Source organism: Rubidibacter lacunae KORDI 51-2, assembly GCF_000473895.1.
GTDB classification, from domain to species: Bacteria; Cyanobacteriota; Cyanobacteriia; order Cyanobacteriales; family Rubidibacteraceae; genus Rubidibacter; species Rubidibacter lacunae.
On sequence record NZ_ASSJ01000008.1, the window covers coordinates 1 to 56,871 of the forward strand.

The 56,871-nt window shown below is 56.7% G+C and carries 56 protein-coding genes and 1 pseudogene (1 of these 57 only partly in view); 26 read left to right on the top strand and 31 right to left on the bottom strand.

Annotated features, from left to right (window positions below):
* The 4 genes from KR51_RS02265 to KR51_RS02280 all read right to left on the bottom strand — a co-directional run.
* Positions 1-348: rhomboid family intramembrane serine protease (locus KR51_RS02265; protein WP_022604414.1), on the bottom strand; the 348-nt coding region annotated here is incomplete at its 3' end.
* Positions 349-584: 236 nt separating this feature from the next.
* Entirely contained in the window at positions 585-995 is a 411-nt protein-coding gene (petE, locus tag KR51_RS02270) for a plastocyanin (RefSeq protein WP_022604415.1), read from the bottom strand.
* Between the two features lie 330 nt (positions 996-1,325).
* Positions 1,326-3,092, bottom strand: a complete 1,767-nt coding sequence (locus tag KR51_RS02275; protein WP_040654851.1) for a TolC family protein — start codon at positions 3,090-3,092, stop codon at positions 1,326-1,328.
* A gap of 232 nt (positions 3,093-3,324) precedes the next feature.
* Positions 3,325-4,698 carry a TIGR03279 family radical SAM protein gene (locus KR51_RS02280; protein ID WP_022604417.1) on the bottom strand — a complete coding sequence of 458 codons (1,374 nt, stop codon included), beginning with the start codon at positions 4,696-4,698 and terminating at the stop codon, positions 3,325-3,327.
* A 610-nt stretch (positions 4,699-5,308) separates the two neighbouring features.
* On the opposite strand from KR51_RS02280, the gene KR51_RS02285 reads away from it, so the two are divergent.
* The 3 genes from KR51_RS02285 (at position 5,309) to KR51_RS02295 (ending at position 9,385) form a co-directional block, all read left to right on the top strand.
* The gene (locus KR51_RS02285) at positions 5,309-6,151 is read left to right on the top strand and encodes a WecB/TagA/CpsF family glycosyltransferase (RefSeq protein ID WP_022604418.1); all 843 of its coding nucleotides are present in this window, start codon (positions 5,309-5,311) and stop codon (positions 6,149-6,151) included.
* A gap of 686 nt (positions 6,152-6,837) precedes the next feature.
* Positions 6,838-8,118 carry a glycosyltransferase family 2 protein gene (locus KR51_RS02290; RefSeq protein ID WP_022604419.1) on the top strand — a complete coding sequence of 427 codons (1,281 nt, stop codon included), beginning with the start codon at positions 6,838-6,840 and terminating at the stop codon, positions 8,116-8,118.
* 43 nt (positions 8,119-8,161) lie between these two features.
* A complete protein-coding gene (locus KR51_RS02295) occupies positions 8,162-9,385 on the top strand; it encodes a glycosyltransferase (RefSeq protein WP_022604420.1) in 1,224 nt (407 codons plus the stop codon).
* A gap of 61 nt (positions 9,386-9,446) precedes the next feature.
* On the opposite strand, the gene sufR is transcribed toward KR51_RS02295, so the two are convergent.
* Positions 9,447-10,151 (bottom strand): iron-sulfur cluster biosynthesis transcriptional regulator SufR, encoded by a 705-nt coding sequence (gene sufR, locus KR51_RS02300; protein WP_022604421.1) that lies wholly within the window; start codon positions 10,149-10,151, stop codon positions 9,447-9,449.
* Between the two features lie 276 nt (positions 10,152-10,427).
* Between sufR and sufB the strand changes: the two genes are divergently transcribed.
* The 5 genes from sufB to msrP all read left to right on the top strand — a co-directional run bounded on the left by sufB (position 10,428) and on the right by msrP (position 17,140).
* Positions 10,428-11,870, top strand: coding sequence for a Fe-S cluster assembly protein SufB (gene sufB / locus KR51_RS02305; protein WP_022604423.1), 1,443 nt, complete (start codon positions 10,428-10,430; stop codon positions 11,868-11,870).
* Between the two features lie 95 nt (positions 11,871-11,965).
* Positions 11,966-12,754, top strand: a complete 789-nt coding sequence (sufC, locus tag KR51_RS02310) for a Fe-S cluster assembly ATPase SufC (RefSeq protein ID WP_022604425.1) — start codon at positions 11,966-11,968, stop codon at positions 12,752-12,754.
* A complete protein-coding gene (gene sufD, locus KR51_RS02315) occupies positions 12,751-14,133 on the top strand; it encodes a Fe-S cluster assembly protein SufD (RefSeq protein WP_022604427.1) in 1,383 nt (460 codons plus the stop codon). Before sufC ends, sufD begins: the two co-directional genes overlap by 4 nt.
* A gap of 97 nt (positions 14,134-14,230) precedes the next feature.
* The gene (locus KR51_RS02320; RefSeq protein WP_022604430.1) at positions 14,231-15,496 is read left to right on the top strand and encodes a SufS family cysteine desulfurase; all 1,266 of its coding nucleotides are present in this window, start codon (positions 14,231-14,233) and stop codon (positions 15,494-15,496) included.
* Positions 15,497-16,153: 657 nt separating this feature from the next.
* Entirely contained in the window at positions 16,154-17,140 is a 987-nt protein-coding gene (gene msrP / locus KR51_RS02325; RefSeq protein ID WP_022604431.1) for a protein-methionine-sulfoxide reductase catalytic subunit MsrP, read from the top strand.
* 189 nt (positions 17,141-17,329) lie between these two features.
* On the opposite strand, the gene KR51_RS02330 is transcribed toward msrP, so the two are convergent.
* The 3 genes from KR51_RS02330 to ruvB all read right to left on the bottom strand — a co-directional run bounded on the left by KR51_RS02330 (position 17,330) and on the right by ruvB (position 19,400).
* Entirely contained in the window at positions 17,330-17,692 is a 363-nt protein-coding gene (locus KR51_RS02330) for a tetratricopeptide repeat protein (RefSeq protein ID WP_232214506.1), read from the bottom strand.
* 211 nt (positions 17,693-17,903) lie between these two features.
* Positions 17,904-18,131, bottom strand: coding sequence for a photosystem II assembly protein Psb35 (psb35, locus tag KR51_RS02335; RefSeq protein ID WP_022604433.1), 228 nt, complete (start codon positions 18,129-18,131; stop codon positions 17,904-17,906).
* 177 nt (positions 18,132-18,308) lie between these two features.
* Positions 18,309-19,400: a Holliday junction branch migration DNA helicase RuvB gene (gene ruvB / locus KR51_RS02340; RefSeq protein ID WP_022604437.1), complete on the bottom strand. Its 1,092-nt coding sequence runs from the start codon at positions 19,398-19,400 to the stop codon at positions 18,309-18,311.
* A 58-nt stretch (positions 19,401-19,458) separates the two neighbouring features.
* Here ruvB and hisF point away from each other — a divergent pair, with 58 nt between their 5' ends.
* Positions 19,459-20,229 (top strand): imidazole glycerol phosphate synthase subunit HisF, encoded by a 771-nt coding sequence (gene hisF, locus KR51_RS02345; protein WP_022604438.1) that lies wholly within the window; start codon positions 19,459-19,461, stop codon positions 20,227-20,229.
* Between the two features lie 156 nt (positions 20,230-20,385).
* Positions 20,386-20,568 carry a hypothetical protein gene (locus tag KR51_RS02350; protein ID WP_022604440.1) on the top strand — a complete coding sequence of 61 codons (183 nt, stop codon included), beginning with the start codon at positions 20,386-20,388 and terminating at the stop codon, positions 20,566-20,568.
* Between the two features lie 79 nt (positions 20,569-20,647).
* Here KR51_RS02350 and KR51_RS02355 read toward each other — a convergent pair whose 3' ends face one another.
* Both KR51_RS02355 and KR51_RS02360 read right to left on the bottom strand, forming a co-directional pair.
* Positions 20,648-21,859: a DHH family phosphoesterase gene (locus KR51_RS02355; protein ID WP_084202375.1), complete on the bottom strand. Its 1,212-nt coding sequence runs from the start codon at positions 21,857-21,859 to the stop codon at positions 20,648-20,650.
* Positions 21,860-22,234: 375 nt separating this feature from the next.
* On the bottom strand, positions 22,235-22,507 hold the full coding sequence (locus KR51_RS02360) for a transposase (protein ID WP_084202373.1): 273 nt from the start codon (positions 22,505-22,507) through the stop codon (positions 22,235-22,237).
* A 57-nt stretch (positions 22,508-22,564) separates the two neighbouring features.
* On the opposite strand from KR51_RS02360, the gene KR51_RS21160 reads away from it, so the two are divergent.
* The 3 genes from KR51_RS21160 (at position 22,565) to KR51_RS21165 (ending at position 23,300) form a co-directional block, all read left to right on the top strand.
* On the top strand, positions 22,565-22,849 hold the full coding sequence (locus tag KR51_RS21160; protein WP_408638080.1) for a hypothetical protein: 285 nt from the start codon (positions 22,565-22,567) through the stop codon (positions 22,847-22,849).
* A gap of 119 nt (positions 22,850-22,968) precedes the next feature.
* Entirely contained in the window at positions 22,969-23,169 is a 201-nt protein-coding gene (locus tag KR51_RS19095; RefSeq protein WP_332254464.1) for a hypothetical protein, read from the top strand.
* A complete protein-coding gene (locus KR51_RS21165) occupies positions 23,145-23,300 on the top strand; it encodes a hypothetical protein (RefSeq protein ID WP_408638079.1) in 156 nt (51 codons plus the stop codon). Before KR51_RS19095 ends, KR51_RS21165 begins: the two co-directional genes overlap by 25 nt.
* A 199-nt stretch (positions 23,301-23,499) precedes the next feature.
* Here KR51_RS21165 and KR51_RS17940 read toward each other — a convergent pair whose 3' ends face one another.
* The gene (locus KR51_RS17940) at positions 23,500-23,847 is read right to left on the bottom strand and encodes a DUF6444 domain-containing protein (protein ID WP_022604444.1); all 348 of its coding nucleotides are present in this window, start codon (positions 23,845-23,847) and stop codon (positions 23,500-23,502) included.
* A 204-nt stretch (positions 23,848-24,051) separates the two neighbouring features.
* On the opposite strand from KR51_RS17940, the gene dtd reads away from it, so the two are divergent.
* Complete coding sequence (dtd, locus tag KR51_RS02375; RefSeq protein ID WP_022604446.1) at positions 24,052-24,504, top strand: D-aminoacyl-tRNA deacylase; 453 nt, start codon at positions 24,052-24,054, stop codon at positions 24,502-24,504.
* The gene (locus KR51_RS02380) at positions 24,501-24,779 is read left to right on the top strand and encodes a DUF3288 family protein (protein WP_022604447.1); all 279 of its coding nucleotides are present in this window, start codon (positions 24,501-24,503) and stop codon (positions 24,777-24,779) included. The genes dtd and KR51_RS02380 overlap by 4 nt, the downstream gene beginning before the upstream one ends.
* Before the next feature lie 374 nt (positions 24,780-25,153).
* On the opposite strand, the gene KR51_RS17190 is transcribed toward KR51_RS02380, so the two are convergent.
* Together KR51_RS17190 and KR51_RS02390 are read right to left on the bottom strand one after the other, a co-directional pair.
* Positions 25,154-25,825 (bottom strand): tetratricopeptide repeat protein, encoded by a 672-nt coding sequence (locus tag KR51_RS17190; RefSeq protein WP_051358033.1) that lies wholly within the window; start codon positions 25,823-25,825, stop codon positions 25,154-25,156.
* Positions 25,826-26,021: 196 nt separating this feature from the next.
* Positions 26,022-27,119, bottom strand: coding sequence for a calcium/sodium antiporter (locus KR51_RS02390; protein ID WP_040654902.1), 1,098 nt, complete (start codon positions 27,117-27,119; stop codon positions 26,022-26,024).
* 468 nt (positions 27,120-27,587) lie between these two features.
* Here KR51_RS02390 and KR51_RS02395 point away from each other — a divergent pair, with 468 nt between their 5' ends.
* Both KR51_RS02395 and KR51_RS02400 read left to right on the top strand, forming a co-directional pair.
* Positions 27,588-28,661 carry a glucose-1-phosphate thymidylyltransferase gene (locus KR51_RS02395; protein WP_022604453.1) on the top strand — a complete coding sequence of 358 codons (1,074 nt, stop codon included), beginning with the start codon at positions 27,588-27,590 and terminating at the stop codon, positions 28,659-28,661.
* Between the two features lie 156 nt (positions 28,662-28,817).
* Positions 28,818-30,005 carry a glycosyltransferase gene (locus KR51_RS02400; RefSeq protein WP_022604455.1) on the top strand — a complete coding sequence of 396 codons (1,188 nt, stop codon included), beginning with the start codon at positions 28,818-28,820 and terminating at the stop codon, positions 30,003-30,005.
* A gap of 227 nt (positions 30,006-30,232) precedes the next feature.
* Here the strand turns inward: KR51_RS02400 and KR51_RS02405 are convergent, their stop codons facing one another.
* The gene (locus tag KR51_RS02405; RefSeq protein ID WP_022604457.1) at positions 30,233-31,120 is read right to left on the bottom strand and encodes a phosphatidate cytidylyltransferase; all 888 of its coding nucleotides are present in this window, start codon (positions 31,118-31,120) and stop codon (positions 30,233-30,235) included.
* A 388-nt stretch (positions 31,121-31,508) separates the two neighbouring features.
* On the bottom strand, positions 31,509-32,099 hold the full coding sequence (gene cbiT, locus KR51_RS02410) for a precorrin-6Y C5,15-methyltransferase subunit CbiT (protein WP_198016667.1): 591 nt from the start codon (positions 32,097-32,099) through the stop codon (positions 31,509-31,511).
* A gap of 248 nt (positions 32,100-32,347) precedes the next feature.
* On the opposite strand from cbiT, the gene KR51_RS02415 reads away from it, so the two are divergent.
* A complete protein-coding gene (locus KR51_RS02415; protein ID WP_022604460.1) occupies positions 32,348-32,950 on the top strand; it encodes a GerMN domain-containing protein in 603 nt (200 codons plus the stop codon).
* A gap of 160 nt (positions 32,951-33,110) precedes the next feature.
* Here the strand turns inward: KR51_RS02415 and KR51_RS02420 are convergent, their stop codons facing one another.
* Entirely contained in the window at positions 33,111-33,335 is a 225-nt protein-coding gene (locus KR51_RS02420) for a hypothetical protein (RefSeq protein WP_156914926.1), read from the bottom strand.
* Between the two features lie 427 nt (positions 33,336-33,762).
* The gene (locus tag KR51_RS02425) at positions 33,763-34,215 is read right to left on the bottom strand and encodes a helix-turn-helix domain-containing protein (protein WP_040654859.1); all 453 of its coding nucleotides are present in this window, start codon (positions 34,213-34,215) and stop codon (positions 33,763-33,765) included.
* Positions 34,216-34,346: 131 nt separating this feature from the next.
* On the opposite strand from KR51_RS02425, the gene KR51_RS02430 reads away from it, so the two are divergent.
* The 3 genes from KR51_RS02430 to KR51_RS17195 all read left to right on the top strand — a co-directional run bounded on the left by KR51_RS02430 (position 34,347) and on the right by KR51_RS17195 (position 36,448).
* Positions 34,347-34,694: a hypothetical protein gene (locus KR51_RS02430; RefSeq protein ID WP_156914927.1), complete on the top strand. Its 348-nt coding sequence runs from the start codon at positions 34,347-34,349 to the stop codon at positions 34,692-34,694.
* A 752-nt stretch (positions 34,695-35,446) separates the two neighbouring features.
* Positions 35,447-35,584: a hypothetical protein gene (locus KR51_RS02440; RefSeq protein ID WP_156914928.1), complete on the top strand. Its 138-nt coding sequence runs from the start codon at positions 35,447-35,449 to the stop codon at positions 35,582-35,584.
* A gap of 303 nt (positions 35,585-35,887) precedes the next feature.
* A complete protein-coding gene (locus tag KR51_RS17195) occupies positions 35,888-36,448 on the top strand; it encodes a hypothetical protein (protein ID WP_156914929.1) in 561 nt (186 codons plus the stop codon).
* A gap of 212 nt (positions 36,449-36,660) precedes the next feature.
* On the opposite strand, the gene KR51_RS02455 is transcribed toward KR51_RS17195, so the two are convergent.
* Entirely contained in the window at positions 36,661-38,109 is a 1,449-nt protein-coding gene (locus KR51_RS02455; protein ID WP_022604466.1) for a sensor histidine kinase, read from the bottom strand.
* A gap of 492 nt (positions 38,110-38,601) precedes the next feature.
* On the opposite strand from KR51_RS02455, the gene pyrF reads away from it, so the two are divergent.
* The 3 genes from pyrF to KR51_RS02470 are packed head-to-tail and all read left to right on the top strand — an operon-like array spanning position 38,602 to position 40,597.
* Positions 38,602-39,300 carry an orotidine-5'-phosphate decarboxylase gene (gene pyrF / locus KR51_RS02460; protein WP_156914935.1) on the top strand — a complete coding sequence of 233 codons (699 nt, stop codon included), beginning with the start codon at positions 38,602-38,604 and terminating at the stop codon, positions 39,298-39,300.
* On the top strand, positions 39,297-39,974 hold the full coding sequence (locus KR51_RS02465) for a hypothetical protein (protein ID WP_022604469.1): 678 nt from the start codon (positions 39,297-39,299) through the stop codon (positions 39,972-39,974). The genes pyrF and KR51_RS02465 overlap by 4 nt, the downstream gene beginning before the upstream one ends.
* Positions 39,974-40,597: a class I SAM-dependent methyltransferase gene (locus KR51_RS02470; protein ID WP_022604471.1), complete on the top strand. Its 624-nt coding sequence runs from the start codon at positions 39,974-39,976 to the stop codon at positions 40,595-40,597. The genes KR51_RS02465 and KR51_RS02470 overlap by 1 nt, the downstream gene beginning before the upstream one ends.
* Positions 40,598-41,029: 432 nt before the next feature.
* Here KR51_RS02470 and KR51_RS02475 read toward each other — a convergent pair whose 3' ends face one another.
* The 3 genes from KR51_RS02475 to KR51_RS02490 all read right to left on the bottom strand — a co-directional run bounded on the left by KR51_RS02475 (position 41,030) and on the right by KR51_RS02490 (position 45,303).
* A complete protein-coding gene (locus tag KR51_RS02475) occupies positions 41,030-43,138 on the bottom strand; it encodes a hypothetical protein (protein ID WP_022604475.1) in 2,109 nt (702 codons plus the stop codon).
* A 119-nt stretch (positions 43,139-43,257) separates the two neighbouring features.
* On the bottom strand, positions 43,258-44,538 hold the full coding sequence (gene hisS / locus KR51_RS02485) for a histidine--tRNA ligase (RefSeq protein WP_022604477.1): 1,281 nt from the start codon (positions 44,536-44,538) through the stop codon (positions 43,258-43,260).
* 183 nt (positions 44,539-44,721) lie between these two features.
* Complete coding sequence (locus KR51_RS02490) at positions 44,722-45,303, bottom strand: DUF1997 domain-containing protein (RefSeq protein ID WP_022604479.1); 582 nt, start codon at positions 45,301-45,303, stop codon at positions 44,722-44,724.
* Positions 45,304-45,509: 206 nt separating this feature from the next.
* On the opposite strand from KR51_RS02490, the gene pheA reads away from it, so the two are divergent.
* Entirely contained in the window at positions 45,510-46,382 is an 873-nt protein-coding gene (gene pheA / locus KR51_RS02495) for a prephenate dehydratase (protein WP_040654910.1), read from the top strand.
* A gap of 56 nt (positions 46,383-46,438) precedes the next feature.
* On the opposite strand, the gene KR51_RS02500 is transcribed toward pheA, so the two are convergent.
* The 9 genes from KR51_RS02500 to KR51_RS02540 all read right to left on the bottom strand — a co-directional run bounded on the left by KR51_RS02500 (position 46,439) and on the right by KR51_RS02540 (position 54,324).
* Entirely contained in the window at positions 46,439-47,077 is a 639-nt protein-coding gene (locus KR51_RS02500) for an LON peptidase substrate-binding domain-containing protein (protein ID WP_040654912.1), read from the bottom strand.
* A 91-nt stretch (positions 47,078-47,168) separates the two neighbouring features.
* Positions 47,169-47,486, bottom strand: a complete 318-nt coding sequence (gene rpsJ, locus KR51_RS02505) for a 30S ribosomal protein S10 (protein WP_015193495.1) — start codon at positions 47,484-47,486, stop codon at positions 47,169-47,171.
* 108 nt (positions 47,487-47,594) lie between these two features.
* A complete protein-coding gene (tuf, locus tag KR51_RS02510; RefSeq protein WP_022604486.1) occupies positions 47,595-48,824 on the bottom strand; it encodes an elongation factor Tu in 1,230 nt (409 codons plus the stop codon).
* Between the two features lie 18 nt (positions 48,825-48,842).
* Positions 48,843-50,918 carry an elongation factor G gene (fusA, locus tag KR51_RS02515; RefSeq protein ID WP_022604488.1) on the bottom strand — a complete coding sequence of 692 codons (2,076 nt, stop codon included), beginning with the start codon at positions 50,916-50,918 and terminating at the stop codon, positions 48,843-48,845.
* 155 nt (positions 50,919-51,073) lie between these two features.
* Positions 51,074-51,544 (bottom strand): 30S ribosomal protein S7, encoded by a 471-nt coding sequence (gene rpsG, locus KR51_RS02520; RefSeq protein WP_022604490.1) that lies wholly within the window; start codon positions 51,542-51,544, stop codon positions 51,074-51,076.
* A 106-nt stretch (positions 51,545-51,650) separates the two neighbouring features.
* A complete protein-coding gene (gene rpsL, locus KR51_RS02525; protein ID WP_022604493.1) occupies positions 51,651-52,025 on the bottom strand; it encodes a 30S ribosomal protein S12 in 375 nt (124 codons plus the stop codon).
* A gap of 417 nt (positions 52,026-52,442) precedes the next feature.
* The gene (locus KR51_RS02530) at positions 52,443-52,778 is read right to left on the bottom strand and encodes a HesB/IscA family protein (protein ID WP_022604494.1); all 336 of its coding nucleotides are present in this window, start codon (positions 52,776-52,778) and stop codon (positions 52,443-52,445) included.
* Between the two features lie 82 nt (positions 52,779-52,860).
* Positions 52,861-53,277, bottom strand: coding sequence for a phosphomannose isomerase type II C-terminal cupin domain (locus KR51_RS02535; protein ID WP_022604496.1), 417 nt, complete (start codon positions 53,275-53,277; stop codon positions 52,861-52,863).
* Between the two features lie 279 nt (positions 53,278-53,556).
* Positions 53,557-54,324 (bottom strand): YebC/PmpR family DNA-binding transcriptional regulator, encoded by a 768-nt coding sequence (locus tag KR51_RS02540; protein ID WP_022604498.1) that lies wholly within the window; start codon positions 54,322-54,324, stop codon positions 53,557-53,559.
* Positions 54,325-54,692: 368 nt separating this feature from the next.
* On the opposite strand from KR51_RS02540, the pseudogene purF reads away from it, so the two are divergent.
* Positions 54,693-56,138 (top strand): annotated as a pseudogene (gene purF / locus KR51_RS02545) (amidophosphoribosyltransferase); the annotation flags it as partial.
* Between the two features lie 117 nt (positions 56,139-56,255).
* On the opposite strand, the gene upp reads toward purF, so the two are convergent.
* A protein-coding gene (upp, locus tag KR51_RS02550) for a uracil phosphoribosyltransferase (protein ID WP_022604503.1) crosses the window boundary here: on the bottom strand, positions 56,256-56,871 show its 3' portion. The gene runs 38 nt beyond the window's last position; 616 of the gene's 654 nt are visible here — the last part of the coding sequence; its start codon lies beyond the right edge, outside the window; its stop codon occupies positions 56,256-56,258.

Below are 56,871 nucleotides of genomic sequence, written 5' to 3' on the forward strand. Positions count from 1 at the left end.
CCCTAGATAGAACTCGAGATAGCGCCAGCGGCCTAGTTTCTCCTCGATGTTATTGCCGAAGATCCACAAAAACAGCATGTTGCCGCCAACGTGAGCGAAGCCGCCATGGAGGAACTGGGACGTCACAAGGGTTAGGATTTCCGGGACGGGCTGACCGCTGTCGACCCCCTGCAAACTAGCAGTTAATTCGCGCGGAACGATTGCGTAGAGGTGGAAGAAGTCCACCAGTGCTTGCTGCGTAGGCAAACTAATTTCGTAGATAAAAACACCCAGATTCGCCAGGATCAGCGCGTAGGTGACATACGGAGTGATGCGAACTGGGTTGCGATCGCGGATCGGCAAAAACACGGTTATCGATGTCCTTCGAATGAGTACTCGGCAGGGCGAATCCAGCGGCAATCGCGCTGCGGGTGCGACAGCAGCCCTCCCGTACATTCGCTCGGAGTGAATTAACAACGTATCTGACAAACTGCATTTATAAAGAGAGCGAGGAGCTTCCCGCACTCGACGGAAAAAAGCTCCTCGCTGAACGATGCTGGTTTTTAGCTGCGACGGCATCTTGTCTGCCGCCACCTATAACGAAGTTACTCGATGACCAGCTTGCCGACCATGCCGGCACCGCGGTGCGGTTGGCAGTAGAACTGATAGGTTCCAGCAGTCGCATCGGCAGGGATAGAGATCGTGTGGGAATCGCCAGGTGCGAACAGCAGTTTAGATTGGGACAGCTTGTCAGCCAGGGCTGCGTCTGCCGAGCCGGGGCCGTCGAAGACCACGTTGTGGGGAGCGAGGTTGTTCATCTTGAAGACCACCGTGTCGCCCGGCTTCACCGTAACCGTCTCCGGTTGGTACTTGAGCTGACCGCTGTCCGCTCCCATCTTCACAGTGTAGGTTGCGGCAGAAGCGGGAGCGATCGCAACCGTCCAGCTCAGTGCGACGAGCAGGACGACCGACAGTAATGCGCCCAGGGCGCGTGCAAACTTAGCAGGTACTTGCATGATTCTTTCCTTACAAATCTCCGAATTGATTCAGCAATGCGGGTGAGAATACCGCTGATATTAAGGTTAATTCCCTTAATATTCTAAGGGAAGGGGGACTCAAAGCTAAAACCCTCATTAAATTTAAATTTCGCGTGCCCTCCTGGGTTAACTAACGCGGTCAAGCCGGTGCTTTGCCGTCTACGTTATCTGCGATCGCTATATCCTGACGTGTTTGGGGACCAAGAGCAGACGTGCGGCCTTGGCAAAATTGCTCTGTGGCATAGCACGGTTGCCGAACCAGCTATTACGCTATACGCCAACGCGATTCGTCGGTAGCTGCATCGGCTATTAAGGCAGGTCGAACAAGCGACCGTCTGGCAAATTGCTGACGGCACGTTGCAGGGCAGCCAGCGATCGATTGTAGTTGATGATGGCGTCGAGCAAATTCCCTCGCGCGTCGGTGAGAGCGGTCTGGGAATTGATTACGTCCGTTTGCGTGCCGACGCCGGCTTGGAAGCGCAAGCGTGCCAGTCGCAAGCTTTCCTCTGCTTGCTCGACTCCCAGCCGGGCAGTATCGATGTTTTCTTTATTGGCTTCAAGGTTGAAGTACGCCGTCTCAACCTCAACGCGAATGTCGTTGCGAACATCCTCGAACTGGGTTTGATTCGCCAGGATGCTGACATCCTCTTGACGTGCTTGAGATTGGGCTGCGCCGCCGTCGTAAATTGTCCAGGACATCTGCGCGCCGACCGTGATACCGTCCCCGCCATTCACCCCGTCGCCGAATTCTTCAAGCACATCGCCCCGGGCAAACGCTGCAAATTGAGGGCGAACGGCAGCCAGAGCAATACGACGATCTTGCTCGTCAACATTGATATCCGTAATCTCGCGCTGTAGCTCGGCGCGATTGCGGAAGGCCAGAACGATTGTCTCTTCGAGCGGTAATGTCCACTCGCCTGCCTCCTCGGGCGGCCCTTCAACTGTAGTCACTTCAACTTGTTCGCCGACGTTAAGAACATCGGCGAGCTCTCGGCGAGCCGTTTGTTGTGCTGCGCGAGCGTTGCGCAAATCTTGCTCGGCATTGGAGAGTTCTACCTCTGCTTGTAAGACGCTGAAGCGAGTACCGAGACCAGCTTGTTCGAGCAACTGTGCGTCTCGCAAACTTTGTGTTGCGTCTTCAACCGCTGCGGCTTCGATCAAGACATCCGTATCGGCTTCCTGAACCTCGTAATAGGAGTTAGTTACATCCAGGCGCAACTGCTCGGCGGCGATTTCCACATCGAGCTGGCTTTGCAAGACAAGTTCCTCAGCACGGCGAATGGTCGCCGTCCGCGACCCCGACGTAAAGATGTCGTAATCTACTCTTATGTTGGCATCGAGTGAAGACGTGACCTCATCGCTTTCAGGCAAAAACGGTCCTCGCCGCTGATTGGCTATCTCAGCACCCGCGGAATCAACGCGGCTTATGTTGATTTGAGTCGAAACATCGGGGAACTCGGCTGCCCGAGCCTCCCGCAGAAAAAGCCTAGCAGCTTCTAGATTTTGGCGGGCAACGCGCAGATCGGTATTGTTCTGACGCGCAATCTCGATCGCCTGATCTAGCGTAATCCTTTGATAAGTCTGAATCTCGACTTCTTCAGACTCAGTCGGAAAGAGTAAAGGGTTGCCATTTGGTTGCAGCGATTCAGTCGTAGCCGAAACGGGTGCAAAATCCGGCTGCGGCACGTTGATAACCTGGCCGGGGTCCTCGAAACCGGAATCTTCACCCGATTGCCCTTGCAACTCGGCAGGTAGTTCGGTCTCAATGCCCTCCATCACTTCAACGGGGATTCCATCGGCTGAGTCTATTTCGGGCGAAGGAGGGGCCGGCACTTGGGCGCGATCCCCAAGCTCGTCGATGGTCAAATCAAAAACAGGTGATTCCGTCGGCAGCGATTCGGCTAGCGGCACGTGTTCGCCGTTGGATGCGGCAGGAGCGATGTTTGTTTCCGTACTCGCCACCTCGTCGCGATTGCCGACTGGAACGACCTCCTGTGCATAAACAGGCATGCTGCCGAGGACTGCTGCTACACCAACACCAACACTCACACCAAACCAATTGGGACAAGCAATCATAGACTCTGCTTCCGTCAAGTCTGGGCAGGGAATGTCCGTTATTCTACCCCCGTACATTCGAAACGATTGTGACATCCCGCGCCCGGAAATGCTAGTCCCGATAGCGAGCTCGAGAACATTCGGTACGGTCGCACGGGTAAGGTAACTGATTGGGAGTAGCAAATTGCAGCAAATAAGGGCAGCCGAAGCGTCAGACCGGGCGATCGCGAACCGAAATGCTCCCCACTTGCTGCTAACTCCTTGCTGGCGGCCATTCCAGACACGCATCGATCAGTCCGGTAACGCCCACCACTGGGTGAATGGGGATGCTCAGTTGCTCGCCGAGGTCGTCGACGGTCATATCGTCGAGAAAACGGGGTTCGTCGTACTTGAGCATCAGCGATGGTAGCAGCACGCCGTCACCCAAGTCGCGATCGCCCAGTGCTGCAAGCAGGTCGCTGCCCGTTAGCAAGCCCGTGACGGTAATGTCCTGTCCCCAATAAGCGCTGTGAGTTGCCACCAAGTCTACCGTCAGCCCGTCCACGGCATTGAGCAAGCGTGCTAAGGGTGCGAAGGCAACCTCTACGGCGTTTCCCACAACCCACGTTAGACGGCGCGGCGGAGTCACGCATGCGGGTAAAGTGTCTGCGGCAATCGCGCGAAACTCCTGCAAGAACTGCCGGATCGATCCGACACCGTTGCCGATTTGCGGATAGTCCTCGTAATGTGCTGTCGGTGGCAAGTCTCGTCGTGCGACCGTAAACCATTCGTCCGCCAGCCACGCAAATGTAGACCCGAAACGCGAACGGAACTCGGTTTGTAGCGGCTGGACGAGGTCGATAACATCGGCGGCTACGGACGGCGTCACCGGGACCAATTCGTCTAGGGTGGTGCGGAAGCGCGTCAAGCCCACCGGCACGATCGCAACCGAGGCAACAGCTGGTACTTCACCGCTACCAAACCGTGCTAAATCTCGTAGCGTGCGTTCCAGATGCTGCCCATCATTAAGCCTCGGACAGACCACCACCTGCGCGTGGATCTGCAAGCGGCGTTCCTGGAACCACTCCAATTGCTCCAAAATCCTTGCGGCGCGTGGATTATTCAGCAAGCGCGATCGCAGCTCTGGCTCGGTAGCGTGGACGGAGACATACAGAGGCGACAGGCGCAGCTGCTCGATACGCTGCCACTCGCGCGGCGGCAGGTTGGTTAGCGTCAGGTAGCTCCCGTACAGAAAACTCAAGCGATAGTCGTCGTCCTTAAAGTACAAGCTTTCGCGCTTGCCCGGCGGCTGTTGGTCGATGAAACAGAACGGACAGCGGTTATTGCACTGAATCAACCCGTCGAACAACGCAGTTTCGAACTCTAGACCCAAGTCTTCGTCGTAATCCTTCTCGATCTCGATGCGATGTGCCGTGCCCGCAACGTCGATCGCGTCGATCTCCAACATTTCTCCCGCGCACAGGAACTGGTAGTCGATCAGGTCGCGCGGCTGCCGACCGGCGATCGCAACGATCGCGTCGCCGGGTTCGAATCCGATTTCCGCCGCAATCGAGTTGGGGATGACCCGCGCAATCCGTGCGGGTTGCGATGTTGTCAATTTTGTTGCCGGTTCTGTCGCAGCACTCATGGAAATATTTGCAGCGTGCGAGCGCGTACTAAGTGCGTACTAGAGGAGACTCCCGAACGATATCCCCAGTTGGGTTGGGACGAGCTGCACGCGCTGTAGCACCAGTATTTGAGGACTCTTTCCCAGGCTCAACCTAACACAAGTCAAACGGCATAATGTTTGCCCTGGCGACCGGCACTGCGAGGCAGTGAGCCGGTTTGGTTCTGGGCTTCAAGCCCAGTGTTGCTTACTGACACGTCTGCAATTATTGTCACCGCATCAACAAAAAAATGTTGATTTTCCGCACCTGTTCATGTCATCGCCCAAAAGAGCTTTGAAAATCGTTCAGGTACCGATAGGCTACAGAATTCAATATCAAACAAGCAGTCTTTGTTGTTTCGGACTGTGAGATTGTCTCTAGAAGGTCATAGGCGATCGCGTGACTTCGCACGAGTTGGCGCGAGGTAAACATCTGAGGTTTCAACGGAACCAGAAGGCAAGACCCCTGTCAACGCCGGCCAGCTCTATTTTTAACTCGAGAAAAATTATTTAGTTGGTTCAATTGAGCCCAGTTGACTGGGTACCTTCTTCTATTGGAGGGAGAGTTCGGGGTTGGGCAGACCGAAGATACATGATGAACCAGGTTGATTTGCTAAATGTCCAGGTCGACAATCTTACGCAAACAGAGCTATTGGAGGGGTTACGGGCGGGTGGTTTTGTCGTCACGCCAAATGTCGATCACCTCAGCAAACTACAACGCGACCCCGAGTTTTACCGGATTTATCGCGACGCGACTTATCGCGTCTGTGACAGCCAAATTTTGATGTACGCCTCTCGATGGTTGGGAACGCCGCTGCGAGAGAAAATTTCTGGATCGGATCTGCTTCCAGCATTTTGCCAGCATTACCGCAACGATCCCGGTACACGCGTGTTCCTATTAGGCGGTGCCCCAGGTGTTGCGGAGCAGGCACGGGCGCGTCTGAACACTCTTGCCGGTCGCGAGGTGGTTGTCGGGACGCACGCGCCATCATTCGGCTTCGAGCAAGATGAGTCTGAGTGCCAGAGCGTCCTCAATATCGTGCAGCGCTCCGGAGCGAATGTATTGGTGCTTGCATTGGGAACGCCCAAGCAAGAGCTCTGGTTCGGGCGCTACCAACAGCAGTTGCCGACGATCTCAAGCGTCCTAGCAGTTGGCGCGGCTGTGGACTTTGCCGCCGGGCAATCGATGCGCGCGCCGCGCTGGATGAGTTATACCGGGCTGGAGTGGTTGCATCGCCTATGGCAAGAGCCACGCCGCCTGTGGCGGCGCTACCTCCTCGATGACGTGCCGGTATTGTGGTTGCTGACACTTCAGAGGTTCGGTCGTTACCGCGTGCCGCAATGGATGTTGGCACCAGAGGAAGTTGAACTAGCAATTGCTACTCCTGGTTTAGAAACGCCGCCCCAAGTCAATGCATCCAGCGATCCATCTTGAAGAGCCTGCCTCGGAGTCGGTTCGTGCCGAGCGCGACTCGATATGTCGATCGGTTTCGTCCGCCGACTTTGGAATAGGTGTTGCTTATGCTCCTCACCATGGGAGCGTTTGAGCATGAAGCCGGAATCACGGAGGAGGGGCAGGTAAATGGTTTTGGATGGGTCAAAGACTTCGATTAAGTCGCTCCCATGGTTCTGGATTACAAGACAGATGGTCGTTAGCCTAAGACTTACCGCTGCTGGCTCGGACAGCGTCGCAGTGGTGACTGAGCGTCGGGCTTACTGAAACCAACTCCTGTGCCAGCTACACGAACGGGCTGAGCGCCACCTGAGCCTATGGTGCCTTAGAAAAAACTGTGGAGACTAGTTAAGTGCTAGCCTTCTAGCCTGGATTATTCATGAACTCTTATGCTGAGACCCTAAACCTCTTGCCGTGCATGGCTTGCAGATTTTTCGCTCAATGACAGTGCGTTTCTATACACGTAGATTGGAGCATAGTCAGAGCAAGGGTTTGAGGCTTTGTCAAATTTTCGTGAATAATCAAGGCTAGGCGCGTGTAACTGGACCCGGTCATGCCAATTATTCAGAGCATTAGTATTGCTGAAAGCACCTGCTTGTGTGACATCCGAGATACTGATACGGGTTTCTAGAGTGATTTCGTTCATCGCGGTGTAGAAGCTCGAGTTTATGGTTGGCTTTCTCAAACGCAGACGCTGGTTAGCCACGCTGGCATTGCTCTCGTTGGTCGTTGCCGGTCTTTACGTTATTCCTGAGGGGATGCTGCTTGGCATAGCCCTAGTGCTGGCCGTCCCTTGTACGACCATTGCAGTTGAGTGTTCTGCCGCACTGGCAGCATCCAGAAGCGGTCATCCGCGCGAGGAAAATGCTCCGGACGAAGACGAAGACAAGTCAGACCTACGCTACACCGTCATCGTTCCGGCTCACAATGAAGCAACTATCATTGAGAGGACCTTAGCGGAGCTGCCAGTTGGGGCTACTCTGGTCATTGCCGATAATTGCACGGATAGCACTGCCGAGATTGCTCGCAATGCGGGTTTTCAGGTACTCGAACGACACAGCACCGACACCAGAGGTAAAGGCTTTGCCATTGAATATGGATTGCGTTATCTGGAGTCCGATCCGCCAGAGGCGATCGTTATTATTGATGCAGACTGCCGTGTAGCTCCGGGAGCGATCGCGCAAATTGCCCGCCGTGCTCTTGCAACCAAGCGACCCGTTCAATCTTTGTACTTACTCGACTCCCCAGCTTCCCCGTCTCCAACAGCTGCGGTGTCAGCGTTCGCTTTTCTAGTTAAAAACCGCATACGCCCTATGGGCTTGGCATTCCTGGGACTTCCCTGTTTGCTCCAAGGTTCGGGAATGGCCTTTCCCTGGGAATCGTTTGCTAAAGCGCGGCTTGTTGGCAATTGCATAGTTGAAGATATTCAATTTGGTATCGATCTGGCGATCGCTGGGACCAGTCCGCTATTTTGCTCCCAGGCCCGCGTCACCGGTCTGCTACCGAGCACCGGTGCAGCTGCTCAATCTCAGCGAACGCGTTGGGAGCACGGCCACATGCAGACCATCCTGACCCAGTCCCCGCGCCTGCTTCGGGCTGCCATAACCCAGCGGCGGTTGGATTTGCTCGCTTTAGCCCTGGAAGTCAGCGTGCCGCCGCTGTCGTTGCTGGGGTTGCTGTGGGCAGCAGGCTTAGGATTGGCGATCGCGGGCGGATTTTGGCTGAAATTCTGGCTCCCCGCAGTCCTGTTAGGGGCCCAAGGCGTGCTGATGGGCGTTGCGGTTTTAAGTACTTGGGCTCAGTTCGGTCGCGATCGCCTCCCTCTACGAACTTTATTGAGCCTACCGCTGTATCTGTTCTGGAAGGTGCCTTTGTATCTAAGCTTCGTCTTCACGCCCCAACAGCAATGGATCCGCACCCCGCGCGATCGCGAAGTGGAAAACCGATAAATACTAGTGCAGAAAGGCTCGGAGCGTTCAGGAGGCAGTCTGCGTGGCAATCGTCGGTTATTTGATCAATCAGTACCCCAAAATCAGCCACAGTTTTATTCGGCGCGAGATCCTAGCATTGGAAGCCCAGGGTCTAGTGGTGCTTCGATTTGCGATTCGCGCCTCTGCAGACGCACTCGTCGATCCGGCCGATCTTGATGAAGCTAGCAAAACTCGATACCTGCTTGCAGAGGCAGGTTTACTAGGTTTATTAGCGGCGTCGGTTCGGGAGTTGCTGGTCCGACCGCCACACTGGTTGGCAGCACTATACTTGGCGATCTCGCTCGGCATCAGATCGGAGCGTGGCTTGGTTTACCACCTGGCCTACTTTGCCGAAGCCTGCGTGTTGCGACGCTGGTTTGCGATAGCAGGAGTTGAGTGCGTCCACGCCCATTTCGGGACTAATTCGGCAACAGTGGCAATGCTCTGCCAGAGCCTGGGCGGTCCGACGTTTAGTTTCACCGTCCACGGACCGGAGGAGTTCGACAAGGTCGAGGGTATCGCTCTCCGGGAGAAACTAAAACGAGCAGCCTTTGTCGTGTCAATCAGTCACTTCGGCAAAAGCCAACTGCAGCGTTGGTGCGTGCCCGACTGCTGGTCGCGCATCCACGTCGTGCGCTGCGGCGTCGATCGCGCGTTTTTGGAAGCTCCAGAGCGTCCGATGCCAACAGCGTTCGAACTGGTCTGTGTCGGTCGGCTGAGCGAACAAAAAGGTCATTTCGCTCTCATTGAGGCTGTCGACAAAGTCGTCGCTCGAGGGTGGACGCCCCATATAATACTCGTTGGCGATGGAGAGCTGCGCCCGTCTGTCGAGGCAGAGATCGCGCGGCGGGGCCTGCAAGGTAATTTCGAAATGATTGGCTGGGCTAGCAATGCCGAGGTACGCGATCGGATTCTGGCAGCGCGGGCATTAGTTTTACCTAGCTTCGCTGAAGGGTTGCCGGTAGTGCTGATGGAAGCACTGGCGCTAGGGCGTCCGGCGATCGCAACCTACATTGCAGGCATACCCGAATTGGTGCAACCTAGCATTAACGGTTGGTTAGTTCCGGCCGGCGATACCGAAGCTTTAGCAGCAGCCATAGAAGAAGTGCTGGCAGCGACACCAAAGCACCTCACCACAATGGGACTCAACGGTGTGCAGCGAGTACGCCAGTACCACGATTGCCATTACGAAGCTGTCAAACTCGCCCGCTTATTTGCGACTTGTTGTCCCCAGCGCGAACGCTAGCTGGGCGGCTAACCAAGTCTTATTCGGGTCGTATCTAATCTTCAGAGTCCGAGGGGGCGACCTAATGCACTTGTTGCGGTCGGATGAGGTAACCGCAGCGATGCTCGCCGTTGTTGAGCCACTGGGTGCGCTCTACGGTACAGTCGGGCAAAATTGCCCCGAACATTTTCAGTTCGTGACCGCAGACCGTTGGATATGACTCCGCTACGTTGGCGATCGCGCAGTTGAACTCCACGAGCAAAAAACCTTGGCCGTCTTCAGCCGCATGCCACTCTGCCATGTAGCCTTCTTCTCGGCGCAGGCGCACTAAATGCTCGACGCGATCGCGAACGCTGCCCTCACCGATGCGCTGGCGATAGAGCGCGGCCTTGCGTTCCCACTGCCTCTGAAGCACGGCCCGCACGCTATCCTCGCCAGCGGTTTCGGCCAGCGCGTCCAAGAAATCCACGGCAAACTCCCCGTGACGGTCGGGTAGAAGCGCGCGACCCCGGCGGCCGATCTCATAGACATGCTGGGGCCGGCCGACGCCAGCCTGCTCGGAGCGATACTGGAGCGAGCCGTCAGTCGTCAGTTCTTTCAGATGGCGGCGAATCGCTTGCGGGCTCACGGACAAAGCCGCAGCCAGCTCGGCGGCGGTTGCTTGTCCGTGCTTGAGCACGTATTCCAGGATGCTTTGCTTCGTATTCGATTTCGTCGGGAGCGACGCAGCAGGTTCGGTTGTAGATTCTGCAGCAGTCTGCGCGGAGGTCTGCCCGAGGGTCGTCATGCTGGCTGCTCCAGTGCGCGAGCGCTTCGTTGGGGCCGACCGAGAATCACGGTCTGACCTATGATTGGGGAGGTTTGACAACATCTTTGTTGTTAATGTAGCCTAAAATAGGTTAAACAACAAACAGATTGTTTAACTTGCTACTACCAGATCGTGCGGGCTCCAGTTTCTGCCCCCACGCCGGGACCATTGCGCGCCCGGTTAAACTGCTGCCAATGCATCTGGGTCGCCGACTGCAGAAATATCCCGAGAATCCTAACCGCACGAGCAACGCCGATGACTGCAACTACTGCGAGAACTCTGGTCGATCGCCCCTACAAATACGGCTTCGTGACCGACATTGAATCGGACCGACTCCCTCCGGGTCTTGACGAGGAGGTCGTCCGCGCGATTTCGGCTAAGAAAGAGGAGCCGGACTTTCTACTAGAGTTTCGTCTGAAAGCGTTTCGGAAGTGGCAGAAGATGACGGAGCCCAAGTGGTTCCACGCGACCTACCCGCCCATCGACTACCAAGCAATTAGCTACTACTCCGCACCCAAGACGCAAGGCAAGACGTTAGCAAGCCTGGACGAAGTCGACCCGGCTCTGCTCGAAACCTTTGAAAAGCTCGGGATACCGCTGTCGGAACAGAAGCGGCTGAGTAACGTTGCCGTGGATGCTGTTTTCGACAGCGTTTCAATCGCCACAACGTTCAAGGAGAAGCTTGCGAAGGAAGGGGTCGTTTTTTGCTCGATCGCCGAAGCCGTCCGCGAGCATCCCGAACTCATCGAGCGTTACCTGGGTAGCGTCGTCCCCGCTGGCGACAACTACTTTGCTGCCCTAAATTCCGCCGTATTCAGCGATGGTTCGTTTGTTTACATTCCTAAAGGCGTTACCAGCCCGATGGAACTATCGACGTACTTCCGCATCAACAGCGGCGATACCGGTCAGTTCGAGCGCACGTTGATCGTTGCAGATGACGACAGCTACGTCAGCTACCTCGAAGGCTGTACTGCGCCGATGTACGACACCAATCAGCTTCACGCTGCAGTTGTCGAACTGGTCGCGCTCGATCGTGCTGAAATTAAGTACTCGACCGTTCAGAATTGGTATGCGGGCGATGCCGAGGGCAAAGGCGGGATCTATAACTTCGTGACCAAGCGCGGCAAGTGCCAAGGCGTACGGTCGAAGATTTCTTGGACGCAGGTCGAAACGGGGTCGGCCATTACGCTCAAATACCCGAGCTGCGTCCTCGTTGGCGACGATTCCGCCGGCGAATTTTATTCGATCGCCTTGACAAACAACCTACAGCAAGCCGACACCGGTACGAAGATGGTGCACGTCGGTAAGAACACCAAAAGCACCATCATTTCCAAGGGAATTTCTGCCGGGCACTCGACCAACAGCTATCGCGGCTTGGTGAAGATGGGACCCAAGGCCGTCGGGGCGCGCAACTACTCACAGTGTGATTCGATGCTGATCGGCGATAATGCCGAGGCCAATACGTTCCCTTACATCCAATCCGATACCGATCGCGCCAAAGTAGAGCACGAGGCAACGACGGCGAAAATTGGCGAGGACCAGCTTTTCTACTTCGCCCAGCGCGGCATTTCTGAGGAGGCTGCGGTGTCGATGCTCGTGAGCGGATTTTGTCGAGACGTGTTCAATCAGCTGCCGATGGAATTTGCGGCAGAAGCCGATAAGTTGCTGAGCCTCAAGCTTGAAAATTCGGTCGGCTGAGGAGATTTGCAGTCGCGCGGGGTTCGACTGCCACAGAAGCAGGGTTTGGGATCTGGCGATTGCTGGATCGATGCAGAAAATTAAGGGCGAGAGCGATGATTCGAGACGGAAGTGAGGTCATTCTATCGGTACGCGACCTCAGTGCGAGTATCGACGACAAGCAGATCCTCAAGAAGTTGGATCTAACCGTTAAAGCCGGAGAGATCCACGCCATCATGGGGCGTAACGGTTCGGGTAAGAGCACGTTTTCGAAAGTCCTGGCCGGGCATCCGAGTTACCAGGTAACGGGCGGCGAGATCGAGTTCTGTGGAGCAAGTGCGCTCGATTTAGAGCCAAACGAGCGTGCCCTGGCAGGCATCTTCTTGGCGTTTCAGTATCCAATTGAAGTTCCGGGTGTCAGCAACCTCGACTTTCTGAGAACTGCTTACAATGCCCTGCGCAAGCATCGCGGGCAGGACGAGCTCGATCCGTTTGACTTTGAAGACCTTGTCGAGGAAAAGCTTGAGGTCGTCCGTATGGACCCGAGCTTCCTAGAGCGCAGTCTCAACGAAGGTTTCTCGGGCGGTGAGAAGAAACGCAACGAAATCCTGCAGATGGCGCTGCTCGAACCCAAGCTTGCCATTCTCGACGAAACGGATTCGGGACTGGATATCGATGCATTGAAGATCGTTGCCAGTGGCGTCAACCAACTGGCGACGCCGGACAACGCAACCGTCCTGATCACGCACTATCAACGTTTGTTGAATTACATCGAACCCGACTACGTACACGTAATGTACGAGGGTCGCATCGTCAAGAGTGGTGGCAAAGAGCTGGCATTGGAACTCGAAGAACGCGGCTACGACTGGCTGGACGTTCAAGTCTCGGCGGAGGCGATCGCATGAGCGTGCGAACATCAAACGCGATCGCTTCCGAGAATCGTTCGGTGAGCGGAACCGCAATCGAGACGAGTGGCGACTTGACGCCGTTGCTGCAGCAGTGCCGGAGCGAACTAGTTGCTCCCACCGATGAAGTCGATACGTGGTTGCGTCAGTGGCGCGGCGAAGCCTGCGCACGCTTGACTGCCGCACGGATGCCGACGCGGCAGGACGAAGAGTGGCGGTTCACGGACCTGTCACCGTTGTTCGAGCTTGACGTCCAACAATCTGCAGAATTGGTTGATGTCGTTGCCAAAGATATCGAGGCGATGACTTTACCGGATACAGCCGGCAGCCGCTTGGTCTTTGTGAATGGATTCTTCGCGGCACACCTGTCCGACACGAGTGCGCTGCCGGACGGGGTCTTTGCGGGCAATCTCGCGCAGCTGGGCGCGGAAAAGGCCGCCCGCTTGCCGGACTATCTCGGCCGGCAGGAAGGTCGTCAAGAGGTTTTCACTGCTCTCAATGAAGCCGGGATTGCTGACCTAGCCGTTGTTTGGGTAGAGCCCAACGTCGTTGTCGAGCACCCGATTCAGCTATTGTTCTTGGCAGCTCCAGGCGAGCGATCGCTCTTGATTCAGCCGCGATCGCTTGTCGTTGCCGGTCGCAGTTCGAGCGTGCAGATTGTCGAGCAGTTTGCAACGCTCGCAGACAATGCCAACAGTTCCTATTGGACGAATAGCGTTTCTGAGTTTTGGCTGGACGCCAACGCGCAGATCGCACACACGCGCTGCCAGTTGGAATCTGCCTCGGCGGCAATTCACATCGGTCGCACGGCCGTCGGACAAGCGCGTGACAGTCGCTACACCTGCAACGCGCTCGATGTCGGCGCGCGTCTGTCCCGTCACAATCTCGATGTTTACGTGGAGGGCGAGCAGGCCGACACGCGGCTGAACGGGCTATCTCTGGCGGACGACAACCGCCTGACCGATACTCACAGTGCCATTTACCTGCGCGCGCCACACTGCACGAGCAATCAACTGCACAAATGCATCGCCGGCGATCGCGCCCATGCCGTTTTCAACGGCAAAGTATTCGTGCCGAAGATCGCGCAACTCACCGATGCCGCTCAGCTCAACCGCAATTTGATGCTGTCGCCGAAGGCGCGGATCGATACCAAACCGCAGCTGCAGATCGTGGCGGACAATGTGAAGTGCTCCCATGGCGCGACAGTCGGTCAACTCGAGCCGGACGAAATCTTCTATCTGCGCAGTCGCGGATTGGACGAAGCCGCTGCGCGAAATTTGTTGGTTGCAGCCTTTGCAGCCGAAGTTATCGACCGCATTCCGATCGCCCGACTGCGCGATCGCTTAGCTGCTCATGTTGCCAGCGCGTTCCTGACTTGACAGGCGCATCGCGGCTCCGGGCTGGAGACGCGATCGCCCTAGTCCGTGGGTGTGTGATACGCCAACCGTTCCCGACTGCTAGTGAAGCTTTGTCGCTATGACTCTCACTCAGAACAAGCCTCTTGCTGCTGAAGTCCGCGCCGATTTCCCGATTCTCAACCAGGAGATCCACGGCAACCCGCTGATTTATTTCGACAACGCGGCAACTTCTCAAAAGCCAGTCGCCGTGCTGAATGCTTTACGCGACTATTACGAAAACGACAACGCCAACGTGCATCGCGGCGCGCACGCATTAAGCGCGCGGGCAACTGAGAAGTACGAGGCCGCTCGCGATAAGGTTGCGGCTTTTGTCAATTCAGCATCGCGCAACGAGATTGTCTTCACGCGCAACGCGAGCGAAGCCATCAACCTCGTTGCCCATACCTGGGGGGCGAGCAATCTACAAGCCGGTGACGAGATCGTCCTGTCGGTAATGGAACACCACAGTAACCTCGTGCCCTGGCAGATGCTGGCAAAGCGGACGGGTGCCGTACTCAAGTACGTCGAATTGACGCCTGACGAAACGTTCGATTTCGATGGGTATCGCGCGCTTGTCTCAGATAAAACCAAGCTCGTCGCGATCGTCCACGTGTCAAATACGCTCGGCTGTATCAATCCGGCTGCGGAGATTATCGCGATCGCCCACCGTTATGGCGCGAAGGTTCTGCTCGATGCCTGCCAGAGCGTGCCGCACATGCCCATCGACGTCCGGGCACTCGACTGCGACTGGTTGGTGGCCAGCGGTCACAAAATGTGCGCGTCGACCGGAATCGGCTTCCTCTACGGCAAGCTCGCGTTACTAGAGTCGATGCCGCCGTTCCTCGGCGGGGGCGAAATGATCGGCGAGGTCTTTCTCGATCGCTTCACAACGGCCGAACTCCCCCACAAGTTCGAGGCCGGCACGCCGGCGATCGGTGAGGCGATCGCTTTGGGAGCGGCAGTTGATTATCTGAGCGATCTTGGCATGGATCGCATACATGCTTATGAGGAAGAACTAACCACACATTTGTTCGCCAAGCTGCGGACGCTGCCCGAAGTGCGGATTTACGGTCCCCAACCAGCCGCAAATGGCTGCGATCGCGCTGCCCTGGCTTCATTTAACGTAACCGGAGCGCATGCCAGCGACCTCGCAACGTTGCTCGATCGAGACGGGATCGCAATTCGCTCGGGGCACCACTGCACGCAGCCGCTGCACCGGATTCTGGGTGCGTCGGGCTCGGCCCGCGCGAGCTTGTATTTTTACAACACGCACGCAGAAATCGACACCTTTGCTGCTGCCTTGTGCGAAACGATCGATTTCTTCTCGAGCGCCCTAAATAACTGAGCCAATCGTCATAAATTGGTTTGGCGAGGCGGTTGGAGAAGATGGAACCCGAGGTCGAGGTGCGCTCAGCAGTTTCCAGGCGCTTGCAAACGTTCGCGCAAAGGACGTGGATGCATCAGGTTTGGCGACTGCACTCTGAGCCAACCCTGCCCGAGCGATCGCCATGACGGCTGGAACCCTTGGAAACGCAAAAATTTATTACTTACGAGGTTTTGCACGTCCTGAGACTTGCATGCTGGGTAGAAGGGGCAGACTTGCCCAGGACCCGAGTTAGTGTGAAGTCAAACGCTGAATCAAACACCGGCTCGAAGCTAGGCACACAGCTGCATTGTCATTTTCGGAGTTCGATTACCCTCTCTGCGTAAATTGAGATCGCCTCCAGTTGATGTCCTCACCCCGGATGCTGCATAGCTGCAGGATTCCCCAACAAAACGACGATCGTTAGTGAATTTTTATCAAGGACCATTATTTATAAAGTGAGGTATCGGTCCGGGGATTGTTAACGGCTGTAGAAGTCGGCATCCCCATTGATAGCAGCGAGGATAGATGGACCAGTTATTTTCTATCTGCTCGACTGCTAAGTGCTAAAACGCGATCGCGTAGGATTGGAGTGAGTCAATCTTCTTCTCACTACCACGAAATCTTTTCCAATTCTCCATGGCTTTTCTGCACGTGCCTTCTGGTTGGCAACTCCCCGAGCGAGCCGTAACCTCTGAAACCGTTTACTTCAACCGCCGCCGTTTCCTCAAGGGAGTTGTCGGCGCGAGCATTGGCGCAACCACCGTTTCCCTTGTCGGTTGCCAAAAGAACTCCAAAGCCCAATCGGCACTCCAGATGACCCTGGATTTGCCGGAGATCGAACCCCTAAGCACCAACCCCGCCTTTGCTCAAGTAGATCGCCCCGTAACAGATCGCCTGCTGGCCGGTCAGTATAACAACTTTTATGAATTTGGCGGCAACAAAAGTATTTGGCCCCAGGCACAAAACCTGCCGACCGATCCTTGGGCGGTAGAAGTGACTGGCTTGGTTCGGAAACCGCGCACGTTCGACCTCGACGACCTGAAACGCGAGTTTCCAGTCGAGGAGCGTATTTACCGTTTCCGCTGCGTCGAAGCGTGGTCGATGGTGTTGCCTTGGGTCGGCATCCCAATGCGAGCGCTCGTTGCTGCCGTCGAGCCGACTGCCAACGCAAAATACGTTCGCTTTACATCGTTGTACGACCCTGAAACTATGCCCGGACCGGGATTCCACCTGGGCTCTTTGCCTTGGCCTTACACAGAAGGGCTGACCCTCGACGAGATGAATTCAGAAGTAGCGTTCCTCGCGATCGGTATTTACGGTCGAGAGTTGCCCAAACAGCATGGAGCACCAGTACGCGCAGTGCTGCCCTGGAAGTACGGATTCAAAGGAGGGAAGTCAATCGTCAAGATCGAGTTTCTGGCCGAGCAACCGGCAACCTACTGGAATACGCTCGCTCCCAATGAGTATGGTTTCATCGCCAACGTCAACCCGACGAAGCCCCATCCGCGCTGGTCGCAAGCAACCGAAAAATTCATCAGTACCGGTCCCGACTTGTCCTGGGATATCGTGGAAACGCTGCCATTTAATGGCTACGGCGAATACGTCGCACACCTCTACCCATAACGCGATCGCGATCGACGCCACCAAGAGCCTCCGCTCGGTTTAGCGCTGCTGGGGCTCCCACAGTATGCTCATTTGCATAGGGCATTCGAGACTAGCTTTTGCTCGATCGAAGCGTAAGGTTGAATATCTAATGCCTTGTGGACGCCTGGAAAGCTCCAGGGTAGTTCGCGAGGGCAGTGTGACACAGTCTCATGCCGTGCCACACTCCGAAGTGAAGCGGTGTGAGTTCGACCGCATGCTGGCAGTCTCACGGGATTTGGGATAGTAGCCGCGAGTGAAGTAGAGCACGGCCCGGCGATTCCAAGCTGCAGCAAAGTCTGGGGTTTCGGCCGCGATCTCGCTCAATAGCGCTTCCGCTGCTTCCGGATCGCTCGCGTCGAGCGGAAATTGCGCCCGACGGAGCTGCTCGATGCCCCACACGCCTTTCTGTTGGAACCAAATTCGCCACAACTGAGCTGTGGCGGGCAGGCGGATCGATTCGTCAGAATCTCTGAGGTTTACCATGAGGCGGCCGACCAGACGATCTACTATCTCGGTAGGAGAAGTCTTCACCTTCCTTTGTGAAAGCCTTGCCTTGGTTCTGCCCGTCCTCGGCAACCAACGGTTTGGGAGTTCTTGGCGACGTTCTATGCTGTTAGGCCGTAACTGCCCTCACAACACCTGCCCCCACGACAGATCTTGCCCCCACAACTGATGTGGAGGCGAAGTCGGAGCACCAAAAAAGTTTATTGGGTGCCTTGCTCCGCGACAGCGATGATAGGCGTTATGATTCGCTGGAATCGCGATCTTTTTCGACGTCAGGTAACCAATCTGGGCGTTCTTGACCTTCCCAACCGGGCGGACGCTTCGAGTTGTACCAAGCCAGCGAGCCGATTGTGACAGCGGCAATGAAGCCGACGACATACACGGCTGTAAACCAGACCGGAAAGCTGCCGTCAGCAGCAGCCTCAGCTTGCATGAGATGCATAAATAATTGCGATACTGATGTCATTTTGTTCGTTATCCTCTAAGTGGCGACCGCATAGTACCAAAGCCAAGAGTTTCGAGCTTCCATCAAGGGATTGAGATTGCCGCGCGTAACATCGAACTCTGTCAGTCGATAGCACCGCGCGCACCCGGTCGTTGGTGAGTCCTGCAGTGAAGACGCGCTCCATCGTCAGTTGGGCGCCTAACGATAGCCGAGGTGACGCATGGCTGCCTCAGTCACCACGCGCCCGCGCGGCGTGCGACTGAGAAACCCGATTTGAAGCAGATAGGGTTCGTAAACGTCTTCGATGGTTTGAGCATCCTCGCCCGTGGCCGCAGCAATTGCGTCCAAGCCTACTGGTCCGCCGCCGAATTGCTGGATAGCAGTCTGCAGCACGGCGCGATCCGTCCAGTCCAAGCCCAGGGGATCTATTTCGAAGAGTTCCAGCGCGTCGGCCGCGATCGCGCGATCGACCGTACCCAATTCCTTGACTTGCGTAAAGTCGCGCACGCGCTTGAGCAAGCGATTGGCTACGCGCGGGGTGCCGCGCGCCCGGCGGGCGATTTCTAAAGCACCATCGTCGGTTACGGGCGTTTCGAGCAAGGCAGCCGTACGGTGCACGATCTGGCTCAACTCATCCGTATCGTAGTAACGCAAGCGCTGGATCATCCCAAACCGATCGCGCAGGGGGGAAGTGAGCGCTCCAACGCGAGTTGTTGCCCCAATGAGGGTAAATGGCGCCAGGGGAATGCTGCGCGTTCGGGCGCCTTGACCTTTGCCGATCGTGATGTCAATGCGGCGGTCTTCCATTGCCGGATACAACAACTCCTCGGTCATCCGATTGAGGCGGTGGATCTCGTCAATGAATAGGATGTCTCCGGGGTTGAGACTGACGAGCAAACCGGTAATGTCGCGCGGGCGCTCGAGCGCGGGTGCTGCTGTAATGCGACAGTTGACGCCCATCTCTGCGGCGAGGATCAGTGACATCGTCGTCTTGCCGAGTCCGGGCGGACCATACAGTAACAAGTGATCTAGAGCTTCGCTGCGTCCCTTTGCAGCGCGAATGGCAATATCGAGCACATCTTTGAGGTCTTTTTGACCGATGTAGTCGGACAAGCGGCGCGGACGAATCGATTCCTCCGCACCACTGGTCGTTTCGGCTGGCGTGGCTTCGGGCGCGATCGTCGCATCGCGGGGCACTCGCGATCGCGACGACATCTCGGGCACGGGGGACGCTGCCGGTGCGGCAGAATGAGGAATGCCGGGAAGGTCTGAGGAGCGTTTGATGGCCATCGGAATGCCAAACTCGGCGCGATATGCGTACGTAGGAACTACATTTTAAGGCCGTGACATGTTATCAAAACGAATTGTGCCGTGCTTGGATGTTAAAGCCGGGCGCGTGGTCAAAGGCGTAAATTTTGTTGAGCTGCGCGATGCAGGCGATCCGGTGGAACTGGCGCGCGCCTACGATGCTGCTGGTGCAGACGAACTCGTGTTTCTCGATATCACTGCAACCCATGAGGAGCGCGGCACGATTCTCGACGTCGTTTACCGTACGGCAGAACAGGTGTTTATACCACTCACGGTTGGTGGTGGTGTATCCAGCTTGGACCACATCAAAAACCTCCTGCGCGCCGGTGCCGATAAAGTTAGCATCAACTCCGCTGCCGTCCGCAACCCGGATTTTGTTGGCGCAGCTGCCGATCGCTTCGGCAACCAATGTATCGTCGTGGCGATCGACGCCCGCCGGCGCGAGGATCCCAACCGACCCGGTTGGGACGTCTACGTGCGCGGCGGCCGTGAGAACACGGGCATTGACGCGTTGGAATGGGCGCAAGCGGTCGAAGCTCGCGGTGCGGGCGAGTTGTTGGTCACCAGTATGGATGCCGACGGCACACAGGCCGGGTACGACCTAAAGCTGACGCGCGCGATCGCCGAACGCGTGCAGGTACCGGTCATTGCATCGGGCGGTGCGGGTACGGTCGAGCACATTCGCGCGGCTCTCGTGGAAGGGCAAGCAGAAGCCGCACTGCTGGCTTCGCTGCTCCATTACGGTCAGCTCACCGTGGCAGAAATCAAAACTTACCTGGGCGACCGCTGCGTTCCGATTCGTGCGACCTAGAACCCAGATGCGACAGCCGGCAAGCGCACTTTTAACAAGGCAATTAACCCCACTCAAGGCAGCCTTGTTGAATCTGAAGAAAACCTGCCGTTCTCTTCCAGGCATCAACCTCAGGTGTAATATATTGAAAGAAAGGATGTTATATTTCGTTACAAAATGCTGTCTTTTGTGCTCGTGCTCGATGTGGCGCTGGTTGCCTGGTCGCTCCACTTAATGGAGTCGGCGTTCGCGGAGCAGGAGTTTTCGCTGGTGCTGGCTGGAACCCTCGTGGCCCTGTCGGCTGTTGCGATCTTGGTGTCTTACTTGTTGATGGGACATTGCTTGGGGTATTTAGCTTGAGAAAACACCGCGCCAATATCGCTGGTTAGGGCACGTGCGGAAGGGGCCGGCCCTCTACACAGACATTCAGTACAGACACTCAGTCAGTTTGGATGACGCGATCGTCCGTGCCGATCGCGCGCATGAGCTTCTGCTTGACCTGGGTATCGAACACATCCCACTTGAGCTGGGCGTACTGCGGGCGATCGTTAAAGCCATAGAGAAAGCCGATCTGCACTTCGAAGCCACCGGCCATGTAACGACCGCCCCCGAAATAGCGACCTTGCGTATCTCGTCCTAAGGCTTCCTTGATAAACTCGTCCGGATCGAGCGTCATTTTATTCGTCCGTAAAGAGCCAATCAACACTTCAACTTCGGCATCTTCACTGTGGACGATGCCATACACCACAGCGGTGTGGACGTTTTCCTCAGTAACAAGAAAGTCCGCCACCTGAGGGATGGCGTCGCGGTCGTCGTAACGCAAGTAACCGACCCCAGCAATGCAAAAGCCATTGTGGATGTAGCGGTTGCGCAGCGATCGCTCGATCGCGTCCATAACGCGCTTCGAGCGCGCCGATTTCAGCACCGCGTTCAGTAATTGTGCATCGTAGAACCGGCTGAGATACGCTACTGCCAAGTAATCTTCCTCGCGTGCTTGCAGCAAGGAGTTACTGTCGGAACGGATGCCGTGCATCAATGCGGTTGCACATTTAACGTGTTTGGTATTACCGGTATCGAACTGCAGTAAGCCTGCTTGTAAGTACTGAGTTAACATCGTCGCCGTTGCCCGCGTTTGGGATCTCAGATCTGCGAACTCGGCAGCGAGATCCCCTTGGTGGCTGTGGTGGTCGATGACGGCAACTATCGGTAGGTTTGCTTTCACGACCAGCGGCATGAGCTGACTGGTCGTACCTTGGCTGTCGATCAACACGCAGCCCGCATAGGGGGATAGGTCGCGTTCGCCAAGGGTATTGGCACCCCAACGCTTGGCTGGCAAACCCGTCAGCTTTACGAGCGCAATGTTCTCTTGGTGCGAGAGAGTACCCGCATAAACAATCTCGCACTGAATCTCGTACTGCTGGGCGATGAGCTGAAACGCCCACGCACTTGATAGCGCGTCCGGGTCTGGGAAATCTTGTAGCGGCAGTAACAGGCGCTCGCCTCGATGGCGGCCGAGTAGCTCGTGTAGGTTGTTGACGAGCCGCGTCAGCGCTGCATTTTCCGGAACGACAAAGGTCAATGCTGCTGCGACTGCTGTTTCGGACTCCGGGAAGTTCCATGAGGAGCTAACTTCCGGATGCGCGACAGCCATCCCGTTTGCGCGAACCTTCTGGGTCACCGCTCGGTCTTCAGAATTGACACCGGATTTGTGCGTGTTTGCTGGCATCTTGGCGAGTGCAGATGGCAAAGGCCTCGCAGCAGCTTAAAAGAGTGCGAAGAGCCACCGACATATTACTTTTGTTTAACCAATCTAGCGCCTGGAGCCGGTTGATTTCTAGATCGGGCGGCGATCGACGCCGGTACCGACTATACTTGGGCGACTCAGAAGCGAGTGATGGTCGGTCCAGAACCACGAGTTTTGGGCTGACGAACGCCACCGAGCGCGGTCGAGGAAATTCACTGACGGGGTGAAGACGGTCTCCGCGATCGCCCCAAAATACAGGACACTTGCAGAGTTAATACCAAATCAAAGAATTTTCGCGACAGATAGAGCGTCGAGAATGAAGTCATAGCCCGAGAGCGCAGCCATAACCTCTGGGGTGAGTTCCTCGAGCAGCTGCACGAGCTTGCTCTCCAGCTGCTCCAAGTCCTCAAACACTTCCCAGTGCAAGTCTCGCTTCAGGTGCTGCCACACTCGCTCGGCGGGATTGAGTTCAGGACAGTACAGCGGCTGGAATAGCAGCATCACGTTTTCTGAGAACTCCAGATTCTTGGCAGTATGCAGGCGACCGATATCCACGCGATCTCTTTTGCTCGGTCGGGCCCGATTTCGGGAGGTTAAACGACATTCGAGGCGATTACCCGACAAAATTACGCTGCTCGCGACCGTAAATCTACGGAAATTGCCAACTCATTTCACGACTTGGTTCTTGGTTTTGGCGATGCCTTTGAGGCCGATTTTCTGAGCTGGCAGCCCGACATCAATTCCTTTGACTTCCTATCGTCTGGTAAGCATGCCGAATTCGAAAGTGGGCCGCGAAAAGCGTTCGAACAATACCAGAACGATAAGCATTCAACTGGTCGCTTGGTGCCGAAAAAGAAATGGACGCCCCTTTCGCTCAATAGACCCGGAGGACCATGAGCTACGGGGCGTCCTACACTCGGGTGACAGACAGAATCACTGAAAAACTTACCGGTCAAAAAGTTCCCCCATTGCCCGGTTATTCTCCAGAAGTTGATGCACCTACGTGGGCAAAGTGAGTGGTAGGTATTTTTTTACTTGCGCGCGGAAACAATTCAGGTGTGGCAATAGGAAGTACGGGCTTTGACTGGAAAAACATCATCCTCAACTTTATTTCCGTGCTAGAGATTGCTGGCTTGGTCACCGCGATCGCCGGTTTCGTAATAGGTCCCCGATTGGGCTGGCGCTGTTGGGGATGGGAGGTGGTGGGTTGCAGGTAGACCAAGGGCGTGGAGAACTCTTTAAAGCCGCCAAGAAAAAAGTTTTGAGCTATCTACCGCAGGTGGCGCAGCAGCAGTATGCTGTAGTCCGAATGCCGCCTGTGAGTGTTTCGACACTTACGAGCGAGTAGTGTCGGATCTCATAAAGTTCGAATATCCGCGCTCGTAAAGCGGGACTCGAAAATCTCATCACTCAGATAGAATCGCGCGAACTCGATCGCGTCACAGACATGGATCGCCTACATCAGCTAGAACGCAACGTAGACGAATGTGTCCACGAGAACGAAGCAGCAAACAGAGTTTCCTAGCAGCCGATCGATCGTGCAGATGTCATACGGATGTTGACAGTGGCGCGAGTGGCACGCCACAGCGGTCGAAGTGAACGAACCCCTTGCGAGTTTTGCCAGGATGACCGGGTTGTCCGCCCGGTCGGCGCGGTGGGGGGTCGGAGGTCGGCTTGGGTTTGACCGGGTTCTCTAAGCGCTTGATGAGGTCGCTGGAAGGGAGCTTCGAGGAGGTCTGGGAGTCAGAATCGAGCAGACGTTTGAGGCGTTCGACCGCGGCGACGAGCTGCTCGATAACTTGCTGCTGCTGACGAAGCAAGTCAATCAATGCCGACTTGGGCATCTGCTCGAGAGCATCGCGGTCTTGAGGGAACTCGGGCAATAGCGGTGTCATGTCCTCAAGCTACCTTCACAGGTGCACTTGTCAAGCCCCTCACCTGAATCCTTAACTTTGAAACAAAGGGCGTGGGAGTTTCTCCTGATTTAACCGCTCTAAACTTTCATAACGTCCGACCCCAAGCATGGTGCAGAATGTCACTTAAGTAGCTAGCGACAAACGATAGTTTAGGATCGCTGCCGAAGCGACAGAGTGGTGTTGATGCGGGTTGTAGTGCAGCGGGTAAGGGCGTCGCAGGTAACAATAGCCAAAGAAACGACCGGTGCGATCGCGCGGGGGCTGATGTTATTGGTTGGGATTGCACCAACGGATACGGATGCCGAGCTTGCATGGATGGCGCGTAAATGTTTGTACCTGCGGTTGTTTCCGGGAGAGGATGGCACGGCGTGGGCGCGGTCGGTTGCCGATATCAGCGGTGAGTTGCTGGTGGTCAGCCAGTTCACGCTGTACGGGGACTGCCGCAAGGGACGGCGACCATCGTTTATCGGCGCCTCAACACCAACCGTTGCCGAGGCACTGTACGATCGCTTCGCGGAGTTGTTGCGAGCAAGCGGGCTGCGCGTGGCGACGGGTAAGTTTGGTGCGGACATGCAGGTTCGCATCGACAATGACGGACCCGTAACGCTCTTATTAGAACGCGAGGCCGGCACATGAAAGATCAAGAACATCCGCGATCGCGCCAAGACCGTGATGTCGTCAATCGCTTATTGCGGGACGGTCCGACGGAGGCAAACTTAATCGACCTGGCGCGGTTGCGCATCCGATACAATGGATTTCCTGGCGCACGTGCTATCCAACGCGACCTCGATCTGCTGTTACAGCAGTGGCAACTGGACGAAGACAGTCTGTTTGCCCGCACGCGTGCCCTATACGTCAGCCGCAATCTGCAAGGGCATTCTTCCCTCACCGACGAGCAGGATTGGAGTTGAGAACTGGGGGATGCAGCAGTCATGCTATTCAGATCCCGCAGTTCAGTTTCGCACTCGAACCCGATAGCCCAACTCCAACGGCGCGTTCAACAGTTCCTGTGAATTCAAACTCCCAAGGTCTCGTTACGTATAGTGCGCTGCAAGCTCCAATCCAGAGTCGCGCTCCGGAGCAAAATTTCCCAAAACATGACTATGTGGTGCGTCTAAGCGTGGTGAGTGCAGTTGGGATTCCTACACCAAACACCACCGTAGTGTAATCGCCAGAACAACTGCGAAAACTGCAAGCGCGATTGGTGGGGGGCGAGCGAAAAATCACTCCGTTGCGTCGCCGGTTGGACGCGCGCGACCAGCCAATCTGATGCCCAAGCTACGTTCTAAGGACGCAAGTATTTGATCGCGTGTTGGATGCGATAGTACGCAGCGTCATTGCCCTCGGCGCGAAAGATTTCTCCCGCTTGCTGCAAGTCGTTAACCGCACCCGTGTAATCGTGCAGCTTGGCACGAGCAAAACCGCGATTGCCCAGCGCCTGAGCGAAGTCGGGTTTGCGGTCGATCGCGCGCGTGAAGTCGGCGATCGCGTCTTCGAACTTGCCGAGATTGAGGTACACAAGTCCTCGGTTGTAGTACACGTCCGAGAGGCTGGGGTCGACCGCGATCGCGCGGTCGTAATCGGAAATCGCACCGATGTAATCTTCGAAGCGTGCCCGCGCTAGCCCGCGATTGCCTAGTGCCTTTGCGAAGTTTGGATCGATGGAAATCGCTTCTGTAAACTCGTCAATTGCCTGTTCGTAGTCACCCGCGCGCACGCTATCTTCGCCTGCTTCGAACAGTGCCTCCGCCTTCTCACGTGCAGGCGAGCCTTCGGGAAGCGATTGTGCCAGTTGGGTTTTGATATTCCCTTTAATATTGTCTTTGGTATTGGCTTTGAAATTGTTTTTGCCGATAGATAGCTCCTCAGTAGCCGGATCGAGTGAGGTAGAACTACAGCTTGCGAGCGCAAGCGCGGCAACACCAAGGAACATCACTAAATAATGTCGGGCGAACATAAGCATTACTAACAGCAACAGTATCTCACAAGCTTATCAATACTCTTTTCCTAGGGTTTCCCGCCCAATCACCCCAGGAAATGTCATAAAGTCGCTTTCGCACCGTCAATGAAGTTCAATCCTAACCTTATTACACATTCCACGTCCCATCTCGTATTCGAACGATTGGCTTTCAGAGGATTAGAAGGTCTGAGCGTCAATCCAACTTCGAGCGCTGGCGCTTGCGTCTCAGGGAGGATACGGTCAAAACTCCAAGGGTCACTCCTGTCAGCGGAAGTGCGAACCCTAGCATTGCGGCGCTAAACATGGGCAATTGCTCGTGCTGCGTCGAGTCCAAGATTAAAAATGCTACGTACGCCAAATAGTAGAGGAGGAAGAGGCCGCCTTCCCAACGGCTGATCTGGTTGCCCGTGACGAAGATCGGCAAGCAGGCAACGGCGACGGCAATCATGATCGGAATGTCGAGGTTGAGGGCCGGATCCGATATCGCAACACCGTTCGGCGCAACGACGCTGGCAAGACCCAAGACAGCTAGGATGTTGAAGATATTGCTACCAACTACGTTACCCACAGCAATATCGCGTTCGCCGCGTAAGCTCGCAACCACCGAAGTCGCCCCTTCCGGTAGGGACGTTCCCAACGCCACAACGGTCAAACCAATAACCAATTCGCTGAGCCCGAACGAGCGCGCGATCGCCGTGGCACCGGTCACCAACCAGCGAGAGCCGAACAGCAGCAACGCCGCTCCGCCGAAAATCAAGCCCAGATCCTGGACCCACTCTCCAGTTGAGGCCGACTCTGGCAACGCAACTTCGGCAGAGTCGGGATCGTTAGGGTCGCTCCTACGGCGACTTTGGTGGAGAAGAAACCAGGTGTAAACGATTGCGCCCACGACAAACAAAATTCCGTCCGCGCGATCGATCGCGCCATCGAGTCCGAACATCAACATCAATACCGACACGCCGATCATGATCGGCACGTCCAGGCGTACCAACTGCTGCTGCACGATTAGCGGAGCGAGCGTTGCGGAAATTCCTAAAATCAGCAGGACATTGCAAATGTTACTCCCGACAATGTTGCCAACCGAGATCCCGGCCTGGGCTGTAAAATTCGCGCGCAGACTGACCGCCAGCTCAGGAGTACTCGTTCCATAGGCAACCACCGTCAGTCCGATCGCGAGCGGGGAAATTCCTGCCAAGGCTGCCAGCCTTGCCGCACCGCGCACCAGTAGCTCGGCACCCGCAATGAGCAGTACCAAGCCGATGGCGAACAAGGCAACGTCTGAAAAGGTCATGGCTGTTTGTCGAAGTTGTTGCACCAACGTCGATCGCAGGCGGGTCCGGTTGCGGCAGACAAGACTCTCGCCCCTGGTGCCGTCGCCCAAGCGCTTCATTATACTAGGCAACTGTCGCATACTCGCTTGTCACTGCCGTCCGTAGTAGGCAACCACATACTTGGAATCTCAGCTCAATTTTCGCAATAAGCGCGGCTCGACCGGGGCTTGTTGAGAGCAAAACTAAGTTCAAGCACTCCAGATCGCTGAAACCCCAACTCGGTCGTGGCACATAAATCAGGATGTGTTTGCCCTACCGTCCGTCGCCCCCTTGCGGATACTCGACCAAGAGCAACTGCCCCGACCGCCTCAAGGAATAACTGCAGGGGACGTTTGCCCTAAATGTATTGAAACGAGCAGCGCGCGCGAACCGCTCGACACGTGCGACGATATCGTTATCTCGGTTCTCAACAAGTTTCTAGCTAGCTCATGAAAGCGCTCATTCTGTCTGGCGGCAAAGGAACGCGTCTGCGTCCTCTGACCTACACGGGAGCCAAGCAGCTCGTGCCAGTCGCGAACAAACCGATCCTGTGGTACGGCATCGAGGCGCTCGTGGCAGCGGGGATTACCGATATTGGTATTGTCATCAGCCCCGAAAGTGGTGACGAAGTAAGGGCGAAGACCGGAGACGGCAAGCGCTTTGGCGCACAAATTACTTACATCCGTCAAGATAGCCCGGACGGACTCGCCCATGCCGTCAAGGTGGCGCAGCCGTTTTTGGGCGACTCGCCGTTCGTGATGTACCTCGGCGACAACCTGATTCAAGGCGACCTCGCTGCACTGCTGAACGACTTCAAAACCCGTACTCTAGCAGCGACCATTTTGCTATGTCCGGTCCCGAATCCGACTGCATTTGGCGTTGCCGAGGTAGGTGCGGACGGGCGCGTGCTGCGGTTGGTGGAAAAGCCGAAGGTGCCGCCCTCGAATCTGGCGTTAGTGGGTATCTATTTCTTTTCAGCAGTCATCCACGACGCGATCGCGGACATTTCGCCTTCAGCACGCGGCGAGCTAGAAATTACCGACGCCATTCAGTGGCTGATCGACCGCCAAGCCTGCGTGGAAGCCTGTCAGCTACGAGGCTGGTGGCTCGATACGGGCAAGAAAGACGATTTGCTGGAAGCCAATCGCGTCATCCTCGATACGCGCCTGCAAACCGCAATTCTCGGCGAGGTGGACGCGCAATCCAAGGCAACCGGTCGAGTTCGGCTCGGGGAGGGCTCGCGGCTCATTAACTGCACGGTTCGCGGTCCGGCCATCGTGGGCGCGAACTGCCATCTCGAAAATTGTTTCATCGGTCCCTACACCAGCATTGCCGACGACGTTCGGCTGGTGGATGCGGATATCGAGCACAGCGTCATTTTGGCGGGTGCGAGTGTTGAAGGCGTCTCCGGCCGCATTGTCGATAGCTTGATCGGCCAGCGCGCGTCTCTGACAACCGCCCCCCGTCGTCCGAAGGCGATGCGGCTCATGATCGGTGACGACTCGAAGATCGAGTTGATCTAGTCGATCTAAGGACTAGGGTTTTTCAGCTGCGACAACACGAAAAATCTTGCTGGCACCCAGCTGACGAGGTTTCGCCGCCAGCACGAACCCACAGTCCGACCGCCACCGAAACTGACGGAGGCAGATTCGGGCCGCTATCATCTAGCGCGAATCCAGATGGATCTACTGCCACCACCGACCGGACCACTTGCGATCGCTGCCGAGCCGCTTTTACCCGCTGCCGCTGCCCACTCGCCGTTGGTGCTATCGGTCGTTCTCCCCACCCACAATGAAGCGGATAATCTCCAAGCAGCCATCGACCAAATCACTCAAGTTCTCGAGGATATTCTGCCGGGAGCATACGAATTAATCGTCGTCGACGACGACAGCCCAGACGATACTTGGCAAGTGGCGCAGAAGCTGAGCGATCGCTACCCGCAACTGCGGGTCGTGCGCCGAACGGGCGAACGGGGGTTGTCGTCGGCCGTGGTCCGCGGCTGGCAAGTTGCGCGCGGCGACGTGTTGGGCGTCATCGATGCCGACCTGCAACACCCACCGGAGCTGATGGCGAAGCTATGGGCTGAAATCGCACGAGGCGTAGATCTAGCAGTTGCCAGCCGCCATATTGAAGGCGGTGGTGTTAGCGACTGGAGACTTCCGCGACGCTTCCTGTCGCGGGGAGCGCAAATATTGGGGTTGATCGTCCTGCCGGGGGTGCTCGGGTGCGTGTCAGATCCGATGAGCGGCTACTTCATGGTCCGCCGCAAGTGCCTGCTCGATCGCGAACTCAGTCCGATCGGCTACAAAATCCTGATTGAAGTGGTGGCGCGCGGTCGCGTGGCTTGGATCGGCGAGGTCGGTTACGTTTTCCAAGAACGCCAGGCTGGCGAGAGCAAGGTGTCGCACCGTCACTACATCGACTACATCCAGCATTTGGTGCGCCTGCGCTTCGCGCTCTGGCCGGTGCAGCGCTTTTTGCGCTTCGGCATCGTCGGCTTCAGTGGCGTCTTCGTCGATATGGGAGCGTTCTACGTGCTGCGCGATCTCCTCGGACTGGGATTAACTCGAGGCGCGATCGCCTCTGCCGAACTCGCCATCTTCAACAACTTCGTTTGGAACGATCTTTGGACTTTCGGCGATATTTCAGCACGGCAGCGCGGTTGGCGATCGCGGCTGAAACGCTTGGTGAAATTCAATCTCGTTTGCCTGGCCGGATTGATCTTGAACGTACTGTTGGTCAATCTGCAATTTAATGTGTTCGACGTTAACGAGTATTTGGCTAAGCTCGTGGCGATCGCGGCCGTGACGCTCTGGAATTTCTGGATCAACCTCAAGCTCAACTGGCGCGTCACCGAATCACCGTAATGCCGAGTTCAGGGATTCATTTTACAGAGCGTACCTCCGGATCGAAGCTGACGGTTGTGCGAGTCTTACGAGACATGTGGGGAATGGTGAATTCCCAAGCTTGCCAGAATACCATCCGAATCACTTCGTAAGAAGTTTTGTTGTGGATTAATAGGCAATCGGCTACGGTTAGCAATTACCAGGATTTACTTAGACTTGCGGGCAAGAGGCAGATCGTGCTCCGGGATTCAGGCTAACAGCGGTAGCAGCAGCGTGACGCAGTAGTAAACAATCGGTGCAGTGAAGACATAGCTGTCGGTGCGATCGAGGATGCCGCCGTGACCGGGGATTAGCTGCCCGGAATCCTTCACGCCCGCATCGCGCTTGATCGTGGATTCGGTTAGATCGCCGAGCAAACTCGTGATGCCGATCGTCGTGCCCAGCAGTAGACCGCTCAGCCACCACAGCGGCCAGTCCAGCGATCGCGCCCAGAACACCGCCATGGTCATACTCCCGAGAATCCCAAACACCGCCCCTTCAACCGTCTTCTTCGGACTGACAATTGAGAGCTTGGTGCGGCCGAACAGCTTCCCCATGGCGTAAGCTCCGATATCCGCCGCCCAAATGCAGCTGAACGCCAGTAACGTTACTGTCAAGCCAGCCGAAAACGTTCCCAAATCCGACCAATCTGCAGGCAGACCGCCGCTCAGTTCGCCCATCTCGCGCGCCATGTAACCGGCTCCATACCCGCCGTCAAGACCAACGCGCAAACGGACCCAGTAACACGGCAAATAGCCACCGTAGAACAGACCGAGCAGCGATGTGGAGATATCCGCAATCGTGGCGGGTTTGGGCTGGAACAGCAAGTAAAAACAAATTCCCGTCCCCGCTAGCGGAAACATCGCGTCCGCTAACGGAGGGAAAATTGTCGTTACCAGCAACATGCCAATTGACAGCGCTAAGGTCGTCTTTGCGGCCGGGTTAATGCCCTTGGCGCGGGCTAACCGAAAAAATTCGATTTCGCCCAACACCACGATCGCGCAAAACCCGAGGGTGAAGAACCACCCGCCGCCGACGATCATTCCTGTCGCCACCGCGATCGCGATCGCGCCGCTAATCAGTCGAGTCCAAGGCATGTAGTCCATTACTCCGACATACGAGCATCGCAATATCGCGGTGCTCGTACCCGGCAGAAAAAAAGGTTAAGAAAAGATTGTGGTCACGAACAGATCGTAACCTGCAGCAACCCGCAGCAACAACACTCGTCGATTCTGAAGACAGGTTCCGATTTTGAGTCGTGGGTGCTGATTTGCTACAACAACCCACTAATGGGCACTCGATTAATTTGCTTAAGACCGAAGGTCGGCAAGGCAGCTGGAGCATTTCAGCTGCCAATACGCTACTGTCTCGGGATGTATAGACGTGCACTAATCTAAGGAATTCCCCGAGCGTGTCAGCCTTAGCAACCGCTTGAAACGAGTTCGCTCTCGCTGTCGCAGGCGGGGAATGGAACGGGCCGGGCAACTAGAGTTTTTCGCCGCTGAGGATAAAGATCGGATCGACGGCAGCAAAGGTCTGGTATACGCCGCGTTTCTCCAGGCGGTTAAGTGCCGACTGCACGACTTCAATGTTGCGGGCCTGCAGTTCGGCGAGGGTTGCCGACAGGGCGTATAAGTTCTCTAGATTGCTGGCGGTGGCCACCACGCGCCCGCGATGGGGCAAGAACGACCAAGCTGCTTTGAGGATTTCTCGAACCTGACGGCCGCCCTCGATGCAGACGCGGTCGGGGCGATCGTCAATCGACTCCAAGCACTCGGGAGCGCTACCCTCCAGCACCTTAACGTTGACAACCCCAAAGCGATCGCAGTTGCGGCGGATCAGCGCGGCAACTTCTTCATCGCGCTCGACAGCGACGATCTTGCCTTCAGGACAGAGCAATCCCAGCTCGACGGAAATAGTGCCCGTTCCGGCTCCCACGTCCCAAAGTACTGACGACGCCTCCATCCGCAAATATGACAACATGAGCAGCCGCACTTCACGCTTGGTAAGTGGGATTCCGGGCAGGCGCTCGAATAAATCGTCGGGAATACCAGGTGTTGAGTAGGGCCAGAGCAACGCGGTCATAATTATGAGTGCGAGCGCGGGAAATACGAGAGCACGCAGGCTCGAATCGTAACAGGTTTTATTGGGCACGCGCCTCTCTCCGTCAGGGAAGATGACCTCACGCTAGAATTACGTCGATCGCGGGGCAGGAACATTCGCCAGCGGTTGGCGCGACTTGGACAGTGTAAGAGCGGTTGAAGCAGACCGCAACCGGTTGCGCGGAAGGCTGGGCGAATCGGACAGCTGGTTGGGAGGCTATCGTGAGCAAGCGGCGAAAAGGGCGGTTTTCGGCCGGAGTTATGGCAGGTATCGTGGTCGGGCTGCTGGGGGCGGGCGGCTTTGCCGGCTGGTGGGCTTGGCAGACGTTAGTCATGTCCAAGCCGCCTTGGACGCCCGGCTCTATCGAGCAACCGGACGCAGCTGTCCCTGTTTCAGGGGCATCCAGCGTATATTGGCTGCGACCGACGGACACGAGCTTTGAGTTGGTCGCGCGATCGCTCCCGCTACCGGCAGTCGATACAGCACCGCAAGAGCAGCTGAAAACAGCATTTAGCGAGCTCTTGGACGGGCCGGGCAGCTCGGATTATGCCTCAACAATTCCTGAAGGAACGAAGCTTCGCGACTTGAGCGTGCGTGCAGATGGGATCTACATCGACCTCACCGAAGAATTCCAGTTTGGCGGCGGGAGCGCATCGATGCAAGGTCGCTTAGCACAGGTTCTCTACACGGCTACGAGCCTCGATCCAAATGCTAAAGTTTACTTGCGCATTGAGGGAGAGCCAGTTGAATATCTTGGGGGTGAAGGTATTGCCGTCGAACAACCGCTAACGCGTAAGGTATTTGCCAGAAACCACCCACTGTAGTGGTTGCAGTCCGCCCCTTATTCCCAGCAGCTTGCACTGCAGGGATTGCCTTTGCGCCCAGCGCGCGCGAACCGCTAACGACAGCAGCATATCAAAGCGCATTCCCCGAGGCGGGGTTTTATGAGAACTTTGTCGTGAGCGTAGCCATACGCCGAAAACGCTACGGCAGCTGCAACCACACCACTTGTTTCAGCAATAATAATTCCTTAAAGACTTGATACGGATGGCTGGTCGATGAGCCATCCCATCTTTTCAGCGAGGCGATGAGGTCCCGCCCCGCCTGCTGCAGTTGCTTCTTGACCTTCTCTCGTAGTTCCCCAAGTCTCCGCAGGTCTGGCACTTCAGTCCGCTCTTTCCCATTCTCAGCACCGTTTGATCGGTTCACCTGGGGACTTTAAACCGGCTGGAACAGCAATATTACGTTCACAAGCTCCTGCAGCGCTCCCGCTCGGTGCGCTCCCGCTCCATCGACCTGCATCACGTGCAGGTTTCGCTGATACGCCGCTGCAAACTGCTCCAGGTACTTCTCGAAACATCGGCTGGAGATGGCTGAACTCCCAGAAGCAGCGTTCCTCCGTCATCGGCTCCACCGCTCCGTAAAGCAAAAATGCCTGGAAGCTCCACTGCACCTGCTCCAGGGCTTCACCCCTCGAGCGGCGAGTACCCGCCCGGTCTCAGTGTGTAATCCAAAGCGGCTCTCGTCCTGGCACCAGTAACGCACCCACTCGTAGTCCACCACCGCTTCGACCCGGCTCTTCAGTTCCTGGGCAATACGCTCGGGCAGTTTTTAACTCTGCCACGGCATCGGCGTCTTATTTGACGTCGACGGGACGAGACGACTTCAGCTTCGCTCCCAGGCGGTAGCGCACGGTGTCGTGGACGGTAGAGTAGGGCAGCTTTAGGTCCCAGACGTCTGCGAGCCAGGTCTGAACTTCCACATAACTGGAGAAGCCGCGCTCGTTCTGGAGCTCTTGCTGCAATTGGGCGAGGGCATCGCCTGAGATCGCTGGCGGGCGACCGGAGCGCGGCTTGGGCTCGGTGAGGGCGCTCAAGCCGCCGCCACGATAGTCCCTGAGCCAGCGCGAGACGGTGACGCGGGTGCGTCCGAGGAGGCTGGCAACCTGGGTTGCTTGGGAAGCATGCCCGGACTTGAGCCAGTAGAGAGCCTGCAGCTTTTCCTTGACTCGGGCATTGGAGGTGGAGAGGAGGAGGGAGCGCAGTTCTTCAGCGGACTCAGCGATATCGATGTGGAGCTTTCCAGGCATGATGAATCATCTCGCGAACCTGACACCTACTACTCGTATCACATTTTCCTGGATTTCGCATGAGCATCTCCAACTACAGATACTTGCAAAATGGGAATGTATATGAATTCGGCTCGGGAGGAGCGGAGTCAATGATGAAGCAAATTGACCAGCGGCTGAAAATTTCAGGGGCTAAAGATGGGAGGCAGACAATCCAACCCAAGGGCTGGCAAATTGATGCACCTCCCTCATCAAATAGCTCTGAATTCTCTCGATATAAGGTGAAACTCATCCCTTTTGGCAAGCCTACAAAAATGTTATTCCCAATCAATGACATTGCTCAATTTGGAAAGAAATTTGGCAAAACAATCATGTCGAACGTCTCAAAAAATGCCGAGCGACAGCGGGTTTCAAGGCTAGTCAGAAAGAGCCTATCTTTTTTTAGGAATTCGAAAAACATATTGTTGCCAATAGGTACTTCTTACGTGGTTAAAATGTAGGGATTTAAAGACTTTGAATCGCCACCACTACTTATGAAATAATAGGTCAACTGAAGATGTGAGGGCAGAGCTGCGAGTCTTATTCAAACGAATCCCGAACGCGTCAAGCGAGTGCTCGGAACGGGCGGCGATCGCGAGGTAGGTTTCGCGATCGCCCAAAGCCTGTCGGAAAAATGCTACTAGACGATCGTGGTGGTGCGATCGTTTGAGGGAACCCGATATACCAAATCCTCCAGAACACTATCCGAGTCAAATAACAGCAAATCCTGCAGCATCTTCATCTGAAGATTTAGGTATGGAAAATATCTAGGGCTTGCTGAAAAAGGCTGGAATTGTTTCATCGAAAAGGTTCCAGCGTTTTTTGCATCAGAGAAGTGCAAGGTTATGGTTGCTAGTACCTCAAAACCCTTGCACTTGAGCCGAGATCTAGGGGCGAAAATCTGGGTCTAGATGGCGAAAGCCTGATTTCATGAGCTCTCTGTCCCCTAAATTCACTTTGTGAACTTTTTCAGCAAGCCCTATTTACGCGGAGCTAATATCAAGCCACCGATCGCTTGGGTGGAAATGGCATTCCGTTCGAACTCAACGTCGGCAACGATCGCTCCATCGATCGATCGCCACCTTGACCCAACGCATAGTCTGTTTGGACGTGCCAATCGACAACTCCGGGGTCAATCCGGATAATGACGGCGTCGTCACGATTCTTACACCCCGCGCGAGTCGCTGCAATCGGAGACGAATACCAATATCTTTTGGACGATCCGCAGCTTCGGGCAGAATTTCGCCTGTTGGAGCAGTCTGACGATACTGAATTCGTCAAGTTGTCGAGCGGTGCGGGCATCTTCGCAAGCCTGATGCAGGCAATGTCGAGCTACCGTTTCTCAAAATAGGCCATGAACGGCGCGAAGATTATGCTGGCGCAAGCTTTGCAAGCCCAGGCATGTCGTGAATGCTAAGCGTCCGGTCTGGGTCAGGACCAATATGGGCATGGTCAACGGCACGTGCTCGCCCGCGGAAGGAACCGGCAAGGCAATTTGGCTGGCAACTGAAGCGCCTAGCCCCACCATTTCGTTCTGGCGCGATCGGGCAGAGTGTTTTGAATGTTTGCGGCGAGCAATCGCATTGACTTGGCAGAGGCGAGCATGATTAGTACAATAGTTCGCTATACTTCATTCGCCAGCGAGAACGCCGTCATGAGCGCAACGACTCCAAGCCGCACTAGTGGCCTCAGTCGAACCAATACGCCTGCCGCCGCGATCGAGAAAGCCATCCTCAAAGGTGACTTGCGCGCGCTCACCGAAATCGAGCGTTTGCAATACAACGTTGCAATTTGTCGCGCTCTCGGTCTCGACCCTGTCACGCGCCCCTTCGACTACATCCTGCAAGACGGGAAAATGAGTCTGTATCTCAATGCCAACGGTACGGCGCAGTTGCGCGCCCTGCAAGGTATTAGCACGTGCATCGTCGGGAGACACCAGGATGTCGAAATGTGCTACGTCACATGCGTTGCCACCGATCGCGCCGGTCGCAGCGAAGAAGCAACCGCCGTCGTGCCCTTGGTTGGGCGGGATGGCAAACCCCTGACCGGTCAAGCCAAGGCTAATGCCATGATGAAAGCCGAAACCAAGAGCAAGCGCCGCGCCACGCTCGCGCTAGCCGGAATTCCCAACCTCGCTGGTGCCAACTGCCATTCCGAGCGCTGGCAGTCCACCGCGATCGACCCGCCTCTCGACCTGTTGCCTGACGCCACCTAGGCACTGCGATTGGTTCACATCCTGCACGACGTTGCCCCCGCGACCGAGCAATCCTCGTGCCGAGAGGTTTGTCCTATATCGTTGGGCGAGTAAGATCGACAGGTCTTCGGGGCACTCGAAAGCCTTATTGCCCTGTTTTGGGATCTCTACAGCCTCAGCTGGCTGGAGATCGTTATAAGGCTTGAAACCTTTGCTGTGCGATTGTTGCAAACTTAGCGGGTAAAGTCAGAAGTCGAGACAGTCTCGGACGCAGCTACCTCAGTTTCCCTTGCGAGAGCTGGCGGTGAGGCTGCACTGGCGACTTCGTTCAAAGGTAGGAAGATCGTCAAGACCTCACCGGCGTCTGGATGGTGGCGAACTGTTAGCTTGCCCCCGATTATCTGGAACAAGTGCTTGGTTGCATCCAAGTTGAGGCTCAACCCGCCCGTCTCCGGACGCAGCAGCAGCACGCGTCCCAAAAGTTTAGGTGACGGCTGAGCCTCGCCTGTGCGCGCGAGCATGCAGCCTCCTTTGGCGCGGACCTGGAGCTTGAGGCGATCGCCGGCAGTTGTCACGCGCACCTGGACCTGCGCGCCAATTGGAATACCCGAGGTGAAGCAGTCCATCAACCCGGTCAGAATGCGATCGAGCAAAGCCGGGTCGCTGACGACTGCCGGGAGCGTCTCAGGCAACGCTACGCTAAGCGCGACGTTGCGCCGCCGTGCTTGCTGCTGCCAGTGGGGAATGCTCTGCTGTAAGACACGCTCCAAGGCAACAGGTGCCAAGCGGACCTTCGCCGGCCGCGACCGATCGCGGTGCGACTTGCTGTCTAGCTCCATTACCTGGAAAATCAACTCCATGCGCTCGATCTGCGCGGTACATTCGCGGTCGATCGCCTGCAGTCGCTTGGCTATGCCTGCGTCGAGTTCCGCTCGCTTGAGTGCGGAGCGCGCCAAGATCCGAATGGTTGCCAGCGGCGTTCGCACTTCGTGAGTGAATGCTTGGAGCAGTTCCAGCTCGCGCGATGTTGCGGGCATTGTCGGTCGCTCAGGTACCGCATCATCAGAGGGCAGTGCTTGCAAAATCCGGCGTGCGAACTGCGTCACGAGGCGGTAATCCGGTTGCGGTTGCGGCTGTGCCGCCCAAGCTGCTGACAGTGCGGCCGCTCGTTCCGGACAAGCAGCCGCGACGCGCGGCTGCAAGTTGGCCCATGCGACCCGTGCAGCTTCCGGTGCAAACGAAAATTGAAACGCGATCGCGCCCGTTGCCGTCAGTCCCAGAGCGAGGGTCAGACAGAAGCGATCGCAGATAACGAGCCCGAAGCACTCGGCTCCCAGCGGATCGCCCGGTGCTAGTGGTAGCGCGATCGCCCGGTGCCCGGCTGGAACAGTTGTGGCTCCCGGCAGCTGTCGGCGCTGCATGTCGGCTGGTACGAAAGCCGCCGCGTGCCAGGTCGGTCCGAGCACTTCTGTAGCTAGTAACGGAGACGGCCCCGACAACACGACTCCCGATGTTGCCGACTCTGCGATCAGCTGCCCGAGAGCAACCACGGCTGCCGTCCATTCGCGGTACGCGCGGCGAGCTGCTGCCAGCTCGGATGCATCTGCTGGCATACCTGCAACTGCATCGCTATCTGTCTGCGCGATCGCTTCAATGACGGTTGGTAGCCACCCCGCTTGCACCGTTTTCTCTCCCCTGACCGTTGCAAATTGACGAAATTCTTTGAATTAAATAGATACTAACGACCCATCGGTAGATTCCCAAGGTGCAGAACCGAACCCGTGTGGTCGAGATCGCCTCCGACTCCCAGTTGTGACGCCGAGCCTTACGCAACCGCAGACAAGGAACATCCCAGCGCGCTGGTAAAATCACCCTGGACGTACCATTTGGCAAGCACCAACTCAATTGGCGCAACTGGGGCGAGTATCAGGTGCGTTACCAAACATAGGTAGCGCCTGCCCGAGTGGTAGAAACCCCCTTGATGAAGGGAACCCGCACCTGCCCAGCGATTACAGCCTCACGGGGGGGCATATTTAGGAACGTCTAAGTCTCGACAGTCGATCGGTCCTTATTAAAAGCAAGTAGATGTACTTGAACCAAAACTCATACTTGAACCAAATTTCCCCGTGGTGTGGAATCACCAGATGCATATGGCAAACCTAAGGCAATTGGCCGTGCCTGCTGCCGACCGTCTCATCGTGCCCCTTGACGTTCCGACCCTCGACGCGGCGATGGGCTGGGTCGAGCGCTTGCCGGATGTAACGTTTTGGAAGGTAGGGCTGGAGCTGTTTGTCGGTGCGGGTCCGCGCGTGCTAACTGAGTTGCGACAGCGACAAAAGCAGATTTTCCTCGACCTCAAACTGCACGATATTCCTAATACGGTGGCAGGGGCCTGTCGCGCAGTCGACGCGGTCGAGCTCATGACCGTGCATGCGGCAGGCGGCATGCAGATGTTGCAGGCAGCAGTGGCAGCTTTCGGGGATCGCGGCGATCGCCCGCGGCTGCTGGCAGTATCCGTGCTGACGAGTCTGGACGCGCGCGCACTAGCCTTTGAATTGCGGGTGCCGCTGGAGCTACCAGACTACGCACTGCAGATGGCTTTGCTGGCGAGAGATGCAGGCATTGACGGTGCCGTATGTTCGCCGCGCGAAGTCGCACAGTTGCGCGAGGTTTGCGGGAAGGATTTTTTACTCGTTTGTCCGGGCGTTCGGCCGCGCGGCAGTAACATCGGCGACCAACGACGCGTAATGACTCCTGCCGAGGCGATTCGCGCAGGGGCAGACTATCTGGTGATCGGGCGGCCGATCGTGGCTGCGCCCGATCCGGTAGCGGCGTGGCAGCAAGTTTGTGCGGAGGTGGACGCCGCACTATGAGTTGCTCCCCCCACTGGGTGTTCGTTCGGTCTTTGCTGGGGCCGGTAACGCAGTTATTTTGCTGGCGGTCGTTTGGGCTGGTGTGGAGTGGAGCGATCGCGTTCTGGCTAATTTTAAATGTGCCTGCCCGCAGCCAGGAGACAGTTTCGTCGATCGCGCCGCCGATTGCTTGTCCTCATGCAATCGAACCGCTAATGGTGCTGCTATTGCGCGACTACCCCAACTATGCCAATCGCGCGATCGCGCGATCGCGCTTGGCGAATGACGAGTTCGACTTCCACGTGGTTGCGGCCGGCCGTCTGGAATTCGAGCCGCTGCCCTTGAGTGCGGACGGGGGGGAAACTGATATCTTCGGGCGCGATCGTGGTGTGGTGCAGGTGTTCTTTACGACGTTGGAGCGCAGCTACCAGAATTATGCTGTTGTATCTACTCAGCAGTATCACTGGTTGTTGTTGACACCGAGCGGGGGCGGCTGGCGCTTGGTAATGGCATTCACGCGTTTGGGGGGAAAGACGGCCGATGGGGCGAGCTTGCCCCAACCGCCATTGAATACTACCGACAGAATTGTCGGGCAGGTGGTGAAAACTTGGTTGCACGACTGCCGTAACGGCAGGATCCGCGCTGATTTGTCGGAGGCGGCGCGCGCGACCATTCGTCAGGAGGCTCCGTTCTGATGCGCGAACTGTATTCGCGCGTGTTGTTTCCGCGCTTGCTCGATTGGGTCATGTCGGCCGAGGCGATGGCGGTCCGCCGCCGTCAGTTGCTAGCTGCCGTGGAGGGCAACGTTCTGGAGATCGGCTGCGGGACGGGACTGAACTTTGCGTTCTACCCGCCCAGCGTCCGCACGCTCGTGGCCACCGACCCGAATCCGGGCATGATGGCACGGGCGCGGGAGCGCGCCGCGGCGGCACCGATCGCAATCGCCTTGGAAACTGCCGATGCCCAGGAGCTCCCTTTTGCGGATGGGACGTATGACTGCGCGGTTAGCACTTGGACTCTGTGTAGTATTCCATCCGTGGAACGCTCGCTGCAGGAAATTCGCAGAGTGCTCAAACCAAGCGGACGGTTGTTTTTTGTGGAACACGGTCTGTGTCCCGAGCCGAACCTCAGCGTTTGGCAGCGGCGGCTGACGCCAATTCAGAAGCGCATTGCTGATGGCTGCCACCTCGATCGTGCGATCGACCGCCTCATTGCAGCAGAGTTTGCCATGGAGCAGTTGGAGAATTCTTACCTCGAGGATACTGCGAAGTTCGCCGGCTACCTCTATCAGGGAGTCGCGATCGCGCCCGCTACCTAGTAAGTGGCTCAGTTCGCTGAGGGCGATCGCCACGAGCAGCAGTTCGAGTGAAAATTCGAGCGAAAATCAACGTAGTTCGCTCTCGCTCTCCATGCCCGACCCCATTCTAGACTTCAACACTGGTTGGGAAGAGGCGATCGACTCCTTCCTGTCCAACCTGCTTGCCTTTGCCTTTCTCGAGTGCGATGGGCGATTGACTTGAACCCACACCACCAATCCCTCAACAACGAACTCCAGCAACTGGAACGCGACACGTCGACAAACTGTTTCAGTTGTATGTGCTCGGTTGGGCGATCGCCCAGATACACCTCCACGGTAACCCTGAAGTGTGATCTCGTGCTGGGTTAGGAGCAGAGCAAAGTAAGTGTTCTGCGTCACCCTCACCCTCACTTTGCAGGATTGCCACTAGATGATTCTGCTTACCTATCTTCGTCAAAACAAATCCGACATCAGCGGTGGAATTGCAATACAGTCGAGCGTGGTGCGTTGACTTTCCTGCAGGGAATTGGCGTCGATCGCGATTGTCTCAAAGCGCACGGCGTGGGTGCCGATGGGTACCGTCAGGTAAGTTGTTGCTACCAGGCGATCCCCGTCGGGCGCGAAATCGACAAGAGCGCGCGGACCGTCAAGGATCTTCCGCGTGTGGCGGTCTTTCATCCACAGCTTGACGTAGATGCCAGCGGCAGCGGTGGGTAAGGCTACGCGCAAGGTCAGAGCTCGACCGCAGGGCAGTTCCAAAGAATCGAGCTCGATTGCCGGAAGCGGAACGGGTTCGGCCGGCTCTTGCGGCGGCGTTGTACTCGTCGCGACGAACTCCGCTGGTAAATGGCGCGCTGGAGATTCTGCCTGGGCGTCGACCCAATTCACTTGCAGGTCGGGCTGCTCTTCCCAAAACGGTCCCGGAGCGCGATCGCCTGCCGGTACTGCAATGGCCGGTCCGCAATCGTTATCGTGGCTGCCGTTGCCATCCCAGCCGTTCCCGGAGCCGTTACTGCTGATGTGAGGATTGTTGCCATGAGGATTGTTGACATGGCCGTGCCCGTTGCGGCGATCGTCGGGTCGATCGGAGTTGCCATGAGTAGCATGGCGATCGCCCGGTAGCGCAGGCAGTTGCGGGGTGTGGGTGACGTAGCGCCCCGCGCCAGGACTCAAGCGCGGAGGCATAACCGACGAGGTAAAGGAAGGCAAGGGTGACGCGATCGCTTCGGCCAAGCGCGCAGCAAAAGTACTGGGATTTGCAGCGGCATCGGGTGATGCCAGAACGGCATCGACTAACGCCTCAAAATCGACGCTGACCGTGAAGGCTTGGCGAGCCAGCGTCGCCGCCGATAAAGACTCGGTTGCAGGCGGGCGGCGTTCGGACTGTTCCAGACGCTGCTCTAGAAACACCTCGCCCAACAGCAAGTGAGTGGTGCAGTCGGGCGGAATGGGTAGCGTCTGTCCGAACTCTGCCGGGAGCAATCGCGAGTGCAGGTCGAGCGCGATCGTGTAAACGGTCTGGGCGGTCTGCGAATCCCACAAGCGCACGCGAAGGTATAAATCCGGCAACATGGCTTGCAGGCGATCGGCAGCCAGTGGGTCTGTCGCTTCGATGCGACCGCACAAAAGCAGTGGTTGTCCGTGCCTACCGGTAAAGGTCTCGGCAGCCAGAACGATCCGCCAGTCCGGACTGCTGGGTGCATACAGCTCCGGTTTGAAGTTCGGGTCGTCGGGCATGCCGTCCTGGGTCTCGTCAGCAACCAGCGGCTCGATCGCGTCATCGAGCAGAGCGTCAATGGTGGTGTGTAGGTGCGATCGCAGATCGCTGATATCTTGCGGAGCAAAGTCTTCCAGCACCGACCGATCCGGTTCCGACGGCGGCGCAGAATGAGGATCGGAATCGGGAACGTCCGGCGCGAGCAATAGGTCCCCGACTGGGGCAACGCGCTTTGCTTCAGCAAGCTCGGGTACGGTTTCGATGAAGAAGGCCTCGTCAGCGTCGTCGGCAACACACTCGAAAACCTCAGACGGGTCAGCGGAGCTGCCGGACGGAGCCGCTGCGGTGCGATCCCCGAACTCGCCGGGGGCTTCGCGAGTAAGCATGTGGTCGGCCTCATCGCCAGGATCGCCAGCAGAGCGACCAACCAGGTCGGGAAGCGTTGTCGGAACGCTACCGAAGCTGGGTGGAGGCGGGGCAGACCCGCGTTCTGGTTCGACACTCCAAGCGAGCGATCGCGTCCAACCTTCTCCCAGCAGCTCGGCCAGAACGTCGCCCCGACAGACCAATTCCCATTCACCGGGCAACAAGTCTGTATCCGGCATCAGCAGAGCCAACCCGTCCGCACTGGAGCGACAGCGTTGGGACTCGAATAGATAACCGGCTCCGCTGCCGCTGGACTCAGCCGCCGAGCAAAACGTCATCCGCACGTCCACGTCCTGATTCGGTCGCGTGCGAGCGGCGATCGCGTATGTGCCGGAAGACAGGATCCTGTCGAGCGGGAACGGTCGCCAGTTGGGGTCGCCGGCGCTGCGGATGAGGACTTCCCAAGGTATGGCTGTCATGTCGCATGCGGGGGTGGAGGATGCCGATCCCGTCAGAGATACGGCAGGGGTCGAGTCGGGTAAGTTGCTGCTGAACGCGCTCGCAACGTACCCAATTAAACCCCAAAGAAAGAAATAGTCTATTGGTGGCGCAGACTATTCAGGCGCGCATGCAGTTCCGCAGTTGTTGCGAGAAGTTGCGCCTGGGGGAGGGTGGTTTGTTCCTGGACGGGCAACCACTTGAGCTTGAGGGTATCGGTGGCAGCTTCTTCCTCTCCGAGCACCAAACAACCGATCGCTCCGCTACGATCCGCGCGCTTGAACTGCTTGGCAAAGCCACTGCCGCTAAGGTCGAGTTCCACGGCAAAGCCCGCATGACGGAGCTTCTGCGCTAGCACTAACGCTTGAGCTTCAGCGCGGTCGCCGCGCGAGACCACGTAGAGATCGGGGGCGATCGCGGGTGGGGGAGTTAGCTCTTGTAAGAGCAAAACCAAACGCTCGATCCCGATTGCCCACCCAACGGCTGGGGTAACAGGTCCGCCCAGTTGTTCGATCAGTCCGTTGTAGCGACCGCCGCCGCACACGGTTGCCTGCGCGCCGAGGTCGTCGGATTGGATTTCGAAAGCGGTGTGGGTGTAATAGTCCAATCCGCGGACCAAGCAGGGGTCGAGCGCGAAGTCGATGCCGAGGTCGCTCAATTGCTGTTGCACGGCCGTAAAGTGCGCCTGGGACTCCGAACCAAGCGCGTCGAGAATGCTGGGCGCATCGGCCACGATCGCGCGCGTGCGCTCGTCCTTGCTGTCGAGAATCCGCAGCGGGTTGCGCTCTAGGCGACCTTGCGAGTCGGCGTCGAGGTCGGCTTTGTAAGGCGTCAGGTACTCGATCAAGGCTCTGCGGTAGCGCTGCCGGTCTGCAGCATCGCCGACGGAGTTGAGCTGCAGGCGCAGGCGCTGCAAACCGAGGGCTCGGAGGATATCGGTGGCGATCGCGATCGTCTCGACATCGGCACGGGGTGCAGCGCAGCCGATGAGCTCGAGTCCGAGTTGGTGGAACTGGCGCTGGCGCCCGGCTTGCGGGCGTTCGTAGCGAAACATTGCACCGCCGTACCACAGCCGCTGCGTGCCCCGAGCGTGCAATCCGTGCTCGATGAAGGCGCGGGCGATGCCGGCCGTGCCTTCGGGGCGCAGGGTCACCGATCGATCGCCGCGATCGCGAAAGGTGTACATTTCTTTGCCGACCACGTCAGTGGCTTCGCCGATGCCACGTGCGAACAGTTCGGTTTGCTCGAACAGTGGCGATCGCACCTCCCGGTATGCCGCTCGATCGAGAACCCCCCGCGCGATTGCTTCCACCCGCTGCCAGTACGCCACTTCTTCGGGCAAAATATCCCGCGTGCCTCGCAGAGCCTGAATCGCCCCCATACCTGTAAAATCCCGCAATGGAACCTAACCAGCCTAACAAAGGGGCATTTGCCCGCGATCGCCCGCTCGTCCCTACGGTACTAACATCGGCATGCATCACCACGCGAGCATCTTGCCCGGAGTGCTCCCGCCGCCTAAACTAACCCAGATACTTCTCCGATACTTCGTTGTCGTCATCCGATGCTACGTTGTCTGCGGATGCGGTGCTGTCGACTTGGTTGCCCCCATCTCGGGGTCGCGCGTCCACTCGCAATAGTCGCGCACCAGCTGCGTCAAGATTCGCTGCTTAATTCGCTGCAGCACGCTCTTGAGCAATCCGTTGCCTGTTGTCTCCACTAGTCCGCGCGGCATCAACCACAGCGGCGGCGGTAGCTCCACATCCACGATCAACTCCGCGCGCCCGCGTAAGACCGTTTTGCTCTCCGCTGTCCCTGGCACTAGTTTGCCGCGCAATTGCAGCGCAAAGCGATTGTTGATGTAGTCGTTACCGACGATCTTCGATTCCTCCGAGCGTACCCACACCGTTCCATCTGTTCCTGCGGTTACGCTCAGAATTGCCATCGGCTGAAAGTGATAGAGGTCGAGAAAATCGACCGGACGCAACCGCAACTGGAACCGCTCTCGCCCCAACACCTGTATGAGCTTCGGGTTCGCGATCGCCCGGACCAGGCGCTGCGGTTGACGCAGGTAGTGACAGATCGGCACCTGCTCGTTGGTGATGGTTAGCTCGACGGATTCGACTGCAGCAAACCGGGTCGTTTTCATATAAAGTAAAGTTTCTTTAGGGTCATATTGACTTGTGCCAACTTTTCCCGGTCTCGGGAGCATTACCACCTTGAGGTTGGAAATTCTCGTCATTCCAAAGCCAAAGGGTGAAGAAATCGACTCTACTATATTTATTAAGCATACGTTGCCGCGGCCTTGCTCTGCAGGACAACGAGCTGTATTTCCTCACCTGTCAAGGCCCGTGGATTATGGTCGCGATCGCTTACCTCGGACCGCCCGGCACCTATGCCGAAATAGCGGCCCTGACCTACCAAAGCTGGTTGGCTGACGTCCGCCACTGCACGGCAATCCTAAAGCCTTATCCGAGCATTGCGCAGTCGCTACAGGCAGTAGCTGACAGTAAGGTCGATTGCGCGGTCGTCCCAGTCGAGAACTCCACCGAAGGCAGTGTCACCGTCACGCTCGACATGCTCTGGCAGCTCGATAGATTGCAAATTCAGCACGCGATCGTGTTGCCTATTGCCCACGCCCTGCTCTCGTACAGCACCTCCCTGTCCGACGTCCGCGTCGTCTACTCGCACCCTCAAGCCCTCGCCCAATGCCAGCACTGGCTGGAAATATCTTTACCTCAGGCGCGCTTAATCCCGACGGCTTCCACCATCGAAGCCGTCAGTCACTTGCGCGATGACTCGAGCTCTAGCGCGATCTCCTCTGTCCGCGCTGCCGAGCTCCACGAGCTGCCCATTCTCGCCCGAGGTATCAATGACTATCCCGACAATTGCACTCGGTTCTGGGCCGTGTCGCGCGCGCCAAGCCGAACGGGCAGGCTCCTATCGCTTGCATTCATCACACCCGATCGCCCGGGTTCTTTAGTCGCACCGCTTGCCGTTTTTGCAGAGCGCGGTCTCAACCTCACCCGCATCGAGTCGCGCCCGACCAAACGATCCCTGGGCGAATACCTCTTCTTCGTCGATCTCGAAGGTGATATGCAGGATACAAGCGTCCGCGCCGCGCTCAACGCATTGCCGGTCCATACGGAAGTGCTCAAAATCTTCGGCAACTACGATTTGCTGCCAACCGGATCGACGCGATATACCTGCTCTATCCAGACCTGCTAGCAGCTCGAACTGGTTGACCACCGCCGTCCGTAAAGTGAGAGAGCAAGCGGAAAAGCCTAACTAAGAGCATCTTTAAGGGCCGTGCGCGCAGCTAAATGGCTGCGCGTGGTTCCGAGGATTTCCGCTTCACGTTGCAAGCGCTCGCCCGTATCTTGCATCTCCAGAAGCGCCTGCTGCTCGGCCGCAACGCCATGCAAGTTACTCGCGACCCAAAATGACAGCTCGCAAGGTAGACGCGGCAGGTCGTCGGGCAACTCGATTTTTTGGTCGGTCAATTTTGCTGACAGGCGAACCACATCGTTCAAGAGCTTCGCCACGTCATCGGCTAGCGGCTGTAACTCGCCTACAGGTGGAGTATCTTCAAGCCACTCGACTAAACCCACCCGGTATGGCTTCTCGCGCACGTATTCTAATACGCGGAAACGCTGTTTCCCCTTAGTCATGATTCGCATGCGGTCGTCTGGCAAGCGTTGAAAGTTCACGATCTCTGCACAGCAACCCACGGATGCATTCTGTCCCTTCGCCGGGTCAAACATCAAAACGCCGAAGCGACGATCGCTATCAAGAATCGTATTCGTCATGATCCGATAGCGAAACTCGAATATGTGCAGTGGCAGCGGTCGCTCCGGGAACAGCACGACATCCGGCAATGGAAACAGCGGCAGCTCGCGAACCGCGATCGAGGAGGGAACCATGTCGCTCATCACAGAGAAAAGAACTCCTCCCCTACTTTAACGGATCTACCGATAGTGTTTGCGCTCCAAGCACCCGCAAAAACAGGCTTTTCTAAAGCTTCACTTCGATGTCGACCCCAGCTGGTAAGTCCAGTTTCATGAGTGCGTCGATAGTTTTTGAAGACGGTTGGTAAATGTCGATGATGCGACGGTGGGTGCGCGTCTCGAAATGCTCGCGCGAGTCCTTGTCCACATGGGGCGATCGCAAGACGCAGTAAATCTTGCGCTTAGTCGGGAGCGGAATCGGGCCGATTGCTGTGGCATTGGTGCGGTTAGCTGTATCGACAATTTTCTCGCAAGAGGTATCGAGCAAGCGGCGATCGAACGCCTTCAAACGGATGCGAATCTTTTGCTGTTGAATAGTAGCCATTGTTCGATTTTCGAGGTTCAAAAAGTGCGAAGCCGGGAGACTTCAAAAACTAGGGAGAAGCGGCAAAATGCTCGCTCCTCCCATATTTTGAGAGTGTAGCCTGGCGAGTTACTTGTCGATCTTGGACACCACACCAGCACCAATCGTGCGTCCGCCTTCGCGAATGGCGAAACGCATACCTTGCTCGATCGCGATCGGCGTAATCAGCTCCACGGTCATCTTCACGCGATCGCCCGGCATCACCATCTCGATTGGGCTGCCATCGTCTGCCGTGAATGCCGTGATCGTCCCCGTTACATCCGTGGTCCGCACGTAGAACTGCGGGCGATAGTTCGGGAAAAATGGCGTGTGACGGCCGCCTTCTTCTTTCTTAAGGACGTAGACCTCGGATTCGAAGACAGTGTGCGGCGTGATCGAACCGGGCTTGGCCAAAACCATGCCGCGTTCGATCTCGTCTTTCTGCACTCCGCGCAGCAGCACGCCAACGTTATCGCCAGCCATGCCCTCGTCCAAAGTCTTCTGGAACATTTCGACGCCGGTGACGGTCACTTTGCGCGTGTCCGCCAAGCCTACCATCTCGACTTCTTCGCCGACCTTGACCTTGCCGCGCTCGATGCGTCCCGTGGCTACCGTCCCACGACCGGTGATCGAGAAAACGTCCTCAATTGCCATTAGAAACGGCTTGTCAACTGCACGCTCGGGTGTCGGGATGTACTCGTCTACCGACTCCATCAAAGCGTAGATCTTATCGACCCATTCGTCAGAACCCTGCTCGATCTTGGGGTTCGAGGTAAGTGCCTCCACGGCCTTCAGTGCCGAGCCCGTCACGATCGGGATATCGTCGCCTGGGAAGTCGTATTCGCTGAGCAGCTCGCGCACTTCTAGCTCTACGAGTTCCAACAATTCCTCATCGTCCACTTGGTCCTGCTTATTCAGGAAGACAACCAAGCTCGGAACGCCCACCTGACGCGCCAGCAGGATGTGTTCGCGAGTTTGCGGCATCGGTCCGTCCGCTGCCGATACGACCAAAATCGCACCATCCATCTGTGCTGCACCCGTGATCATGTTCTTCACGTAGTCGGCGTGACCGGGGCAGTCCACGTGAGCGTAGTGACGGTTATCCGTCTCGTACTCAACGTGAGCGGTGTTGATCGTAATTCCGCGAGCTTTCTCTTCGGGAGCGGCATCGATGTCTTCGTACTTCTTGGCCGTGGCGCGGCCGGTTGCCGAAAGTGTCATCGTCAGCGCCGCCGTCAGCGTTGTCTTCCCGTGGTCGACGTGACCGATGGTCCCGATGTTGACGTGATCTTTGGTTCTTTCGAATTTAGCGCGTGCCATGATCGTTCCTTACTGTGGTTATGCGTTCCCTTGATTTTTGGCGATGACCGCTTCAGCGACGTGGCGCGGTACTTCCTCATAATGGTCGAATTCCATCGAGAAAATACCTCGACCTTGGGTCTTGGAGCGGATGTCGGTTGCGTAACCGAACATCTCGGCCAGCGGCACCTGTGCGGCGATCTTAGCAAGTCCTCCTTCGGTGTTCATGCTGCCGATCTGACCGCGACGGGAGTTGAGGTCGCCCATCACGTCCCCGAGAAATTCCTCGGGAACTTCCACTTCGACCTTCATCATCGGTTCGAGTAAAACGGGATCGGCGAGCTTAACAGCCTCGCGGATACCCATCGAACCGGCGATTTTAAAGGCCATCTCAGACGAGTCTACCTCGTGGTAAGAACCGTCAACGAGAGTTGCTTTGAGGTCAATGGTGGGGTATCCCGACAGGATACCCGACTCGCAAGTCTCCTTCATCCCAGCTTCAACTGAAGGAACGTACTCCCGAGGAATCGTACCGCCGACGATTTTGGAGACGAATTCGAACCCGCTGCCGGATTCGCCCGGCTCGACTTCAAGAACAACATGGCCGTATTGCCCCTTACCACCACTTTGCCGGATAAACTTGCCTTCGGCACTGGCGCGCTTGCGGATGGTCTCGCGATAGGCCACTTGCGGCTGACCGATGTTGGCTTCGACCTTGAACTCGCGCAACATGCGATCCACCAAGATTTCGAGATGTAGCTCGCCCATACCAGCAATCACGGTTTGGTTAGTCTCGGGGTCGGTTGCAACGCGAAACGTCGGATCTTCATCGGACAGGGACTGCAAAGCTTTGGAGAGCTTCTCCATGTCCTGTTTGGTCTTTGGCTCTACAGCTACCGAAATAACGGGTTCGGGCACGTAGATCGACTCAAGTACGATCGGCTGCGCGTCGTCGCACAGCGTATCGCCTGTAGTCGTATCTTTGAGCCCGACGATCGCTCCCAGCTCGCCCGCTCGTAGCTCATCAACTTCGATACGTTCGTTGGACTTAAGAACGATGAGGCGCGACAGCCGCTCTTTCTTGTCTTTAGTCGCGTTGTAAACGTAACTTCCCTTCTGCAATACGCCCGAGTAAACGCGAATGAAGGTTAGACGGCCGTATGGATCCGACGCCACTTTGAATGCTAAAGCTGCTAGCGGTTCGTCATCGTCGGCCGGACGCACCCCTTCCGTCCCGTCACCCAGCAGGCCGTGAATTGGCGGTACCTCAGTTGGAGCTGGTAGATAATCGACAACGGCATTGAGCAGCAACTGTACGCCGCGATTCTTGAACGCGGAGCCGCAGAGCATCGGAACCAGCGTGCCCTGCAAGGTACCACGCCGCAAAGCACGCCGAATCTCGACTTCAGTCAGAGATTCCTCAGCAAGATACTTCTCTAAGAGAGACTCGTCGGTTTCGGCAACGGCTTCGACGAGCTTCGCTCGGAACTCTTCAGCAAGTTCGACAACCTCAGCGGGGATCTCGGCAACTTCGATCTCGGTGCCGAGATCGTTACTGTAAATGTATGCCTGCATGCCTACAAGATCGACTAGCCCGCGAAATTCAGACTCGCTACCGATGGGGATCTGCACGGGCACGGCGTTGCATAGCAGGCGATCGCGCGCCTGCTCGTAGACTTTGAAGAAATTAGCACCCGTCCGGTCCATCTTGTTCACAAAACAGATCCGCGGCACCTGGTAGCGGTCGGCTTGCCGCCAAACCGTTTCGGTTTGCGGCTGCACGCCCCCGACCGAACACAACACGGCGATCGCTCCGTCGAGTACACGCATGGAGCGCTCGACCTCGATGGTGAAGTCAACGTGACCGGGCGTATCGATGATATTGATCCGATGGTCGAGCCAACTCGTACTGATGGCTGCCGCTGTAATCGTGATTCCGCGCTCGCGCTCCTGTGCCATCCAATCCATAACGGCATTGCCATCATGGACCTCGCCAATCTTGTGTGCGACGCCAGAGTAATAAAGAATGCGTTCGGTCGTAGTCGTCTTGCCAGCGTCGATGTGTGCGGCAATCCCGATGTTACGAACCCGCTCTAACGGAATTGTGCGAGCCATAGCTAACTCCTTACCCCAACGACCCAGCTAAACCCAACTCGGCAGCGATGTTTGGCGCAGCTTACAAATCAATGCCTTCCCCCCGTGCCGTCCGGCTAGCTAAGCTTGCGGCATCAAACTTTCGGCAACAATGTTGCCCGCGAAAGCCGAGTTTCCTAGTAGCGATAGTGAGCAAAGGCCTTGTTAGCTTCAGCCATTTTGTGCGTCTCTTCGCGCTTCCGGATCGCGCTGCCCGTTTCGTTAGCCGCATCGACGATTTCGTTAGCAAAGCGAACGGACATCGACCGCCCCGCACGCGTCCGTGCGAAACGCGCTAGCCAACGCAGAGCTAATGCCGTTCCTCGGGCAGGGCGAACCTCCATCGGAACTTGATACGTGGCACCCCCGACACGTCGGGCCTTCACCTCAACTAGCGGCGTGACATTGCGCACGGCCTGCTCGAAGACATCTAACGGCTCCTGACCGGTGCGCTCGCCGACAATTTTGAGCGAGTCATAGACAATTCGTGACGCCAAAGACTTTTTGCCATCCAACATCAAACGGCGAATCGTCATGCTAATTAAGCGGCTGTTATAAACTGGATCGGGTGGGATTGGGCGCTTTCGAGCATTACCGCGACGAGACATGATAGATAATTACTGGAAATTGCAGTAGACGAAATGAAAAGTGATGCCTGTTTTTTCACGTCAGGCAACCGTGTCAGGTGCGAACGACAAATTGAATAAGCCGAGATTATTCTTTTGGGCGCTTTGTCCCGTACTTGGAGCGACCCTGACGCCGGTCTTTAACGCCTGTGGTATCCAGAGTGCCGCGAATGATGTGGTAGCGCACGCCCGGTAAATCCTTGACACGACCGCCGCGGATAAGAACAACGGAGTGCTCCTGCAAGTTATGACCGATACCGGGAATATATGCCGTAACTTCAAACCCGGAGGTCAAGCGCACGCGAGCGACTTTGCGGAGAGCGGAGTTCGGCTTCTTTGGCGTCGTTGTATACACGCGCGTGCAAACCCCCCGCCGCTGCGGGCAGGACTTAAGCGCTGGAGATTTAGTTTTTTTCTTGGCTCTGCCGCGTTCGCTGCGGATCAATTGCTGGATAGTGGGCATGAACTAAGCCGGGCACGCTTTATATAGTCAACAGCTCACTAATATATCAATTCCATCCAGGTACTGTCAACTCCCGCCAACGAGCACTGAGGGCAAAAGCACACTCGGAATCTCAGCGCGATTTTCGCAATCGGCGAGGTTCGATCTGGATTTATTGAGAATAGAAACCTAAGTTCAAGCTCGTCAGATCGCCAGCGCCCTGATTTCGAACTTGGCACAGAAATCTGCATGCGTTTACCCCTAAACGAGCAATGGATTTTTGACGATAGGAGGTCCTTGACTGCCTGTAAAGGGAAAGACAGTCAAGCCAAAAACAGTTATTGGCGATTCACAGAAACGTAGATCGCTCCAACAGTGGTGCTCGACTGAAGACGCGCTTACACCTAGCGTGACGTGGGTTGGTTAAGCAAAATGTTTTCAGTCCGAGGCGGTTTTAAAGGAATGCCCGCAACTGCAGTGTTGGATCGCTTGTGGGTTTTGGAAACGAAAGCTCCCACCCATGAGATCCTCGCCGTAGTCGAGAGCTAGGTTTTCCAGGTAGCTGGTGCTACTGGCATCGATCGCAATAGTGAGGTTGCCGGAATAGCAGATGCGATCGCCTTCAGCAGCTGTATCGACGAGGTCCATAACGTAGTAAAGCCCCGAGCATCCACCTGTGCGGACGCTCAGATGTACCAAGCTATTGGGACGATCGCGCACAGTGCGCTGACGCTCGATCTCGCGCGCTGCAGTGGGACTCAGACGGACGGTCATTGTGTCTAACTCGATTACTTTCTGCCGATGACGTTGCGGTTGAGATTGCCCATTGTTGAGGCTTTATGGCGATCGCCGAGGATTACTTTTTGTGGCGGGCGTAATCGTCTTGGAAACGAACGATATCGTCTTCACCAAGGTATTCGCCGTTTTGCACTTCAATCAGAATGAGGTCGATAACACCAGGGTTTTCCAAGCGGTGCGTGGTGCATTGGGGCACATACGTAGATTGATTCGTAGCCAAAACGACCTCGCAATCACCGCAGGTCACCTTAGCCGTTCCCGAGACCACGATCCAGTGTTCGCTGCGGTGGTGGTGCATCTGCAAGCTTAGACGGTGACCGGGTTTGACAACGATACGCTTGAGTTTGTAGCCCCTCCCTTCATCGAGTACCGTAAAGGAGCCCCATGGTCGTTGCTCGGTAGCAAGATAACTACCATTAGTTGCCGAGATCGGGGCAACGGGCTTGACTTCGATTTCAGTTTGAGGTTGAAGCATAATCCTTATTGCCCCCCTGCTGTGAACTAATTTTGGTGCCGCTTGCTCTACAAGACATTGCCCGTAAACGACCGCAATGACCCGGCTCGAAGCTGCAGGCATAGGCGTCAATTTACTGTAGCAGACGGTTTCGATCGAAACTGTGCGTCTGCTGCCGTGAATACCCTTACCGTCATATGCAGACGCTACCCATGACTATTAAGCCTGCACCACCAGCAATAGTCGACCCGATTTGGGGGGACGAGCATGCTTGTTCGGTCCCAGCACCGCGCGATTTACTCAAGAGGCACTGGCAGCTAGGAGGTCGTCGCTCATGTCGAAATTGGTGACGACGGTTTGGACATCGTCGAGGTCGTCGAGGGCATCGACGAGTTTGATGAGGGATCGCGCTTGGTCGGGATCGGTCACCTCAATGTGATTGTCAGGAATCCAGCGCACTTCAGCATCGACAACGGGTAGATCCTGTGCCCGAAGGGACTGGCTGAGTGCTTCGAGATTGGTTGTTTCGGTGAAAACCTCTGCGCCGGGATTATCGCGGTCGTGGTCGAACTCATAGCTATCGGCACCGCCAGTAAGGGAGGCTTCAAGTAGCACGTCCTCGGAGATACCGCCATCGAGGCGCACGACGCCTTTCTGAGCAAACATCCAGCTCACGCAACCGGTTTCGCCTAGGTTGCCGCCATTTTTAGAGAAGGCCGATCGTAGATCGGCAGCAGTGCGATTGCGGTTGTCCGTTAGGGCTTCGATCAGAACGGCAACGCCGCCCGGTCCGTAGCCCTCGTAGCGAACGGTTTCATACTGCGCGCTGCCATCTTCAAAGGTACCGGCGCCTTTCGCGATCGCGCGTTCGATGTTGTCGAGTGGAATGCCGGCAGCTTTTGCTTTGTCAATCGCCGTGCGCAGTTGGAAGTTACCTTCGGGGTCGGGGATGCCCATCCTTGCGGCGACGAGGATCGCTCGCGAAAGCTTGGTGAAGACGGCCCCGCGCTTTGCATCGACCCGCGCTTTCTGACGCTTAATATTTGCCCATTTGCTATGTCCTGCCATTGCCCTTTTAAAGCTGATATTGACTAGAAACCATCTGGGTGGGGTACTTCGACAGTTTTAACATGAGTGCTGCCGGCAATCTCACAGACCGGACTTTAGGCGGACGTGGGGAGCCGTTACCTCGCTAGGATGAAAGTGAAGGCGTTGCGCCGAGTTCGGCAGGGTACCGACCGGTGGGAGCAGCTTGGATGCTAGCGAGCTGGTATTATCGCAAGCATGTTAAGGAACCTTTAAGCCTAGTTAATGCTCGGGGGGCGAGGGCTGGCGCAGCCAATCCCCGGCAAATTCAGCAAATTTGATAACGCGCACTCGCAGGCTTCCGCTTCGAGTTGATGCTTCGGATGCCACCGCCGCTAAGAGTAGAACCGATGTTTCCATCTTTCCCCCCCTCGCCGGCCGACGAACGCACGGACAAGCCCGAAGAAGCTTGTGCGGTGTTCGGCATTTACGCTCCGGGTGAAGACGTAGCAACAATGACGTACTTCGGGCTGTATGCGCTGCAGCACCGCGGTCAGGAGTCGGCTGGCATCGCTACCTTTGAGGACGACGGCGCTCACCTTTATAAAGACATGGGGTTGGTGACGCGCGTGTTCAACGAGGGTATCCTCGCGCGCCTGGCGGGCAATATTGCTATCGGGCACACGCGATACTCGACCACTGGTTCGAGTTTGGTGGAAAACGCGCAGCCGGCGGTCGTAGAAACGCGTCTCGGACCGCTAGGGCTCGCGCACAATGGCAATTTGGTCAATCCAGAAGAGTTGCGGGCAGCACTCGAAGAGGACAATTTTAAGTTCTTATCGACAACTGACTCGGAAGCGATTGCCTTGGCGATCGCCCAAGAAGTCAATGGCGGAGCCGACTGGCTGGACGGGGCAGTGCGGGCTTTTAAGCGCTGTCGAGGGGCATTTAGTTTGGCAATTGCCACGCCGGCCGGACTGATGGGCGCGCGCGATGCGAACGGCATCCGGCCGTTGGCGATCGGCAAGATCGCAGGCGAGCCGACACGCTACGTGCTGGCATCAGAGACAGCAGGGCTCGACATTATTGGTGCCGAGTTCGTGCGCTCGGTCGAACCCGGTGAATTGGTCTGGATTACGGATGCAGGACTCTCGTCAGTCAAATGGTCAGAGCAGCCCGATAGCAAGCTGTGCGTATTCGAGATGATTTACTTCTCGCGTCCGGATAGCATCGTGCACGACGAGACGCTTTACAGTTACCGGCAGCGGCTGGGCGCGCAACTCGCGCGTGAGTCGCCGGTTGAAACGGATTTGGTGATTCCGATACCTGACTCCGGAACCCCAGCGGCGATTGGATTTGCCCAAGAGTCAGGAATTCAGTTTGCAGAGGGGCTGATTAAGAATCGCTACGTTGGACGCACCTTTATTCAGCCGACTCAGCACATGCGCGAGGTGGGCATTCGCGTCAAACTCAACCCGCTGAAGGACGTCTTGGCAGGCAAACGCGTCGTGATGGTGGACGATTCGATCGTGCGGGGCACAACCAGCCGCAAAATCGTTCAGGCGCTCCGAGAAGCTGGAGCTACGGAAGTTCACATGCGCGTGTCGTCGCCGCCGGTGACCCACCCTTGTTTCTACGGCATCGATACCGACAATCAAGATCAGCTCATTGCGTCGCAAAATTCGGTTGCCGAGATTGAGGCGCAGCTCGGGGTGGATTCGCTGGCGTATCTGAGTTGGGAAGGAATGATGGCTATGACAAGGCGCGACCCGAACAGCTTCTGTTCTGCCTGTTTTACAGGTCGGTATCCCGTGGAAATTTCCGACCGCCTCAAGCGAACGAAATTAATCTTAGAGCAGCCCGAGGGCATTTCAACCGGCCGCTCGGACGACGATGAACCTGAGCCTGCACCGCAAGGCGAAACCGTAGGCGTTTGAGGGGGACGTTCACGACCGCGCCCGCGCAGTTTGGTCCTAAGTACCGAAAGTGCGATCGCCGGCATCGCCCAAACCGGGGACGATGTATCCGCGCTCGTCGAGTTTTTCGTCAATGGTCGCGCAGTAAATCGTCAGCTCGGGGTACTGAGTGCCCAGCTTTTGGAGCGCGACCGGAGCAGCAACAACGGAAATGACCCGCGTATGGGCGAGGTTTGCCCCTCTGCTAGCAAGTTGATCGAGGGCTAGCAACAAAGAGCCACCCGTCGCCAGCATCGGCTCGCAAATCAGCACGCGCGTGTCGGGCTGCAACTGTGCGGGGAGCTTGTTAACGTAGCAGCTCGGCTGCAGGGTTTCCTCATTGCGTGCCACGCCAATGTGGTAGGTGGATGCCAGTGGCAGTAAACCTTGGGCACCGTCGAGGAGCGCCAATCCCGCCCGCAGGATCGGGACGACAGCGATCGGGACGGAGTAGTCAATCGCAGTGACGGGGCAGGGAGCCAGTGGCGTTTGGACTTCCCCCGTAATGGTAGGCAGCCAGTCGCGGCGTATGGCTTCGTAGGTCAGCCAGCGACCGAGTTCGCCGAGCGCGCTTTTGAACAGTGTAGAGGGCGTACTGGCATCGCGCGCGACGCCGAGCCAGTGTTTGACAAGG

Bases quoted from the DNA above. Each gene is read 5' to 3' on its own strand.
- petE (WP_022604415.1), bottom strand. From the start codon at position 995: ATGCAAGTACCTGCTAAGTTTGCACGCGCCCTGGGCGCATTACTGTCG.
- KR51_RS02275 (WP_040654851.1), bottom strand. From the start codon at position 3,092: ATGATTGCTTGTCCCAATTGGTTTGGTGTGAGTGTTGGTGTTGGTGTA.
- KR51_RS02280 (WP_022604417.1), bottom strand. From the start codon at position 4,698: ATGAGTGCTGCGACAGAACCGGCAACAAAATTGACAACATCGCAACCC.
- KR51_RS02285 (WP_022604418.1), top strand. From the start codon at position 5,309: ATGATGAACCAGGTTGATTTGCTAAATGTCCAGGTCGACAATCTTACG.
- KR51_RS02290 (WP_022604419.1), top strand. From the start codon at position 6,838: ATGGTTGGCTTTCTCAAACGCAGACGCTGGTTAGCCACGCTGGCATTG.
- sufR (WP_022604421.1), bottom strand. From the start codon at position 10,151: ATGACGACCCTCGGGCAGACCTCCGCGCAGACTGCTGCAGAATCTACA.
- sufB (WP_022604423.1), top strand. From the start codon at position 10,428: ATGACTGCAACTACTGCGAGAACTCTGGTCGATCGCCCCTACAAATAC.
- sufC (WP_022604425.1), top strand. From the start codon at position 11,966: ATGATTCGAGACGGAAGTGAGGTCATTCTATCGGTACGCGACCTCAGT.
- sufD (WP_022604427.1), top strand. From the start codon at position 12,751: ATGAGCGTGCGAACATCAAACGCGATCGCTTCCGAGAATCGTTCGGTG.
- KR51_RS02320 (WP_022604430.1), top strand. From the start codon at position 14,231: ATGACTCTCACTCAGAACAAGCCTCTTGCTGCTGAAGTCCGCGCCGAT.
- msrP (WP_022604431.1), top strand. From the start codon at position 16,154: ATGGCTTTTCTGCACGTGCCTTCTGGTTGGCAACTCCCCGAGCGAGCC.
- psb35 (WP_022604433.1), bottom strand. From the start codon at position 18,131: ATGACATCAGTATCGCAATTATTTATGCATCTCATGCAAGCTGAGGCT.
- ruvB (WP_022604437.1), bottom strand. From the start codon at position 19,400: ATGGCCATCAAACGCTCCTCAGACCTTCCCGGCATTCCTCATTCTGCC.
- hisF (WP_022604438.1), top strand. From the start codon at position 19,459: ATGTTATCAAAACGAATTGTGCCGTGCTTGGATGTTAAAGCCGGGCGC.
- KR51_RS02350 (WP_022604440.1), top strand. From the start codon at position 20,386: ATGCTGTCTTTTGTGCTCGTGCTCGATGTGGCGCTGGTTGCCTGGTCG.
- KR51_RS02355 (WP_084202375.1), bottom strand. From the start codon at position 21,859: ATGGCTGTCGCGCATCCGGAAGTTAGCTCCTCATGGAACTTCCCGGAG.
- KR51_RS21165 (WP_408638079.1), top strand. From the start codon at position 23,145: ATGGGAGGTGGTGGGTTGCAGGTAGACCAAGGGCGTGGAGAACTCTTT.
- KR51_RS17940 (WP_022604444.1), bottom strand. From the start codon at position 23,847: ATGACACCGCTATTGCCCGAGTTCCCTCAAGACCGCGATGCTCTCGAG.
- dtd (WP_022604446.1), top strand. From the start codon at position 24,052: ATGCGGGTTGTAGTGCAGCGGGTAAGGGCGTCGCAGGTAACAATAGCC.
- KR51_RS02380 (WP_022604447.1), top strand. From the start codon at position 24,501: ATGAAAGATCAAGAACATCCGCGATCGCGCCAAGACCGTGATGTCGTC.
- KR51_RS17190 (WP_051358033.1), bottom strand. From the start codon at position 25,825: ATGTTCGCCCGACATTATTTAGTGATGTTCCTTGGTGTTGCCGCGCTT.
- KR51_RS02390 (WP_040654902.1), bottom strand. From the start codon at position 27,119: ATGACCTTTTCAGACGTTGCCTTGTTCGCCATCGGCTTGGTACTGCTC.
- KR51_RS02395 (WP_022604453.1), top strand. From the start codon at position 27,588: ATGAAAGCGCTCATTCTGTCTGGCGGCAAAGGAACGCGTCTGCGTCCT.
- KR51_RS02400 (WP_022604455.1), top strand. From the start codon at position 28,818: ATGGATCTACTGCCACCACCGACCGGACCACTTGCGATCGCTGCCGAG.
- KR51_RS02405 (WP_022604457.1), bottom strand. From the start codon at position 31,120: ATGCCTTGGACTCGACTGATTAGCGGCGCGATCGCGATCGCGGTGGCG.
- KR51_RS02425 (WP_040654859.1), bottom strand. From the start codon at position 34,215: ATGCCTGGAAAGCTCCACATCGATATCGCTGAGTCCGCTGAAGAACTG.
- KR51_RS02430 (WP_156914927.1), top strand. From the start codon at position 34,347: ATGATGAAGCAAATTGACCAGCGGCTGAAAATTTCAGGGGCTAAAGAT.
- KR51_RS17195 (WP_156914929.1), top strand. From the start codon at position 35,888: ATGAGCGCAACGACTCCAAGCCGCACTAGTGGCCTCAGTCGAACCAAT.
- KR51_RS02465 (WP_022604469.1), top strand. From the start codon at position 39,297: ATGAGTTGCTCCCCCCACTGGGTGTTCGTTCGGTCTTTGCTGGGGCCG.
- KR51_RS02470 (WP_022604471.1), top strand. From the start codon at position 39,974: ATGCGCGAACTGTATTCGCGCGTGTTGTTTCCGCGCTTGCTCGATTGG.
- KR51_RS02475 (WP_022604475.1), bottom strand. From the start codon at position 43,138: ATGACAGCCATACCTTGGGAAGTCCTCATCCGCAGCGCCGGCGACCCC.
- hisS (WP_022604477.1), bottom strand. From the start codon at position 44,538: ATGGGGGCGATTCAGGCTCTGCGAGGCACGCGGGATATTTTGCCCGAA.
- KR51_RS02490 (WP_022604479.1), bottom strand. From the start codon at position 45,303: ATGAAAACGACCCGGTTTGCTGCAGTCGAATCCGTCGAGCTAACCATC.
- KR51_RS02500 (WP_040654912.1), bottom strand. From the start codon at position 47,077: ATGGTTCCCTCCTCGATCGCGGTTCGCGAGCTGCCGCTGTTTCCATTG.
- rpsJ (WP_015193495.1), bottom strand. From the start codon at position 47,486: ATGGCTACTATTCAACAGCAAAAGATTCGCATCCGTTTGAAGGCGTTC.
- tuf (WP_022604486.1), bottom strand. From the start codon at position 48,824: ATGGCACGCGCTAAATTCGAAAGAACCAAAGATCACGTCAACATCGGG.
- fusA (WP_022604488.1), bottom strand. From the start codon at position 50,918: ATGGCTCGCACAATTCCGTTAGAGCGGGTTCGTAACATCGGGATTGCC.
- rpsG (WP_022604490.1), bottom strand. From the start codon at position 51,544: ATGTCTCGTCGCGGTAATGCTCGAAAGCGCCCAATCCCACCCGATCCA.
- rpsL (WP_022604493.1), bottom strand. From the start codon at position 52,025: ATGCCCACTATCCAGCAATTGATCCGCAGCGAACGCGGCAGAGCCAAG.
- KR51_RS02530 (WP_022604494.1), bottom strand. From the start codon at position 52,778: ATGACCGTCCGTCTGAGTCCCACTGCAGCGCGCGAGATCGAGCGTCAG.
- KR51_RS02535 (WP_022604496.1), bottom strand. From the start codon at position 53,277: ATGCTTCAACCTCAAACTGAAATCGAAGTCAAGCCCGTTGCCCCGATC.
- KR51_RS02540 (WP_022604498.1), bottom strand. From the start codon at position 54,324: ATGGCAGGACATAGCAAATGGGCAAATATTAAGCGTCAGAAAGCGCGG.